Below are 57,671 nucleotides of genomic sequence, written 5' to 3'. Positions count from 1 at the left end.
CTTGCGGCGTGAAAACTCCCTAAAGCAGTCATAAATCGATTCAATGCAGCAATTGCTTCTGTGCGATTAGGTAGCGTTAATGAGTCAACTAAACTAATATGCTCCAAGCCTAAGTCTTCAAGTAAAATAAATCGATGCTCTTTATTACCACCATAAAAGGTTGGCGCATTATGATGCGATTGTTTTATTCGACTTAAAAATTCAAGGCCAGCCCAATCGCGTGCAAATCGTGCATAAGCATCTTTATCGTCATCATCTGTTGCCTCAGGTAAGGATTGTTTTAAAATAAGACTATCAGGAATATCGACAAAGTTTTTTTCTAAATACAGTCGCAGCACAATGTTTCTTCGTTCTGGCTCACTTAAAAAAGTAATTGATCTTATCTCACAGGCGTTTACGAAACGTTGCTGCAATAAATCTTGGGCTGCCTGTATAACCTTTGTGTCTATTATTTGCTCATCTGATTCTTTCCGATTCATGCATTAGGCTCTTTATGATCTAAATATTCGGGGAGGAAACCACCAGCTTGCATATGCCACATTTTGGCATAATGGCCACTTAACTGAATTAATTCCTCGTGCGTCCCATTTTCAATAATTTCTCCATTATCAAATACCAAGATTCTATCCATTTTAGCGAGTGTTGATAACCGGTGTGCAACTACAATAGTAGTTTTTCTGCTCATTAAATGATGCAAAGCGTCTTGAATATATTTTTCAGTTACAGAATCTAATGCTGAAGTTGCCTCATCTAGAATGAGAATAGGGGCATTTTTTAATATAGCTCGGGCAATAGCAATGCGCTGTCGTTGGCCACCCGATAGCTTTATGCCCCGCTCCCCCACCATCGCTTGGTATCCTTCTTTAAGTTGACTGATAAATTCATGACAATAAGCTTTTTTAGAAGCTTCAATAACGTCCTCATCACTTGCATTAGAACAACCATAACGAATGTTCTCCATTAATGTCCGATGAAATAAAGAAATATCCTGCGGAATCAAAGCAATATTTTCTCGAAGTGATTCTTGAGTGACATCATTAATATTCTGCTGATCAATTATTATGCTACCTGATTCGACTTCAAATAACCTTAAGATAAGGTTTACAAAAGTACTCTTGCCGCTACCAGAAAACCCGACTAGCCCTACTTTTTCACCAGGATGAATAACAATATTTTTATTTTGGAATAATCGTGCGCCATCCGCGTAGTGGAAACTCACATCTTTAAACTGAATCTCACCTCGTTCTACCACTAACGGCTTAGCATCTTTAATATCAACAATACCATGAACCGCATTAATAATAGAAAGCGCTTGCCGGCACTTGCCAACTTGCTCTGAAAAAGTAACAAATTGACTGGAAACAAACCATAGGTTCCATAAAATACTGATTGAGAGAGTAATAATAAAACTAAAATCCCCAACGGTAACCAAATTCTGCCCAAACATTCTTCCAAGCATCCAAAGATTGATGCCTAACAAAGCAATGATACTGATGTCCCACCATATCCGCATATGAATAATTTTGGCTAACATGTTCCTATCTTGTTGTACTGTATGGGCAATTGAATTACCAATGTAGTTATTTTCATAACCATGTTTAGCAAATAAACGGATATTCACAATATTGCTAATGCTATCAACCATTTTCCCTACTAAAGAACTTCTTGCTTCGGCGAATATATGAGAAAGGTTTTGAATTGATTGCAAAAATAAAAAAGTAATGGCAAGAAATACAGCAACCCAGGCAACTAAAATAAATGCAAATAGAGGATGGATTAATAGTAAAGTAACAACCGCAATAATCAATCCCAATAATTGAGCATAAACATCATCAAGTATAGTCAGAATATTAACTATTCCTTCTTGCATATCTACTATCTTATTAATCAAGCTGCCTGCAAAATTATTTTGAAAGTAATGATGGGAGTGTTGATTTAAATAGGCAAACATCTTTGACATGGCGTCTTGTCTAAGCGTTGGAAATAATCTAAGCTTTGCCCAATCTAGTAGACGCATATTCACACATAATATTATCCATAAAAAGATGTATAGTAAAATGTAAGGTTCAATAGCAGTAAAAACAGTCACTTTATCCCCTTGAAACCCTACCGCCTTATCAATAATGATTTTAAGGACATAAGGTTGCAATGTATTCGTAATTGCCCAAAATAAAGCCACAAAAGCAAAAATAAAAAGATAGCTTTTGTGAGGTTTAAGAATATTTAAGATAAATTGGGTTACGGATTGATACTTACTATTGTTCATTCTAGTCCAAGCTAAACGCTTTGCTGGTTGTTTGGATTATACCGTATAAAGAAGTTTTTTGAGGTGTTTAATAGACCTCTTGCATAACCTATTTATTTTACGCGATTGCTGTGTTGCAAGGTTTTCTCCGGTGCTTATTTACGCCATGTAAACTCCGCTCCTCAAAACCCTGGTACCTTGCACTCACGCAAAATAAATAGGTTATGCAAGAGGTCTAATGTTTCAACTTTCTATATTGTGCCTATTGATGATAAAGATGAGAAAAACACTTGACCTTACCGTTACGTCAACCTTTATCGTGTACTTGGTTAATTAGAGAAATATAAAAATGGCCTATACGATAAATCAATTAGCGACCCTTTCGGGTGTCAGTACACGCACACTGCGTTTTTATGATGAAATTGGTTTGCTAGCGCCTGCTTTTTATGGCGAGAATCAGTATCGTTATTATAAAAAAGAGCAGTTGCTCATCCTGCAACAAATTTTATTTTTTCGTGAACTTGGCTTCCCTCTAAATGACATTCAAAGGATTTTAAGCAGTGATGATTTCGATAAAATTGAATCATTAAAAGCCCATAAATCCATGTTACAAGCAGGTCTTGAGCGGACAAAAACGCTTATAGACACTATTGATAAAACCATTTCACATTTAACAGGAAAAATAATCATGCGTGATGCGGAAATGTATAATGGGTTTGATCCACTCAAACAACAAGAGCACGAAAAATATATGCTAGATACAGGGATCCTTTCACAAAAGCAAATAGATGACAGCTGGCAGCGTGTCTCACATTGGAAGAAACATAACTGGGAGCAATTTAAAGAAGCCGGTGAAAAACTTCATGCCTTAATAGTGGACGCGCTCAAGCAAGGCCAGCCGGTAGAATCAGATACTGTTCAAAAACTTATTCAGCAGCATTATGATTGGGTTAAGAATTTTTGGACACCTACCAAAGAAACTTATTTAGGGCTTGGGCAAATGTATCTTGATCATCCCGATTTTCGTTCATTCTACAACCAACTACATCCGGATTTAGTAGAGTATTTGGTGGCAGCCATGAAAGTGTTTGCTGAACGAAAATTATCTTAAACTTATCTCTCTATAAGTATTACTTATAGAGAGCTTTCGGCAAAACTTCTAATTAATTTTTTAAAGCATTCTCTATAGAATTTAGATTTACAACGATTTAGCTTTAGTAATATTTTTCCTAATGCACAAATCGCTTTGCGCAAATTTATTGATTAATAAATGCGTCGCTGATGCAACAATATCTTCTCGCTTTACTGCCTTTTTATCATTATTTGTGTAGTAAACAGCGATAACGATTGGTGCGCATTTTGGCGGCCAAACAACTCCAATATCATTAGTTGTACCATAAGTTGCCCCTGTACCTGTTTTATCTGCCACGACCCAACCTTTAGGAACACCTGCTCTAATACGAGAATCACCTGTTGTATTGGCCTTTAACCAAGATATTAACATCTCTCGTTGAGGTTTAGCCAAAGTATCCGTGAATACTAATTTTTGTAAGCTTTTAGCCATATCTTTAGGAGTAGCGCTGTCTTTAAAATTATTTTTTCCACCAGAAAAGGCTTCTGCTGGCCAATCATTATTTTGTTGAAAAGAATTATTACCTAGAGAATGAGCAAAGATATTCATTTGTTCTAAACCCCCCATGCTTTTTACTAAAAGATTCATGGCAGTATTATCGCTATAACTAATGGAGGCTGCGCATAATTGTTTAACTGTCATACCAGAAGAAAGATATTTTTCAGTAATAGGACTCCAATTGGTTAAATCTTTTTTTGAGTAATGTATTTTCTGTGACAGCAACGTATTATCACTTTTGCTTTTGTTAAGAATAGTTGCAACACCCATTACTTTAGAGGTACAACCCATAGGAAAGCGTTCATTTGCATGATACTGCAGCTGCCTATTATTTGCCGTATTAATAGCATAAATACCTATTCGCCCTCCTGAAGCAGCCTCAAGCTCTGCCAATTCTTTCTGAATTGAGGTTTCTGCAATAGGTTTAGGTGTTACTGCATATGAAAATGGTTTAACAATAGAAAAAGAGCTCAAAATAATTAAAGATAAAAACCATTTAGCTGAAAAAAAACTCATGTCGATCCTCTGTCGTTGTCATAGTTACTATAAAATAAGCTACTAGAGCTCTATTTTTGTTTTATATTGTTTTTCATGATTAATTAACCACTCTTTGACTGCTAAACCACCTCCGTAGCCGCCTAAAGTTCCATCGCTTGCAATAACGCGATGACAGGGGATGATGATTGCTAATTGATTTGCTCCATTAGCATTGGCAACCGCACGATAAGCCTTAGGTTTTCCTAATGAGATTGATTGTTCTCTATAACTTCGTGTTTCTCCATAGGGAATTTGGCAAAGTCCTTCCCAGACTTGTTGTTGAAAAGAGCTGCCAAATACTCGATAGGGCGTTTTAAATACTTTTAATTTGCCTGCAAAATAATCATTGAGTTCTGTTTCTATCGATTCAAGAGGCGGAGAGCGACCAGGAATAAGGGCAAAACCGCGCTGTCGTAACCGTTCTACTTCTCGCTCTAATCCTCGTCGGGTAACAAATTCAAGTAAGTAAAGAAATTCTTCATCGGCTATAGCGATCATGGGGCCTAATGTTGTATCTATCCAAGCAGCTTTTAAGATAACGAGTTGTTTATTAATGAGCTTAGGAACGTTACCTAATATTTTTGCAAATGCATCACGAAAACCACTTCCAGACTCATAGCCTACTTGCAATTGAGCTTCAATTACTGAAGCACCGTGTCGAATTTCTTTCATTGCCTCTCCTATTCTTCTTGCTCGAGCATAGGCTACAAAGGTCATACCAAAGCGCTTCTTAAATTGTCTTCTTGCGGTAGATTCATCAATAGCTAATGCTTTAAAATCACCAGACTTCCAACGTTTTGTTGGTTCTTTTTCTACAGCTTCAACTAAAAGACGAATGGTATCTGAAACTTGATTGGGATGGGATAAAGGGCGACACCGTTTACAAGGACGAAAAGAAGCAAGCAAGGCATCCTGAGCTGTCTTAAAAAACTCACAATGCTCTTTTTTAGGTTTTCTAGCAGGACAAGTAGGACGACAAAATACACCAGTTGTAGTTATACCTACATAAAAAATACTTTCATAGGCAGGATTTTTATCTAATAAAGCTTGATAAAAATTATTAATCTGGTCAGCACTAAACATCAAAAATCTCAATAGTACACTTATTGCTATAGAATAACAGATTGGAAAAAATACGCCGCCGAAAAACAGGCATAGATTTTTAGGATTGCAGTAGTATGGATTATACTGCGCTAAAGTAGCAGCATCGATTACATTTAGTTTCTATTTGATTGGAAACGTAGATAATAGAAGCTCTAGCTAAGAAAATTGAGAAATAAAAAAAGAACTCTTCCACAGTTATATTATTTATACACGAGTCAACGTTCAAAAAGCTGTGGTTTTATTAGGATAATTAATAATGAATTTATTTGTAGTATATATTGGTGGCAGCCATCCTAATTCTTTAATCGAACTTCATGATATCCGCTTTATAGTGGCTAACTCCATAGAAGATACTTACGATACGCTTAAAAAAAGCTGGTGGGGCACACCAAAAAGCTTACATATAGACGCCTGGGGAGTGTTAAGTTATGCAGATGGTTATAGAATCCAAATTTCACAGGAACAAGCAGAAGATAATAGTAATAAATTATTTTTCGTAAACTTAGGGGGTTATGATAAAAAACAATTTACTGAATTACATAAAAATATTTTTATAGTGGCGGCTAATGAATTTGAAGCAAAGCAAAAAGCATTAAGGCAAATTTCTGATTGGGAATTAGCACACCGTGATTATTTATATGAGATAGATAATTTACTTAACCTTAATTTGTTTCTTAAAAATGAAGGTTACTATTTACATTTACATGGACAAGCTGAGCCTAAATCTTTTGAATTTACTTGTTGCTACAACCCAATTGGCAAAATTTAAGTCATTTAACAAAATAGTATATTATTTTCTTACTCTTTATTTTTATCCTAAAAATTATAGATATTTTCCGTACAAAACTTTTCTTAAATCGCATCTTGTGGCCTAATAGCATGCAATATGTACAATACATCCTTTAAATTTAGCATGATTACCTTAAAAGCCTACAATCCTAATTGGAAGATTCAGTTTCAAGAGGAGAAAACTAGTTTATTTAATTTAGGCATAGCTAACATAATAAAAATTGAACACATTGGTAGTACTGCTATTAAAGGAATTCTGGCAAAACCGGTGATTGATATTTTAATAGGGGTAAACAATTTAAATACTTTCACAACTACAGATATACAACAAATTGAATCTTTAGGTTATCGCTATAATGACGCTTTTGAAACTATTTTTCCATTTCGTCGTTATTTCCAAAAAGAAAATTCCGAAGGTATAAGGTCGCATCAAATCCACTTAGTTAATTACCCATCTCAATGGTATGAAAGGCACATCTTATTTCGCAATTATTTACGTCATTACAGCAATATTGCAAAAGAGTATGAAGCGTTAAAAGTAAGGCTAGCAAAACAATTTGATAACACTATAGATTACGCCAATGCAAAAAGTAATTTTTGCCAGGAAATAGATAAAAGAGCATTTATGGATTTTAAGATAAACTCTCCTTTTCTAGAAAGTGAGCGTTTATTAGCCTTTATACCACAATTGGCTTGTTATAATGATTATGCGTTTATGTTAAACGATGCAGAATTTTGTCAAGTTTATGGTGTCTCATATACGTATGAAGATGCTCTATTGCGTTTACAATCAGATATAACGTATTGGAATCAATATGCTTTTGCTCCTTTCATGTGGTATGACAAGAAAACGCATGACTACGTAGGACGCGGTGGGCTTAAACTGTTTAAGCAAAACCCGAGTGATGATTTTGAAGTGGAACTGACCTATCAAATTAAACGCGACTATTGGAATCAAGGTTTTGCAGAAGAGATAGGACGTATTGCCATAAATTATGCTTTTAATGTGCTCAGCTTAAGCAACATTATCTGTTTCACAGCTTATAACAATTATCCTTCTTTAAAGGTCATGAAAAAATTAGGTTTTATTTTTGAAAAGGATTTTGTTCATGCAGGTGTTACGCATAAATTACATCGATTATTAAAACCTTCTTAATGTTTTCGGAGAGACAGATACTAGTTTACTCACCTCATTAGACCTCTTTCCAAATTGGCAGCAGGTTTACATTCACTATTCATTTACTCTCCAAACTCATATTGGACACCAGCATATTCTCAATTATCTTGCAATATTCCATTATGAACACAATGAAATCCTGGGATACGGCCCCTTGGGCCTCCTCCCAGGCTACGCCAGCTTTTTTCGACTGACCTTGTCTCATTACTGCCAATTTGGAAAGAGGTCATTATATGCCAAATAAAATATCGGCCAAATCTTCCAAAGTAGCAATATCTTCTAGTGGAAGAAGATTGGGTAATTTATAAAATACGTCAAATGAACTGTGCTGGGTAAGTCCAACGGCTTGCCGATATAGCGCAAGGCCAAGTGCTTGTTTAGCAAAGTTCTTTTTGACTGGCCAATTAGCACTATTTAAAACGATTTTAAGCAGTTCTTTATCCCAATTAAATGTATCAAGTAATTTACCAAGCTCATAATGCCTGTCAGTCACAGTGGCATCACCCCAATCAATAATTCCGGATAAGTGACCATTTTCAATGAAAATATGAGTAGCAACCATGTCGCTGTTTACAAAACAGCTATCGAAATCATTTAGCTTAGCAATAAAATTATCGACCTGTGCTACTAGATGCAGAGGAAGCACGCTTTTTTCCGCTGCCATTTTAAAATTTAATGTTGACCATTTATTATCATGTTGAAGGCGTTTATCCGTTGGTAATTCATGAATTTTACGCAATTGCTGGCCTATTTCTGCTGCAATATTATTTTTTTCTGCAGCTGTAAAAGTGGTATCTAACCAGGAGCGGCCTGGCACTTTAGAGGAAATAATATAGGGCCAACACAAATCTGTATTTGGAAATAATTCTCCCGTAGCTAAAATGCTGGGAGCTAATATTGACTTGTCTTTTGTAAGATAATCATGTGCCACACATTCACTAGTAAAAGCTCCACGCCAGTAAGGGCGATGACCAAAAAACTTAATTACAATATCGGCAATAAGAAATACAGGATAAGTTGGATTAAAGCCGCATTCTGCTAGCAGGCATTGATTTACATCAAGATTATGTCGCTCTAAAACAGTAATAATATGAGGCCACCAGAAATCTAGATTTGCTCGGTATGAGCAATATTCCTTTTCTGATTTAAAAGTTAGAGTATTAGACATAACTTACTTCGCAACGATTCAACACAAAATTATGGCGAATCTAACATGCTTCACTATAAAGGCAAAGGCGAATTGAGTCAAAATACAGTTACGATGTATCTAAATGACTATCCAGCTCAACTCTGGCAGTTATTTACGAAACATTAAAGGGAGAGAAAGAAGCTATGTTTAAGATAATTTGTATTGATCATATCGTATTACGAACAACAAAATTAAAAGAAATGATTTCATTTTATTGCGATACATTAAATTGTATTATTGATTTGCTCGACGTAAAGAAAAAAGTCAACCAAGAAAATTCTAGTCTTGCCCATTTTTGTTTAAGGATTTCACCGTTTAATTATAAAGATTTACAAAAATACTTTTCAACTAACAATATTGCAATATATCGGCATGGAACTAGATTTGGTGCAACCGGCTATGGCGAATCCTTTTATCTTCAAGATCCAGAAGGAAACACAATAGAGCTAAAAGAAGATAATTGAATTTAAATTCTATTAAATGATTATGATTGTAACTTCCGCTTTCTTAAGGCAAGAGTAAAAAAATAAGTGCCGCCAGCAGGCGTAGCCTGGGAGAAGACCCAAAGGGTCGTATCCCAGGTTTACATTCACTATTTATTTACTCTCCAAACTCACCTTGGACACCATCATATCCCCAATTATCTTGCAACATTCCATTCTGAACATAACGATAAAAATTGGAATAGGGCCACTCTTTTGCTGAGGATACATAGCACAATCGAATTTTTCATCATGAACCTATTTGGTATTGGAAAGATTTATCTGCTCAACACACCAGAATTATAAATATGACTAAATATTGATCACGTATTTCAGTTGAATGTACAATGCTGCTTTTTTATAGAGAGTAAACTCATGGCCAAAGAAAAGTCAGAAGAGGAATTAAGAGATTTAGTACACCGATATGGTAAACAAGTATTCAGTGAAAAAGAACAAATAAGAATATTATATTTCATGCTTGAGGATGCAAAGAATAAGCTTATAAAAGATAGTGAAATCTATAAGTTAATTGCAGAAAATCAATTAAAATTGGAGGGAAAGGAAAACCTAAAAGAAGCCATTAGAATTGTTAATCAATTTATTGTTGCTTTAGAAGCTAGAGACCAGGATGGAGCCACTGTTAATTATCTAAAGAAGCATGGTTTTTATAGAATTTTATATCATAATCCCCAGATAATGGGTGAAGAATTACCACCAAATGATATTTTACACAAACTATTGCGGAATGGTTTTATAGGTATTGCCGCAGCGGCTCCAATTATTCTTCTTTTTGTTGCAACAGTATTTTTTGCTGCCCCTTTTTGGCTTACGGCTATTGCGACCGGATTGTTTGTGGGAGCATCTACTTATTTAAGTGGAATTCTATATGGGGTGGTAAACGACCTTTTTGCAACACACTCTAACTTGCCCTACTTTTTATTAGGTCATCAACCACAGCAAAAGAGTTTATTAAGGACGAATGACAAAGTAGCACAAGGAATTGCCTGGGGTGTAGCTGCCACATTCGGCCCTGTAGTAATTGCCACAATTTTGTTTACACTAGCAGCAACAATTACTGCTTTTTTTGTACCCATGGCAACTTTTTTATTGCCGGCCATGATGATTGCAATGCCTTTGATTGCTGTAGGAGCAGAATTCTACGCACGTAAAAAAGCACGCGAATATATAGAGCAAGGCGAAGAGTTTCGTTGGATGGGCTCTAATGAATATCAGCGAGATGGTCTTGATTACATGTGCCCCAATAAACCAGCACGTGCTGCCTGGTATGCTAACTCCGATAGGAATATGTTTGGATTTACAAAAGTACCTTTAATAGGCCTTTCTGCATTGGTAGGCCTAATTGTATTAAGTGCTGTTAGCATGTTTTTACCCCCATTACTCTTTGCTTCTCCCATTATAGCAATAGCAATCCCTGCGGCTTTTGCCGCCGTTGCTTGTGTTACTCTGATTGCTGCAGGCATGTATATGTATGTAAATCGTAATAAACAAGTTGATGATCGTTATCGTTTAGAGTTTAATCGTGCTGAGGTTGAGCCTAATTTATACTTTGATGAAGACATGACTTATGTTCAAGAACTAGTAAAAGCGCATACCAAGCAGCAACCAGGTTTTGATTTTGAGTGCTCGGTCAACAACTTAGGCACTAATGAAGCTTATTTTGATAGAAAACCAACTCGTAAAACCTCAATGACTCCATCAGAAGAGCCACGCCAGGGAAATGAGTTAGTTTCGCCCTCTAATATTTAATTAATTAATAAGAGCAGGCGTAGCCTGGGAGAAGGCCCAAAGGGTCGTATCCCAGGTTTACATTCTATTTACTCTCCAAGCTCACTTGGGACACCATCATATCCCCAATTATCTTGCACCATTCCATTCTGAACATAACGATGAAAACTGGAATAGGGCCGTTTTCTCAAGGCAAGAGTAAAAAATAAGTGCCGCCAGGCGTAAAATCTCTGCGAAAATAAACCATAATTGTTTATGAAGTTGGATTTCCTATGAATAGAATTTTATAGGCGTTTATTGAGCTATGGAAGTAAAATGAAAACCTGGGATACGGCCCGGGCCTACTCCCAGGCTACTTGCTGATTTTAAATCTGAGGAAACAAGGCTCTAAAAAAATCACATGACGCTCTGTATATGCCTGGACAATTAGATTCCCTAGGTCCGCCAATATTAAGTATTTTAATATTATTCTGCTTTATCCATGCTTTCACATCATCTACTGAAAATCGTTGATCAGCTAATTTAATAATTAAATAAGGCTTACTTTGTTCTTCAAACTCTTTAATGGTTAAACGAGTACCATCTTTTATTTTTTCAGGCAAGGGCCAACTAGGCACAATAATAAGCGTACCATCAGAATCTTGAACATTTAATCTGGTTCTTTCATCGGGGTTATTTGTTTTAGTTTCTTTTAAGTTAGGATATTTCTCTAGTAGGTAAATTCCATTTTCATCTAAGCCACCTTTTGGACACCATCCACCAATAGCAATACCTAGCTCTAAAGATACGTTGAGAGCCGCTTGATCTACACCAGTCTGGCCACCCGAAACAATTTTTTCTATCATTTAGAAGTCCTAATTATTTTAAGCAGGCGTAGCCTGGGAGGAGGCCCAAAGGGTCGTATCCCAGGTTTACCTTCACTATTTATTTACTCTCCAAACTCACCTTGGGACACCATCATATCCCCAATTATCTTGCAACATTCCATTCTGAACATAACGATGAAAACTGGAATAGGGCCACTCTTTTGCTGAGGATACATATCCAACAGGCGTAGCCTGGGAGTAGGCCCAAAGGGTCGTATCCCAGGTTTACCTTCACTATTTATTTACTCTCCAAACTCACTTTGGGCACCATCATATCCCCAATTATCTTGCAACATTCCATTCTGAACATAACGATGAAAACTGGAATAGGGCCACTCTTTTGCTGAAGATACATAGCCATGTTTAACAGGGTTAAAGTGAATATAATCGATATGTGCTTGAAAGTCTGATTCATCACGTATTCGATGCTCCCAGAACCGACGTTGCCATAGATGGTACTCGCCTCGTTGATCTTTTGTTATTTTTACACCTTTCTTGATTAAACTTTTTGTAAAATAAAATTTGATCTGATGCCAGCGTAATGAGTAATTAAAATCATCGTCTGGCAGCTTCCATACTGCATGCAAATGATCAGGCAATACGACTATAGCCTCCGTACTAAAAGGATATTTTTGTTTTATTTTTCGAAATGCCTCACCCAATAGGTCAATATGTCTAGTTAATAATTGTAATTTCCGTTTTCTCAAGGCAAGAGTAAAAAAATAAGTGCCGCCAGGCGTAAAGTCTCTGCGAAAATAAACCATAATTGTTTGTGAAGTTGGATTTCCTGTGATTAGAATTTTATAGGCGTTTATTAAGCTATGGAAGTAAAATGAAAACCTGGGATACGGCCCTTTGGGCCTACTCCCAGGCTACGCCGGCTAATACTGCTTCTAACCTAGAATCCAGAGCTAACTTAGGTTATATTTGCGTTGCGTAATACTTGAATAATTTCTGATTTATTTAGAATTTTATTTAAAATTTGCTGAAGTTTGTTTTTTATTTCAGCCATGTATCCTTCAGCTGTTCTTGGCGATATATTCATTTTTTGAGCTATTTGCTTTGATGTATAGCCTCTGACTAAAAAGCGCGCGAATTCTGCTTGCTTATTTGTTAAATATAAATGATCTGAAATATTTAATAGAAAATATTGATTTACCATCGTTTGCTTTAAAAATTGTTCTCTTACATCTTCAGACAATGACCCACTATTAATACGTTTAGGATTAATGGATTGCTGCTTAGGAAGGTATATACGATGTTTTCCAGCTTCTCTTATAAGTTGTTGGCCTTTATCATTAAAGTAATAAATAAATCTTTGCAGTAAATCTAAATTTCCTCGGTAAAAATTATTAATTTCATAATGCTCTTGATTAGCAGCAAAAATATGCAAATAAGTAACATCCTCCCTTTTTGTGATAAAGCTTATACCATGATCTATATTAAAAAAATCTCTCCCCTGAAGATAAATAGGATCATTATCATCTAATTCTGACCACAAAAAGTATCCCCTAGGAAGCAAATGCTCAATATCTACAGCAGCAATAGAATTAAATAACGCGCACTTATAAAAATGCTTTATCCAGTCTGGATTATTGGTTAGTAGCTCTCTTGAACAATCGTTGTTATAAATTTTTATATAATTAAAATAAGATAATCCAATAGATTCAAGTAAAGGGTTAACTAATTCTTTTACATGAGCACTACTGGTTAAAGCATAATGCTTTTCTAGATTGATTCCTTCCATTTAACTAAAACTCAACTTAACATGGGAATATGGCTTATTATTTTTTGAACATCATTGGTTTGAATTAAAGCTTTTAACAAGGCTTGTACGTTCTTGTTTACTTCTGGGGCAAAATGTCCGTGAGCAAGAAAGCCGCTGTCCCTGCAATTATCTATAAATTGAAACAAGGTATCAAAAAAACCATTAACATTAATAAAGCCTATTTTTTTATTTAGTTCGCCTATTTTTATAGCATTACATGTTTCAATTGCTTCTTCCAGAGTACCAAGGCCACCAGGAACTACGACAAAGCAGTCTGCAAGTTGTTGCATTAATTGTTTTCTTTCTTGCATAGAGTCAACTATATAAAGTTTATCAAGAATAGCAAGTGGCTTTTCTTTATCAATAAGATAGTTTGTAATAACGCCAATGGCTTTGCCACCTAGCTCTTTCACAGTGGTTGCTAAGAGGCCCATTAACCCAAGACTTGAGCCACCATAAACTAAAGTGAGATCTAACTCCACTATTTCGTGAGCGAGATCAATGACAGCCTGTTTAAAAGAGTTATTATTGCCATAGTTTGCACCAAGGTACACACAAATCGTTTTCATAAGTAATGTGATTGCTAGTTAATTAAGGTGAGCTATTTTACTTCTTTATCTATTTTAGGGAACACGTATAAATTACGTGTATCAATTAATTTTAATTTATACATAATTACCCACTTTGTGCTTATCTAATAGGAATAGAAAAGGAGTAAATATGGGTTGTACTGTAACATTTAAGAATTCCTTAGAAGAACAGGAGTTTAATTGTGATGTTTATAAGCAGAAAATTTTAATTGAAATATTACTTAAATATGGTAACTATAGTATTAAAGAGATAGCTACAGCATTAGATATCGCTGCTCACAAATTGCAAGATATTCTAGATGGGAATTCTTTTCTGGTTGGAAATGACGCTGACGACTTAGCGCAATTATTTCTACTCTTTTTTGGTCGTTCATTATATAACCAATTTTTTTTGACTCGAACTTTCCATTAATTAATGAAAACAACAGGCGTAGCCTGGGAGAAGGCCCAAAGGGTCGTATCCCAGGTTTACATTCACTATTTATTTATTCTCCAAACTCACTTTGGGCACCATCATATCCCCAATTATCTTGCAACATTCCATTCTGAACATAACGATGAAAACTGGAATAGGGCCACTCTTTTGCTGAAGATACATAGCCATGTTTAACAGGGTTAAAGTGAATATAATCGATATGTGCTTGAAAGTCTGATTTATCACGTATTCGATGCTCCCAGAGCCGACGTTGCCATAGATGGTACTCGCCTCGTTGATCTTTTGTTATTTTTACACCTTTCTTGATTAAACTTTTTGTAAAATAAGATTTGATCTGATGCCAGCGTAATGAGTAATTAAAATCATCGTCTGGCAGTTTCCATACTACATGTAAATGATCAGGCAATATGACTATAGCTTCGGTACTAAAAGGATATTTTTGTTTTATTTTTCGAAATGCCTCACCCAATAAGTCAATATGTCTAGTTAATAATTGTAATTTCCGTTTTCTTAAGGCAAGAGTAAAAAAATAAGTGCCGCCAGGCGTAAAATCTCTGCGAAAATAAACCATAATTGTTTATGAAGTTAGATTTCCTGTGATTAGAATTTTATAGGCGTTTATTGAGCTATGGAAGTAAAATGAAAACCTGGGATACGGCCCTTTGGGCCTCCTCCCAGGCTACGCCGGCTTCCCAGAAGAATAATTAAAATAAAACTTTTTTTGAGCGTCAAACTTCGACACGTAAAATTTAAATTTTGAAGGGATTTTAATAAAAGCCATATGGGATATGGCTCCCCGGGACGGGCTCGAACCGCCGACCTAATGATTAACAGTCATCCGCTCTACCGACTGAGCTACCGGGGAATGAGGCGGAATCTTAAATCGATTCCGCTTGCGGGTCAATAGTATTATTAAGTATTTTGAATTTTTTTTATTTTTGGCAGAAATGTTGCAAACGATCCATGGCTTTTTGTAGGCATTCAAAACTAGTTGCAAACGATAAACGAATACAACCTTCATTGCCAAATGCAGAGCCTGGCACTAAGGCCACGCCTTCCTCTTGCAATAATTTTTCCGCAAATTCAATATCATTAGCGAAACCACGTTTAGTGATAATGGCTTGTACGCTTGGAAAAATATAAAAGGTGCCATCAGCAGGAATAACTTCAATCCCGTTCATATTACCGAGACGATCAACTAAATAATCATGGCGTTGCTTAAATACTTTAACCATTTCTTCTACGCACTCTTGGCCACCATTTAACGCGGCAACAGCTGCGCGTTGCGCAATAGAGCAAGGATTAGAAGTGGCTTGCGATTGAATTGTTTTCATCGCATTAATCAATGGTGCGGGGCCTGCAGCATAACCAATACGCCAACCGGTCATAGCATAGGCCTTAGAAACACCATTAAGAACAATAGTACGCTCATAAAGCTCGGGACACGCATTTAAAATATTGGCAAACGGGTGTGCCCACATAATATGTTCATACATATCGTCTGTCGCAATAAGGACATGCGGATGCTTTTTTAACACTTCAGCAAGTGCGGTTAATTCAGCTATACTATAAGCTACGCCAGAGGGATTAGAGGGGCTATTTATAAAAAACAACTTTGTTTTAGGGGTAATAGCTTGCTCGAGCTGCTCAGGTGTAATTTTGTAGCGGTTTGCTGGAGTCGACGGTATAATAACAGGCGTGCCACCAGCTAATAAAACGATATCTGGATAAGAAACCCAATAAGGGGCCGGAATAATAACTTCATCGCCGTCATTAATAAAAGCTTGACACAAATTATAGATGCTTTGCTTACCGCCTACCGAAACAAGGATCTGATTTAGTTGATAATCAAAGTCATTATCTCGTTTAAATTTATCACGGATAGCTTGTTTTAATTCAGGAATACCGTCAACTGCCGTGTATTTCGTGTAACCAGCTGCAATTGCAGCAACAGCAGCGTCTTTGATATGTTTTGGTGTATCAAAGTCAGGCTCGCCTGTTCCTAAATTAACAATATCAAGCCCTTGGGCTTGCATTTGGGTGGCTTTTGCTGCTACTGCTAAAGTAGGGGATGGTTTTACAAGCTGTACGCGGTTAGCTAGGGCAATGTACATATTAAAGCTCCTGTTTTAACAAATTAGGTTAGCGTTACAATGAAAAATGTATTTAAAATTTATTCAAATTATAAACCAGCAGGTGATCAGCCTACAGCTATTGCTTCATTACTTGATGGTCTCCAATCAGGCCTGGCCCGCCAAATTCTCTTAGGTGTCACAGGTTCTGGTAAAACGTTTACTATTGCTCATGTCATTCAAGCAATGAAACGACCTACTTTAATTATGGCTCCTAATAAAACCTTAGCGGCCCAACTTTATGGGGAGTTTAAAGCCTTTTTTCCTGACAATGCCGTGGAATATTTTGTTTCTTATTATGATTATTACCAGCCTGAGGCTTATGTACCTTCCTCGGATATGTTTATTGAAAAAGATGCCTCCATTAATGAACATATTGAACAAATGCGCTTATCAGCTACTAAAGCGTTAATTGAACGTAAAGATGCAATCATCGTTGCAACTGTTTCCGCAATTTATGGCTTAGGTGATCCTGATTCTTATCTGCGTATGTTATTACATCTATCACGTGGAGAACAATGCGATCAGCGTAAAATTTTACAACGACTTGCCGAAATGCAGTACACTCGTAATTTAAATTTCTTAGAGCGAGGGCAATTTCGTGTTCATGGTGATGTTATTGATGTTTTTCCCGCAGATGCTGAAAAAGAAGCTATCCGTATCGAGTTATTTGATGATTATGTAGAAAATTTAGCAACTTTTGATCCCCTAACAGGGGAAGTCATTCAACGCTTACCAAGAGTAACTATATTTCCTAAAACCCATTATGTCACGCCTCGAGATAAATTATTACAAACTGTTGACTTGGTGAAAGAAGAATTACGCGACCGGATTAATTACTTTACAACTGAAAATAAATTATTAGAAGCACAGCGTCTGCAACAACGTACATGCTTTGATGTTGAAATGATGTTAGAACTTGGCTACTGCTCAGGCATTGAAAATTATTCACGTTATTTATCAGGACGACAACAAGGTGAGCCACCACCTACCCTTTTTGATTATTTGCCCGCTGATGCACTATTAATTATTGATGAATCTCATGTAACCGTACCGCAAATTGGCGGCATGTACCGCGGTGATCGCTCTCGGAAAGAAACGCTAGTTGACTATGGTTTTCGCCTTCCTTCGGCCCTAGATAACCGACCCTTGCAGTTTGAAGAATTTGAGGCACGCTCACCCCAAACCATTTATGTTTCGGCAACTCCCGGCCCTTATGAAATGCAACACGCTGATAATGTAGCAGAACAAGTAGTAAGGCCAACTGGCTTAATTGATCCAGACGTCATCATACGGCCTGTGAAAAATCAGGTTGATGATTTATTGTCTGAAATACGACTTGTAGTTAAACAGGGCTATCGGGTTTTAGTGACTACCTTAACTAAACGTATGGCAGAAGATTTAACCGATTATTTAAGTGAGCATGGTATTAGAGTTCGATATCTGCATGCTGATATCGATACTGTAGAGCGAGTAGAAATCATTCGCGATTTACGCTTAGGTGAATTTGACGTTTTAGTTGGCATTAACTTACTTCGTGAAGGTTTAGATATGCCAGAAGTTGCATTAGTTGCCATTTTAGATGCTGATAAAGAAGGCTTTTTGCGTTCTGATCGCTCGTTAATTCAGACTATTGGCCGCGCAGCACGTAATATTAAGGGGCGGGCTATCTTATATGCTGATAAAATTACAGGTTCAATTCAACGTGCTTTAGATGAAACAAAGCGCCGCCGTGATAAGCAAGTTGCTTTTAATAAAGAGCATGGAATCACACCACAAGGAATTAAGAAGGCCGTACAAGACATTATGGAAGGAGCCTATAGCGGCGGTAAACGTAAAAATCAAGTGGCTGAGCGACAAGCAAATTATAAAGCCTTAACACCTGAGCAATTAGCTAAACAAATTAAGCAACTTGAGAAACAAATGCATACCCATGCAAAAAATATGGAATTTGAGCTAGCGGCGAAAGTGCGTGATGAGCTTTTAGCATATAAGGATCAACTAAAGGACTTTGGTATTTAGGTAGCCGACAGCATGAGATTTGAACCCTTTGGTTCAGGTGGGTAGCGGATGAGTTAGTTCAGGCTTCCCACTTCAGGGTGGGCTTGCACAACGCTAACTACAGGATGCTTCCCTATCTATGTGCATTGGTTCAGAAATCTAGTTACTGTCGGTTAAGTGGAGTATAGCACGACTTAACTCTATGGCGATTAACTTTACAGTTAAGAAAGTGAAAAGAATATCTAGATAGAAGTCTAAGGTGCCAACTTACTTAGTATGTGCACTGTGCCTAGGTAGTAATAGATCCTCGCCTGCGCTGGAATGACAGAATAAAAAATCTATCTTAATGGTTGTAAATTGTAAGAGTCGGTCATTTCCAAAAGCCTGGTCATTTTTAAAAACCTTGTCATTTTCAAAAACCCTGTCATTTCCGCGTAGGCGGAAATCTATCTTTATACTTTCTACTGTGCCTAGATAACAATAGATTCTCGCCTGAGTAAGGAGACAGGGCTATTCTGAATTTCATATCATTAAGTGAGTGCGCTTACTAACTTTTACTGCAAAAACTAATTGATAACACTCCCTAATCCGTTTTTAGTGACTCTGCCAAGGGGCTACCATTAACTACTTGATTAATTTTATTTTCTAATGAGTTAATAAATTGTGTGACCTGATGTCTTTGCTGTTCTTGCTGCTTCTGGCAAGAAATCAACTCATGACTTACATGCAATGATGCCAAAACTAAATTCTGGAAATCATCTAATTGCTTGAATTTTTTTTTATTTTGTAACAAATGTTCATTTAATTTAGCAGCGGCCTGTTCTAAATTAGCAACTTCATGTTCAGGGCATTTAATATCATAACTTTTATTTAATAATTTTATTTTACAAGTTTTCGACGTTGTCATAAGTTTTTGCCTTAAGCTGTTTGCCACAAATACTTTGGCAAAGTAGTGTAAATTAGATAATTAATTCTACTTATAATGTAAGTGCTATTCTTTAAATAGTAACAATTTTGGTTTGTTCCGACAATTAAGCTATTATTAGTTATTTATTCTATGAGTATCAACATGTCCGCTGAGAATAACCTTGTACGTTTACCTAATTATCAGGAATTTGTTAATAAAGTAGCTGCTCTTTCATTGCCAATATCTAGTAGTGAATTACATGGTATTATTTGCGGCTATCTATGTGCAGGTGCTGCAGAGAAAGCTGAAAGTTACTTACAAACCTTAATATTGCAAAGTAATAAAGATGAATCTACACGCACAGCTGCTATGATAATCTTTGATGCCTACACCACTACCCAGCTACAAATTAACGAGCGCGATTTTGGTTTTCAATTACTTCTACCTGATGAAGAAACCTCTTTAGTAGATAGAGCCCAAGCTTTCAGTCAATGGTGTGAAGGTTTTACACAAGGAATTACCTTAGCTGGTATTAATTATGAATTCCTTGCCGAAGAAGAGTCACGTGAAGCGTTACAACATATCGTTGAATTTGCTGAACTTGATTATGATAACCTTGATGTTAGTGAAGAAGATGAAAAAGCGTTAATGGAAATAAGTGAATATACACGTATGGCTGTCTTGCGCTTAAGTGAAGATTTTCATACTCTGCATACTACCGATGAGCGTGCTAAACACTAATAAGGAATTTATATGATAACTTATGAGGAATATCAACTACGTCGTTGTAAATTAGCACAACAATTACCTGAGAATGCAGTAGCTATTATTACTGCAGCAGAAGAGATGCCACGTAATGGTGATAGCCATTATCGTTTTCGGCAGGCTAGTAATTTTTATTATTTAACAGGATTTAATGAACCTAATGCTATTTTAGTTCTCTTTGCTGGTAAAAATGATAATAGTATTTTATTTAATCAACCTCGTCATCCTGCTGAAGAGCAATGGACTGGGAAACGTTTAGGGCAAGAGGGGGCCTGTAAAAATTTAAATATAAGCCAAGCTTTTCCTATTGATACTTTCAAAGCAAGATTAGCAGAACTGTTAGCTAATAAAAGCGCCTTATATTATGAAATTTGTCGTAACAAGAAGTTAGACGGGATAATTTTATACACCATTAAAGAATTAAAAACGCAAGTTAGGCGTGGAATAAAACCGCCAGATAGCCTACACGATCTTGAGCCACTAATTAGCGAGATGCGTTTATTTAAAAGTGATGCTGAAATTGCTGTAATGCAGCGAGCTGCGGAAATTTCTGTAGCAGCACATCAGCGAGCTATGCAAACTTGTCATTTATTAAAAAATGAATATCAGTTAGAGGCAGAACTACGTTATGAATTTATTCGGCAAGGTGCCCATAGTGTCGCTTATACGCCCATTGTAGGCAGTGGTGAAAATACGTGTATTTTGCATTATACAAATAATGATAAACCTCTTAAATCAGGTGATTTAGTTTTAATTGATGCGGGGTGTGAGTATGAAAATTACGCCTCAGATATTACACGCACATTTCCTATTAATGGAAAGTTTAGTGAGCCGCAACGAGCCATTTATGAATTAGTTTTAAAGGCACAAAAAGCAGGCATTGCGTGTATTAAACCAGGTATTGCTTGGCCTACTATTCAAGAAACTATTGTGACCATTTTAACGCAAGGATTATGTGATCTAGGGCTTTTACAGGGTGATCCAGAGACATTAATAGCAGAAGGAGCTTATAAACCTTTTTACATGCATAACTCTGGGCATTGGTTAGGGTTAGATGTGCATGATAGCGGTTCATATAAAGTTAATAATGAATGGCGGTTATTAGAACCGGGGATGGTATTAACTGTGGAGCCTGGTCTATATATTAGTGCTAATTTGCCTAACGTTGATAGCCAGTGGTCGAATATTGGTGTAAGGATAGAAGATGATATTTTAGTAACAGCAGATGGCCATTATAATTTAACTGGTGCACTTCCAGTTGATGTGACAGACATTGAGGCTTTAATGCGTGAATGAAAAAAAAGTTGATATTTTAATTATTGGTGGTGGATTAACTGGAGCTGCATTACATTTAGCATTGGTTAACAAAGGATTTAACTGCTTATTAGTCGAAGAGTTTTCTCTTTCAGATAAGATTAAGCCTAATTTTGATGCTCGTACACTTGCCCTATCACCTGCAAGTAGGCAAATACTGCAAATGCTTAAGGTATGGACATTACTTGAGCAACAGGTAAGCGCTATTTACAAAATATTTATTTCCGAACAGGGTCGTTTTGGTAAAGCACAGCTACAACGGCAAGACAATCAGCCCTTAGGCTATGTTACTGAGATGCAATATATTAATTGTGCTTTTTATCAAGTTATGTACCATGACTCCGTATTGGCTTCCGCTAAATTAATTAGCCTAGATAAAGCCACCTCGTCAGCCATCATCAACTATAATAGTGAGCAATTAACTATTAAAGCAAAACTGATTGTTGCAGCGGATGGCTCGCACTCAAAAGTGCGGCAACTTGCAGGCCTTGCAAAAGAAATTAAAATTAAAGACTATTTACAACAAGCTGTGGTTGCAAACATTGGGCTCGCTCGCCCTCATGCCAATTATGCTTATGAACGGTTTACTCACTCAGGCCCCCTTGCTTTATTGCCTATTACAGAACAACGTATGTCAATGGTTTGGGCGCTAAACCCTAATGAGGCTAATCATCTTACAAACTTAGCAGATTGCGCTTTTTTAAACGAACTCCAGCGAGTATTCGGTTATAAATTAGGACGATTTACTAGGGTTGGCCAACGTGTAATTTACCCTTTAAAACAAATTATTATGCCTAATACTATCGCGTGGCCTTTAGTTTTTATTGGTAATGCAGCGCATACGTTACATCCAGTAGCAGGGCAAGGTTTTAATTTAGGCCTGAGAGATGTAGCTACTTTAGCTCAGTGTATTGTCCAATATGGTTTAAATACCCAGATGCTAGCTAAATATCAAATGATGCGGCAATATGATCAACAAGCGATTGTCCGACTGACAAACGGCTTAGTTGATTTATTTACAGCTAAAGGACCAGGGTTAGGATTTTTACGCAGCCTAGGCTTATCTGTTTTCGACAATAGCAATTTTTTAAAGAAGATGCTTACCCACCATGCTCGTGGTTTTGCTGGAATTGTTCCAGACTTAGTATGCGGCATCGATTTATAACTTTGGAGTAAAAATGAAGTCGCGTCAATTTGATGTATTAGTTGCTGGTGGTGGAATTATTGGTTTAACCGCAGCCTTAGCTATGGCACAACGAAACTATAACGTTGCACTGATTGATGCCGGTGACTTACAAATCAAACAATTAATAGAGCCAGACTTACGTGTTTACGCTATTAATTACGCTTCAAAGCAGTTATTTGAACAATTAGATGTCTGGAATTTAATCGATAAAGAATGTATTTCTCCTTATCAACATATGTATGTTTGGGATGCATCCACTTCAGCTTATATAGAATTTGACGCCCGTTTAATTGCTAGCTCAAATTTAGGCGCAATTATTGAAGAAACCGTTATTAAAAATGCTTTATTAAAGCGCTTAGCCTTAGAACCGACAGTAACGCTATTTCCAAATTCCAAAATTACCCAAATAACCCAGCAGCCACAAATTAAACTCTATAGTAATGAAGAAAGCTGGGAAGGTAGATTATTATTAATCACTGATGGAGGCAACTCACCCATTCGCAATATGTTATCTGTTCCAGTTACCACTTGGCCTTACCATCAGCATGCTTTAGTGGCAACAGTGCAAACAGAAATACCGCATCGCCAGACTGCTTACCAAGTATTTAATCCTAATGGCCCTCTTGCTTTTTTACCTCTAGTTGATGAGCATACCTGCTCGATTGTTTGGTCAACAACGTCACAACAGGCTAATCAATTAATGACTCTACCATCTGAGGTATTTAACCAAGCCCTAAGTAAAGCCTTTGCTTATAGATTGGGGCACGTAAACTTAATTAGTAACCGGCATCAATTTCCTTTAATTATGCGGCATACTAAACAATATGTAGGCAGAAATTGGTTATTAATGGGAGATGCTGCGCATACCATTCATCCTCTAGCCGGTTTAGGCTTAAATGTTGGCTTAGCAGACATTGCTACTTGGCTACAATGTCTAGAAGGCTCAAATAGAGAGTTTTCCAAAATTAGATTATCTTCTTATCAAAGGCAAAGGAAATACGCTGTATGGCAGATCATTGCTGTAATGGGGGGATTAAAAACACTCTTTGCCAACCCCTTACCACCTATCATGACGCTACGTAAATTAGGCTTAAATTTATGTAATCAATTCACGCCATTAAAAAGATTATTTATTGAACAAGCTATCGGTCAGTCATTAAATTAATAATCAACTAAATTAATTATGAACTTTTGAGTACTGTATCCTTTGCCCAAAAAAATGAAAACTATCTTTTAATTTTAAGCAATGGGACACTAGATCAGATAAAAAAGCTTTTTAATAGAGCTACAGTTAACCTATGTAGAGCACTATGAAGTTTAATTTTTGAAAGAAATGGTTAACTTCTGTTTTAGCAAAAGCCAAAGAACGATCTTTGGCTTAAACAATTTAAATAGTTATGACTTACTTATTCCTGCCGTTTCATAGCTTCAAAAAATTCTGTATTAGTTTTATGATTCTTCATTCTTTCAATTAAGAATTCAATAGCATCACACTCATCCATAGATTGCAGAATTTTGCGTAAAATCCAAGTACGTTGTAATTCTTCTGGGCTTAAAAGGAGATCTTCACGACGTGTACCTGAACGATTAATGTTTATTGCAGGGAAGACACGGCGCTCAGAAATACTACGGCTTAAATGGATTTCCATATTACCCGTACCTTTAAACTCTTCATAGATAACTTCATCCATTTTAGAGCCAGTATCAACAAGTGCTGTTGCAATAATCGTTAAACTACCACCTTCTTCAATATTACGGGCGGCACCATAAAGTCGTTTCGGTCTTTGCAGCGCATTAGCATCTACACCACCTGTAAGAACTTTACCCGATGAAGGAATAACCGTATTGTAAGCACGTGCTAAACGTGTGATAGAGTCAAGTAAAATAACTACATCACGTTTATGTTCAACTAAACGTTTTGCTTTTTCGATAACCATTTCGGCCACTTGAACATGGCGATTAGCAGGCTCATCAAATGTACTAGCAACTACCTCACCTTTTACCGAGCGTTGCATTTCCGTTACTTCTTCAGGACGCTCATCAATTAATAATACAATTAAATGGCAATCTGGATAACTCTTTTCAATCGAATGAGCTAAATTCTGTAACATTAATGTCTTACCGGCTTTTGGCGGTGAAACGATTAAACCACGCTGGCCGCGTCCAAATGGTGCACATAAATCAACGACGCGAGCTGTTAAGTCCTCAGAGCTACCATTGCCTTGTTCCATAACTAAGCGCTGATTTGCAAAGAGTGGGGTTAAGTTTTCAAATAGGATTTTTCGTTTTGTACTGTCTGGCGCATCAAAATTAATTTGATCAACTTTTAAGAGCGCAAAATAACGTTCATTATCTTTTGGAGGGCGAATTTTGCCATATACCGTATCACCTGTTCTAAGCCCAAAACGGCGAATTTGACTTGGTGATACGTAAGTATCATCAGGACCAGCTAAGTACGAGTCGTCTTCAGAACGTAAAAAACCAAAACCGTCAGGTAATACTTCTAAAACGCCTCCACCTAGAATATCCTCACCCTTACTAGCATGGGCTTTTAGAATTGCGAATAAAATGTCTTGTTTACGTTTGCTGGAAGTATTTTCAACTCCCATTTCTTGAGCTATGTTAACAAGATCGGCAATAGGTAATTGCTTAAGTTCTCTAAGATTCATACTACTCACTTGATGTATTGTCTATTTAAACGAAATGGGATTCCGAGATAATTTAATTATGAAGATCAACGTGGAAAGTTGTCGTCAACAGGCTTCGTTGCCAATGCTAGTTACCAAATATATTGGCCTATTTAGCAGGAATATCAATAAAGAGGTAACTTGAGATTGCCGACCTGTTGGAAACGGCCACATATTTAGCGTAACACAGCTTTTAGAGGAGATCCAGTCATTTAACATACTTTTCACCTGATATATTGCTTTAACACATATTTTTAAATTAAAAATTTAAGTTCTCTAATAATAGAATTTGTAATTATTACATTAAATCAATAGCTTAAATTGACCCTGTTCTAATGCTATTGGTGTTTGATAAAAATTACACAAGCATGCACGAAATAAATTAGCTCGTTTAGGCAAACCTTGCTGACAGTAGATGAGTACCTGCTGATAAATAGCTTGTTTAAATGCTTGTATATTAACTGAAGGACCATCTAAGTTATCAATACTAAACTGAAACCGATAACCTGCCGCTACTGATAAAATCCATTCTAGTGCCTGAGGTTTAACCTCAACCTGTTGAAACAGTTGTTGCTCTTTTGTTGTGCGTCCATCAGGAATATACCAATAACCGTAATCTTCGAGCTTTCTACGCGCACGCCCTGCAATTAACCAGTGTGCGCATTCATGTAGAGCACTACTAAAAAAACCATGGGCAAAATAAATTCCATGAAATGAGCGCGTTTCATCAGCAGGAAGGTAAATAGGCTCCTCGTCACCTTTAATTAAGCAGGTATTGTATTTAGCTGCAAAACAGCTATTAAAAAGAACAATTAAATCTTGATAATGGTGCTCTTTAATTTTCAAAGCTAGATATTACTTTAATAAATAATTTCCATTTTATCTTTTTTGTTAAAAAATTAAAATTTTTTATAGTTAATTCGCGGTTGTAGGCTGGCTCTTGACCCAATAAATTATTACATTATTTGTTGAGTCAGAACCAAATTTATATCTTAGCCAATAAGTTGTAGAGAAAAATAAATTTAAATAACTTTAATTCTTGTAAGCCAATGTTTTTCGGCCACCAAACACAGGTAATTTAATATTACCAAGTTTGGTATAGAGCCTGGTAAATAAAATGGGAAATGCACCATTGCCCGTTACATTAGCAGCCGTACCAAATGGGTCACAAATTAAATAAATTGCCGTAATTAAACCTATCATATCACTAGAAAAACCTAGATGTGCTTCTAAAATGGGAGCTACTACTATAATAACGCCTCCAGGAACTGCGGCAACAGCATATTTTGCTAATGCTGTATAAAAAGCAAATATAATAAATGTTTGTATAGAGGGAAGTGGTAGATTAAATGTAGATAGCGTAGCTAAAGCCAAAATAGGAATACCAATAGCACTACCAATAGTATGGATATTAATAATAGCTGGTACAAGCATTCTAGCTTTCTCAGTATTATTAAGATTTTTTTCAGTTGATACTAACAAAACAGGCATTGCTGCCGCGCTAGAAATTGTACTTAGCCCTGTTAAAGTAGCAGGTAGAACATTTTTTAAATAAGATACTAGCTTTTTAAAATTAGCTCCACTGGCTATAAAATACCAAAAACTTAAGTAAAGCCATTGGGTGGCTACAATTAAAATTAAAATAGGACCATATAAATTTAACGAGGTATGCAAAACTTTTTCATATTCAAGTTTAAATAAAAACCCAAGTATAAAAACAGGTAATAAAGGAATGAATATTTTTTTTAAAAAATTATTGGCCATTTTATTTAACAGCACGCCCATATGCTTAGACCAAGCTGTTGGCCGCAACGAAAAGAAAATCCCTGTAAAAAAGCCAATTAAAAGCGCAATATCATTAGGGATTAATTTCTTTAAATGAAGTTGCCAAGCAGGTGACAGCTGGGTAGCTGTTTTAATAGCTTCTGCTTTAAAATGAAAAAAATTAAGTCCAAAACAACCTGATGAATAACCAACCATTAATGCAGTAAAATTAGAAATAAAGACACAAGTAATTAATAAAACAACAAAAAAGACTGCGCCTTTTTGTAGATTAGCCAAACAAGAAAACACAAAGCTAAAAATAATAAACGGCATAAAAAATTCAAGTACCGCTTTCATACTTAAACTTAAGGCATAAGAGATTGATTTAACTTCAGTAGGAATATATTGGCCAGCTAACAAAGGAAATAAGATTACAACTAGCAACACGCAAAGTAGTTTAAATTTTTTTAAGTCAAAAAGCATACTACTCCTTTAATTCTTAAGTAACAAAACCCGTAAAAACTACACGGATGTTGTCTTGTCGTCAATTAAAAATTAGCTTTTACTTACACATCGGCAATAATTTTAAAGCACTGTTAATTAAAAAAGAGCATGAAAAAATCGAATTAAGGTTATGAAAATTAAGAGATTAACGGAGAGGTATACGAAAATTTATATAATATAATTTGCAAATTATTCCCGTACTCATTGACGGGAATAATTTAAAAATAAATGGCTTAACTATTACTTTCAATAAAGGCACTTAATTGCGATTTAGATAAAAGGCCCATTTTAACCGCTTCAACCTGCCCATTCTTAAAAAGAATAAGAGTAGGTATACTCATTACGCCATATTGAGAAGGCATTTTAGGATTTTCATCAATATTTATCTTAGCAAATGTAATGCTATCACTATGATTAGCAGCCACTTCTTCTAAAATGGGTGTTAATGCCCTGCAAGGACCACACCACTCTGCCCAGAAATCCACTAAAACTGGCTTACTTGACTTCAGAACATCTTGCTCAAAACTTGCATCAGTAACCGTTTTAATATTATCACTCATAAGGAAACCTCGCTAAATTAAAGTTGCTGTTAACCATTATAGATCACCACAAATTGCTTGCAACACACTTAACGCAACTATTGCCGCAGTTTCGGTACGAAGAATACGAGGACCTAAACTTAAAGGAGAGAACTCTTTTTCAATGAGACTCGTAAGCTCTCCTTGGCTAAAGCCGCCTTCAGGCCCAATAATAAGCCCTATTTCAGTCACGCTAGGCTTAATACTCTTCCAATTGTGGCATGCTTTAGGATCAAGAACAAAGTTTAAAGCAGGTAGCGGTTGATCTAAATACTGTTCTAGAGTAAGAACTGGTTTAATTTGCGGTACTTTGTTGCGACCAGACTGCTCACAAGCAGCAATAGCAATAGCTTGCCATTGTTGGCGTTTTTTTTCAAAGCGATCTTTATCTAGTTTTATAACGCAACGTTCAGTAATAAGTGGCGTAATACTTGCTACCCCTAGTTCAACTGCTTTTTGTACCACTATCTCCATTCGCTCACCTTTAGAAATTGCCTGCGCTAAATGAAGTTGGCATGGCGATTCTCGGTCAACTACTCTTTTTGTTAAAATGGTTACTGAGACTTTCTTTTTAGCAACCTTTATAATTTCGGCATCAAACTCATAATTATTACCAGGAAATAAAGTTAAAATATCCCCTATCTGCTTACGTAGAACAAGACTTACATGTTGTCCTGCATCAGCATTTAATTCAATAATCTGGCCTATATTATAGTTTCCAGCTTGATAAATACGTATTTTTTTCACGCCCAACCTATTAAAAAATATTACTACATCAAAATTGGCTATAACTTAATTATTATCAAATAATTCTATTATTGGAGTAGAATCGGCTAAGTTTAGCAAGGTTATTTGTTCTTTAATTTTTAATATTAGAAAGTCAGTACAGGGCCTAATAAGCTTAATTATATCAGCCCAGTATTCTTCTTGCTCACCTAAACAAATTGCTTTGGCTCGCTCAATAACAACCTGATATTGTTTAGGTACATATTGCATAACCCATTTAGCTGCATCGGGCTTTGCAATAATTTTATTAGTTTTGACTGTATACCACATACGAGCCAAGGTTAAGATAACATTTCTCGTATCGTGATTAAGATCAACAATCAAATTATCTAGCGCGTCTATTATGGCTTTAATAACATCTTCATAAGGGATACTAGGTAATAATTGACTTGGCTTAAGTCCTAATAAGGTTTCACTAGCTATTGAGACTTGCGTAATAAGTAAAGCTAAATCTGGCATCTTTCTTGTAGACCAAGGCTCATTATGACCGGATTCAAACTCTGTGCGAAGCCATTCACCATATTGAAAGTCAAAATTCGGCGGGTAACGCCAAGGATTGATTTCAGATTTTACTACAACTGTCATTTCAATAGGTCTTTTGGAATCTTTTAAATAGCGGCCTGAAATATTGAGCAAATCAGCGACTAACTTACTTTTCTCATCTGCTGTAGTAGGGCGCTTTATAACAATAAATAAATCAAGATCACTGTATCTTTGTAAGCCACCTACTATGGCTGAACCATATAGATAAATACCAAGTAAGTCTGTACTAAGGAGTTTTGTCAGTGTATCAATACAACACATAACCTGTTTTGTTGCCTGATTATCAAGCGCTCTAATCATGATTTTTTGACTAACCTATAATATAAGTTAACACTAATTAGTTTAGGGGAATAAGCAATTATACTTACTCATTGATTTAAATGTAATTAAAGTCAACAAATTTATGCTATAACGCTATCGCTACTTTGCTTGGATTAATTAAATAATCTAACATTAAAAAACTCATTTTCTTTATGCGCGGCTTACCATTAAAATACCCATTTGACAAATTAAAGTTGAAGATTTACCGTGAGTCCATTTATTTAACCATCGCGTTAAGGCCAAGCCTTAGCAAAGCATCTTTACTGGAGTATGAATTACATGAACAATACCCGTTTAGAAACAGATAGTATGGGCGAGATTGCTGTAGCAGCTGATCGCTACTGGGGAGCACAAACTGAACGCTCTCTTCATCATTTTAATATTGGCCGCGATATCATGCCTATTGAAGTGATTCATGCTTTTGGAATTTTAAAAAAAGCAGCAGCCCTTACCAATGTCGAGTTAGGAAAATTGCCTGAGGATAAAGCTAAATTAATTATTCAAGCAGCAGAAGAAGTCAGTAAAGGTTTATTAGATAAACATTTTCCACTTCATGTTTGGCAAACAGGCAGTGGCACACAATCTAATATGAATGTGAATGAAGTTATTGCCAATAGAGCTATTGAACTTGCCGGAGGCGTGTTAGGCAGTAAAACGCCCATTCATCCTAATGACATGGTCAATATGTCGCAATCTTCTAATGATACCTTTCCTACAGCAATGCATATAGCCGCTGCTTTAGCTGTTCATAACAATTTATTACCCGAGGTTCGTCGTTTACGTAATGCTTTAGCTGATAAACAAGAAGAGTTTAAAAATATTGTAAAAATCGGCCGTACTCACTTACAAGATGCTGTACCGCTTACACTTGGACAAGAGTTTTCTGGCTATGTCGCTCAACTTAACGCTTGTCTACATTGGATTGAAAGTGTTTTGCCACAACTATATGAATTAGCAATTGGTGGTACTGCTGTAGGTACAGGCCTTAATACTCATCCTCAATTCGCCACTAAAGTTGCAGAACATATTGCAGCCATCACTAACTTGCCTTTTATTTCTGCACCTAATAAATTTGCAGCTTTAGCTGCTCATGATCCTTTGGTTATGGCACATGGTACATTAAAAACACTTGCTTGTGCGTTAATGAAAATAGCTAATGACGTTCGTTGGCTTGGTTCAGGTCCACGTTGCGGTATTGGTGAATTAATTCTACCAGAAAATGAGCCTGGCTCTTCAATTATGCCTGGTAAAGTTAACCCCACACAGTGCGAAGCAATGACTATGGTCTGTACCCAAGTAATTGGAAATGATACCGCCGTAGGTGTTGCTGGTAGTCAAGGAAATTTTGAATTAAATGTTTTTAAACCCATTATTATTTTTAATTTCCTCCATTCCGTAAACCTTTTAATTGGTACCTGTCGTTCATTTAGAGAGTTTTGCGTCGAGGGCTTAGAGGCCAATCAAGAAAGGATTAATTATTATCTACAAAACTCCTTAATGCTGGTTACCGCTTTAAACCAACATATCGGTTATGACAAAGCTGCAAAAATTGCTAAAACTGCCCACCATGAAAATACTTCCTTGCTTGAGGCAGCAGTTAAATTAGGTTTTTTAACAGCTGAGCAATTTAAAGAATATGTAAAACCTGAAGAAATGATATCACCGCGCTAAGTAATTTCATAAATGGAGCCCTAACTTCATAGCACTAAGTTAAGACCCGACTCCTGTGGCTTGTCCGAGGCATCCAGCGCTCAAGACTCCTGGATCCCTCGAACAAGCCAAGGGACGTCGATAGAGTCAAAATAGGTAAAAAATCCTTAATTTAGTGCCCAACCCTAGCTTCATTTATTTACTATTTTTTTAACCGTTTACGGGTATATTTGAATCTTGGTGAAAGATTAAATTTGAGTGCAGTTTGGACTTACAACATGCTGAAAAAGCGTAGTACAGCCTTCTATGTGAGCATTTTAAATGCATATTATAAGTTAAAATGCACAAAATACAGCCTTTCGGTGCATAGGACATAAGCGCTTACATTAATTTTTTTGTAGCTGACGTAAATGCGGCATAACTCGCTCTACATTATTACTAAAAATCCATTCTATACCTCGATTTAATTCGCGATATAAGCAATTTTTTGAATCAATAAATCCTACGCCTACTTGCTGATTTGCTGTACGTAAAGCATTAATCTGTGTTTGTCTCAATAATAGATAATGGGCCAATACACCGCCATAACCTTTTTCCAAACTTAATTGACAAAAACGAGCAATATTATTATGCAAGGGAACTAGTAACAAAGATTTTTTAGGAAAAGCATGCTCTATTAAACTAAAGATAGATTCATTTAAAGCGAGTAGATGATAATCTTGAATTGGAACCAGCGGTTTTAAAGTTTGGATTAATGAATCTAAGGCAACAAAAGGTTCTTTAATTTCAATAAATAAATGTATTTTCTGGCCATAGCGCTCTACAATTTCAGCTAAACTAGGCAAAAGAGTAAGCTCTTGTCTAAGTTGTGCAAATGTTAAATTACCAATTGTTAAATCTTTATTCCATAGTCGCCTTAAGGTAGGGTCATGATTAACCATAATAATTTGATCTGCTGTTGCGCGCACATCAAGTTCAATACCCCAACAACCTAGCTCTAGTGCTTTGGCAAAAGCCACATCTGTATTTTCTAAACAAGATTGCTGATTATTATGAGCACCACGATGGGCAATTAACTTAGCTTTATTAATTATATCAGGCTTAGGTTTAGGCTGCGGTTTACAAGCAAAATAAGTGTCAACACCTTTGCTAAGCCAATCAAGAAGTATCATTATTTATTCCAAAAACCTAACTTATATAACCTATTGATTATAAAGATATGATTTACATTAAGATAGATTGTTTTCGATTTAAAAATTATAAATCAAATGCTTAGAGCTTTTATACATGAATTAACACTTAGTTTAGCTATACTTTTTAAAGAGCATAGAATAAAGGTTGACAGGATTATAGTTCTTCAGTAACGTACGCTGGTTAAGATGCCGAGGTGGTGGAATTGGTAGACACGCTAGCTTCAGGTGCTAGTGGGGGTAACTCCGTGGAGGTTCGAGTCCTCTTCTCGGTACCATTAAATTTTTTTACAACATTTCTTCCTAACAGTTAATTTCTTTTTTTTATTGTAGTAATGCTGACTTCTTAAAGCTTCTCAACTACTCGCTATTTTCTCTATAACCGCAAAGAATATTAGCCTCGGCGTACAATTTAATTCTGCATCAACAAAAGTTTAGGAATTCTTTAAAACTACTTGAACTCTACTATTTTTATAGTAGAATCTACTATAAAAATAGTAGAATGTATTATATGGAGAAAAAATGTCACCAAAAAAAATTTCCTCTTCCACTTCCACTGAGCGAATTCTTACTGAAGTAGAGCTTGAATTAATGAACATAGTTTGGAGTCTAAATAAAGCAACCATTAAAGAAGTTACTTCGCATCTCCCTAAAGAAAGACCGCTTGCCTACACAACAGTAGCTACAGTCCTTAAAGTTCTTGAACAAAAGGGATTTCTTGAGTGTCAAAAAAATTCCTATGCGCATGTTTTTACACCTATCGTTACAAAGTCAGACTATGAAAGTACTTGTCTTGATCATATTGTTGCTAATGTATTTGATGGCGAGCCCGTTGCGCTTGTGCAAAGACTCTTGATGGCCAAAAAATTACCTCATGCTGATATTGAAGCGATAGAGAAAGCTCTAAAGCAATTAATTACTAGCGAAAGCTCAAAAGGAGTACAGTAATGTTACTTATGGAGATACTATTAAGTATTCACTGTTTACTTCTTATAAGCTCGTGGTTTATTGGTAGTCAAAAACTGACCTCTCAACCCTCTTTTAAACTTAAACTTGCGCGCTTTTTATTAGTTAGTTGTGTAGTTTCTCCATTGATTGTCCATTGTGTACACTTTGATTTAAAACCGGTAAAACATAAATATATATCAATTGATACTCTAAAGGCGTATGTCAATTTACCTATCGTACGGCCTAACTCGTCAGAGTCCATTTCTAAGCCGACACCTATTTCAGCAATTACTAACCCCACCTACTATTCATTATTATATCTGGTATTTTTTTTATTAATCTTATTTCGTACTTATCGCGTACTGTTAGACTTGATTAAATTGAAAACTATAGTGGATAAAGCAGTTGCTTATCGCACTTCTGGTAAACTTATAGTTAAAATTTCTGATCGTTGCCATATTCCTTTTTCAGTCTATTTATTTAATAAAGCTTATATTCTATTGCCCGTGTCCCTATTTTCTTCTTCGAAAAATGTAAAAATTGCTATCGCTCATGAAGGTCAACATCATCGTAACCGAGATTGTTTATGGGCTTATTTCATGGAAGCTTTACGCATCGTCTTTTGGGGCAACCCTGGCGTTAATAAATGGCATAACGTCTTAAGCGAATTACAAGAATTATCATGTGATGAAGTATTGGTTGGCCACCAAAAGATTTCAGCATATGACTATGGCCGCTGCTTGTTTCAGGTTGTACAGGCAGTATCTCAGTGTTCTTTACTATCAAACCGAGAATTTGCATGCACGGTAGGAATGGCTTTGAATACGGAGAATAAAGAGAGTGCTTTTATCATCAGGAGAATTTCAATGTTATCGACTTACCCATTAAATGTTTCTAGACCTTTATTGTTAGGGGCAGCACTTGCAGGGCTTTCTATGTTAGCCCCAATTTGTGCTTCTTATGCCGCCTTAGGCTCAATAACCACCTCGCAGAGTAAAGAAATCGATGTATCTCACCTAGATCCTAAAATACAGCAGGTTGCAGCGAAAGAGATTGCTATAGCTGTTCATCAATATCAGGCAAAATCAGGAGTTATTGCTGTGGTTGATCCAAGTAGTGGCAATATTATTGCATTTGCTGAAGCAGGTAAAAATAAGGAAGATTCTAGCTGGAAATCACGTGTTTTTTCGCCAGGATCGACTATAAAACCTTTTATTGCCGCAGCTGCGATTGATGTTGGTATTAGTTCTGAATCTAAGCTTTATGATTGCCCATCTCCTTATTATATTGAAGGCAAAATGTTTACGAATTATAACGCTGAGATTAATTCAATTTCATTAACAGATGCGCTATCTAAATCAGTCAACACCTGCCTTATTAAAGTTGCTCAAGATGCAGGGCCTTCAGTAATTCGTAAAAAACTTGAAGCATTCGGTTTTGATATGAAGAGCTGGTGGAGAACTAATCAAAGTGACAACTTACAACTTGCAAAAACATCATTAGGCGAAAACATTCCAGTCACTGTAGAAACCTTAGCTAAATCTTTTGCAATTCTGGCAAATAAAGGTTACGTTCATGGGCAAAATGCTAGTTCAGTAATTTCAGCAACTACAGCAGAATCAGTGACACGCATGCTTGAAAAATCTGTACAGAATGGCACTGGCATACGAGCCGCAATTCCTGGTATTTCTGTCGCTGGTAAAACAGGCACGGTCGCAGAAGATGTTAATTTTGCTAAAGCAAAGCATCTCTCTTTATTTGCAGGATATGTACCAGCTAATAAACCACAGTATGTCATGCTAGTTGTCATCGAAGACGGTTATTTAAATAAAAATGGTGAAACTTTAGCTTCTGGAGGCGAGTTAGCCGCGCCTGTATTTCGTAATGTAGCGATTAAAAGTTTAAAGTTTGCAAAACAGTAACAAGATAATAGGCAAGCGTTCATGTAATAGTGTCAACCGAAGCCTTAGGTAGGTTGGCCAGAGCCCATAAACGTCAGATCAAACAATTTTGTAGCTGCGTTTAGTTTTTAAACCCTTTTATGTCCTAAGCAGAGGTGCATTTGAGCCCGTTTTGGAACGTTGTTGGACATGGATGTCCAACATCGAGCCGCATGGATGGTTTCGGCGATTCCAAAACGGGCTTAAATGCACCTCTGCCTGCCTCGATCTAATCGCTTGAACCCTTAGCCTGACAGCTATGGACCTTGGCCCAACAATAGTCATGTAAATGTTGGGCCACAGCCCAACCTACAAAAATTCTCCTGAGTTACCGTCATTACGTGGTAAACACTTACCCTATTTTACCTAGCGCCTGTCCATATTTAATAGTCTGACCAGCTTTAAGCGTATCAAGCCAATATACTTGCTGCCCATTTGCAAAAAGTAATACGACTGTTGAGCCCAATTTAAAATACCCCATTTCATCGCCCTTATTTAAGCGTTTAGGCTGGTCACTATAAGCAAAAAGTTGCTGCTTTTTAGTACGCTTAAGTTCACCATGCCAACTAGTTCCAATAGCCCCAACAATTGTTGCGCCAACTAATACCATAGCCATTAAGCCGACTTCCGTATCATAAAAGGTTACCAATCGTTCATTACGAGCAAATAACTTAGGTACTACACGTGCCGTGGTAGGTTGTACAGAAAAAAGTTTTCCTGGAATATAGATCATATGCCGCAAGGTTGCTGCTATTGGCATATGCACGCGATGATAATCTTTAGGTGAAAGATACAGCGTCGCAAAACGCCCTGAAATAAATTTTCCACTTAAACTACTATCACAAGCTAAAAATTCCTCTACTGTGTAATAGCGTCCTTTAGCTTGAAGAATTTCACCTTTATTAATTTGACCTAATTCACTTATGACTCCATCAACGGGTGAAACAATATCAGCCGGCGCTAAGGGTCGCTTTTCTGCTTTTAAACGGCGAATAAAAAAATCATTAAAACAAGCATAGTTGAGCGGATTTTCTTCATAAGCATCACTCATCACTACATCGTATTTTTGAACAAACTGACGAATTAAGTAATTTTTAACAGCAGGAATTTTTACCCCAGCTAGCAAACCAGCAAAATTAGTTAAAGCGTGCTTTGGAGCTAAATACTGAGGAAAAGTTTTTAAATAATCAATAATCATAACTAATATCATTAAAAATTTAGAGCATCATAACGTAAAAAAAATCATCTTGTCATGTTATAAAGATAAAGTTTAAAATTCTTTTACTATTAGAGTAAGTATAAAAAGAGCTAATTTATTAGCTTAGTCATTTACAACAATCAAAAACTATGGCTAATTAATTATAGCCTTAGGATAAAATTTTTAATTATTTGTTTAGAGGAAAAAGTATATGTTTAGCTAATATTAGCAGGAGAAACTCATGCATGAAGGACATTATAAGTTACCCTACCGCCCTATGCCCACCCAATCGCGATTTGGCCTTTTCAGTTGGCCACTACATCATGAAAATTGCTATCTACCTCAAGAATTACAATTTAGACAACGTATCTTAACAGCGCGAGCAACAAGCGGACTAGACCAAGAACTATTACAAACAAGTAGTAGCTGGTTTGCTGAAGACAATCAAGTTGCCTTCATTAATGAAAATGAAAATTCCTGGTTTCTAAATAATGAATATCGCCCAAGGCATGAGCTTAATAGTGACGACTTTCATATTGGTTTAGTAGACAATGAACGTTTAAATTGGCCAGGCTTAAGCACACTTATGCGCAACATTGGCGATTATTTATTAATTCGTAATAGTAAGCTTTCGCCAGAACATTTTAATCAACCTATGAACTATGTATTACTCGATGTTATTCAGATATTAAAGCGGCTTGCTACTACTGATAATTCAACTTATGTCGCCAAACAGTTACAATTATTACGTCAATATTTACGTACTATAGAAATCCATGTGCCTCCTACCGCTGGCAGCGATCGATTATTTTTAGCTGATTGTCGCTATAATCTTGAGGCAAAAGTTGAAGCTAACATCATCCATAATCTTGTAACTCAACAATTGAAAAAACGCCTCTATGCTGTCAAGTTGCAACTTAATAAAGTAGCTGAGTTACGCCATACCATCTTACATTTTGCTTTAGCCAAGGAACGTGTTAACCCCCACCCTTATTGGGAGCTTTTTACAAGTAGTGAACAAGCATTGGATTCTAAAGCACAATTTCCTACCTTAGCTGCAAAAGCCTGTGCTACGGTTTCACGTGAAGCAATAGTAGAGTTCGCAATAGATCCCACCCTTTTACCCGTACTAATTACGGAGCAAACCTTAGATAATTGTCCTGAGTTTAAATTTATTGCGGAGCTAGCTGGTGAGGTAAAAGCGGCCTATGGTGAAAGTATCACTGATTTACAGGAAATAGTTCGTTTTCAAACAATTCTAGATAAGCTTCTACAAGTATTTGATCAAGCAGGCGAGGTATTTACATTAATTCAATTTCGTGAAGAAATGTCTAATTTATTGCAAAGTATTGAACAGTTTATTCTACGTTCAGAGGAAAATATTTTGCTTGTTTTAGACGCTAATACACAAGCTTATCATAAATACATTCAACATAAGCAAGATTTGAATTGGTGGAATAGAATAATTAGGAATAAGCAAGCTCAAATTGACAATTTTATTACCAATCAAGATAATTTAGCTCGCTTCTCAACTAACCCTAGTGATTTACAAGCTGCCAGTAATGAGCTAGTTGCTCAAGTTAACCAAGTTATTAACCATTTAAACCAACAAAAAAATCCTAATGAACAACTTAAGTTAGTTAGTGATGTCAGAAATTTAATAGAACAACTTATAGACTCCATGCATTCATGGGTAAATCATCAACGTATTACACAAGGCCTACCCGTAATTCCAAAAAAATTAGCTTTTAGCACTGAACGTAGTGCTGACCAAGATAAAGAAACTTTGACTAAACCAGATCTAAATAGTAAACGCTTAGCTCCCAAGGCTTCTTATAACTCCCTTTTCAGCAAATCAAAACGGCTAGAAATTAAACCGGTGTCAGAAAATTGCTTACCCTTACAATTAAATACTACGCCTACATCTAACTATATTAACCGCCAATCTTTTTTAGCAGATAATTCAGCTTATAATGCTAATAGACAGATTAACAACTCTACAACCATTTTTCTGGTCAGTTTTGTTCTTTTATTACCAGTCTGTCTTTTGGTTATAAAAATAATTTATGATAAATGGCAATTATCAAAAGATGAAACTATTCCAGAGGAAATTAATAAGGCAGATTTTACCTTATTGTTAAATAAAGCAGCAGATCAATTAGCACTTGCCATACATATCAAACCCGAAAATAATTGGGATGATGAAATTGAAATTTATACTGAAGAGCTACTTAAGCTACAGTCTAAAATAAATCCTATCAAGCCTGATCTTAAAGCTTTAAAAGTATTAGTTAAAGACCTTAACTATTTAATTAAATCCTCAACTCAAGAATTAACAAACAATCCCTCTAACACGTTCGCTTTATAAAACAGCTACCGTTGTATGCTCTGTTAATAGAGGGTGTGATTCATAAGTTTGATGTTTGGCATAATCTGCTAAACACTGTAGATAATATTGCAAATGGCTATCATTGTTAGCAACTTGCATAATAAGTTGCGCATTTGGATCTTGAATTTTGCCAATTGAAATAGCTGTTTGCATTTTATTTAATAAAATATTAAATAAAATCGTATTAAACGAGCCACTCTTAATCTGTCCTTGAGTAAATAGATTAGCTAAAATTCCTGAATTAGAGTGATGCTTATCATTTAAAGCTTTATATATTTCCTCACTTCGACTTTTTGTACTAAACCAATTCCAACTATAAGGTTGATATTGATTTAATGCTTCTTTTAATATGCAATCAAATTGTTTTCGCTCTAAACTATCAACCCATTTATACATCCACTTGTTAAAGCGAGTTAAAGAATCTTTTGAATATAAATGGCTAAACCGTGCATCTTCTTTTGCATATTTAATAGCTCGTAGTGTGTACGTATAATCATCAAATGTACCTCGATCACAAGCATATTCAACACTAATTAAATTAACATCTATGGCGTTACGAGTTTCATCTTCCGTATTGTCAGCATTAGAACCATTAATCGTTCTACTGATAAAAATTTCCATTAAATTTTTTATCAATTGCGTATTTAAAGATGTACTTGCATGCCCACCAGAGCTTAAGATAAATGCTAATTTATTAGCATTATCTTCTGTGCTAGGTTTCTTTAAGAATAGCTTTACCGGTTTTTCACGATTACGATTAGATAAGAAATTGTATGTACTTGCTGTGTAGCAGCCTGAAATAATGTTTGATACGGTATCTTTGAAGGTATCTTCATCAAGCCTATTTACCCAATCAAATAGTGCTTTAATTGCTGCTGACATCACATGCTCTTCAGTATGAGGAACATTTAAGAGAGCTGCATAATTATACCTAACTTTATTGTCCATAGACACATCTGCAGAATTTAAGTGCCTTTGAAAATTAAAGTTTCCATATAGATCATAGATTTTAGTCATCAATGCGCCAAATATCTTAATCCAGCCTGTGCCAGCAAAACATTTATAAATATTAGCCTCATAATTTTCTATTGCCATAGAAACTTTTCGGCAAAATATTTGATTTTTTTCTAGCGTCAACTCATCTTTTTCTAATTTATAATAATCTAAAGCAGCCTGTTTTAAACTTTCTCTAAATTTAAGCAGCTCTTTTAATCCTAACAAGATACTATTTTCTTTATCACACTCAATAGGAACTGAATCAATATCAAAATCCTTCTCTTCTAAAAGTTGAGTACTTTTAATTAAATTGACATCATCTAAGGCTATTTTATTTTTTTCTAAGGATGGTAGAGTAATTGGCTTACGTTGTAATTCTTTGATTAAATTTTCAGTTAATTGCTGAGCATCCGCTAAGCTATCTTTAATTAAGAAAATAAGTGAATCACGCCAAACTTGATGATACCTTTGTTCCATTTTTACTAAATTAAATCGAGCAGTAGGTTTAAATACACAGGCATCAACATCTATAGATTTTTTAATATGAGTAAAATCTGCATCAATATTTTCATTAGAACTATTTTCAGAACTAGGGTAAACACAGCTCCAAGCTTGTTCCATTTTTTTATTTTTCTCTTCTGCTTGCGTTATAATCTGGCTAAAAGCAGACGGTTTATTACGTAAATAATCACTAAAAGCAATCACTGCTGTATTACTTTCGTTTTGAGGACAACCAGTATAAAAAACGACTGCTCGATATAATTGTTGATAACGTTCATTAAAAACTTTCATAATGTGATCAACAAAAGTTTCTTGCTCTTCAAACACCGGTTGGAAAAAGTTTGGATGTATTTTTGCTAAGGCAGTTCTTTGTTTTTCATCTAAGCAACTATAGTTAAATTTTATATCACCAAAATAATGTTCAAGCCGAGAGCGTAACATTTCTGGATCAAAACCAATTAATTGTTTTAGTAGTGCACTGAATAATTGATCCTGAAATGAAATTTTACCATCTTCAATACGCAATGATGGATTACTCGCTAGTTTTTGAAATTCAGCATAATTTTTATAAACCTTAATGACATTACCATTAGCAGGAATTGTCCTTGCAGGGGAATGTGTTCCAGGAAGCGATATAGGGAAATTGTCTAAATGCCATCTTTTCAACCGCATTAATTGCTCTGGTGGCGCTTTTAAAAAACTATCACTTAATCGGCCGCCTTTCATAATATAGGTAATATCATATAAACGCATATCACCATCAATTAAACCTAAAGTGGATACGTTACCAGGGTGGCCATCATCTTCTCCAATAATCCACATCAAGACTAATAATTCAGCAAAATTATTTTGTAAGAGCGATTCTACACTTGGGCAAATTAGTTCTTTTTCTTGCGGATTCGACGACGTAGAATCACTCCATTGCTGTAGAGGCCTAAAATTCGGGATAGCGATTGATATAGTTCCAATAACCTCATCTTGATCATTTAATACAAGTCGCTCTTCGGCAACGCGATCAACGAGGGTACCCATAAAAACGCTACTGGCAACCGAATACTCAGCCAGAATACGGGGATATGAAGAGGCGAGAGGTTTATAAAATCCTTTTTTTGTCTCGCCAGCTGCGTCGACAAATTCGACTTTGAAAACTTCATGGCCTGAGGTAGGCACCGCTTCTCCGGCGCTTTTAAACTTTAACTGGCCATATCGTAAAGCCTTACTTGGCAAAGGCATGGCTCTATTTCCTTATTTTCTGGTATCAGCAGAATATATTCATATTAAGCAGAAAATGCAGATTTGTTCAATAGTATTTTTAATAACAAACATGCACCGACTTAAAAAGAATTGCTAACATACTAATCATTCACTGACTACCAATGTTTATTTTAGATTAAATGTGCTTAAAAAATAATACCTTAAATTTACTCATTGTAATAATGATATTAGCACTTTTTTATAAAAATGATGGTAAATTCTTAACAACAATTATTACATCATCAAATTAATAAAACATTAGATTCCTTATGAAAACTCCTGAGTTGAATCAAGGTATTGTAGTAATATGGTGAGATGGCTTATTAAGTAGTTATCGTAGTAGGTTTAAGTTGCTCCATAATTTTAATATCTAACTTTTTAATTGCTTCACCAGCTGCAGTTCGCTGAAAAAAGAATATATCCCCCGACTGCCGGTAGTGATAAATATTAGCTATTCCCGCTGTTAATAACAATGCTACGGAATTCGCAATTGCAGCGAGCATATATCTTAGCCATGGGCGCTGGTCAACGTCCACAATTTTTAAAAAATCTCGCTCAGCTGATTTAATTTCAGTGAGTAATTTGTTTTTTGGGGCAGGATTACTAATTTGGTTGAATATTATTAAATACATTTTCTGGCGATAATTTCTATCTGCCTGCTCAATTACCTCTAAGTTATTTGATAAATCTTGTTTAAATCTTTTTTTAATTTTATGACACTCATTTTCAAGAGTCGTTAATCCTTTTAAAAATAGTAACCTCTCTTCACTTGACTGCGTTAATAAATTTAACATGTCTTTACTAGCGGGAAATAAAGTTTTTAATGAATTTATTATTCGCAGCGTAGCAAGAAATTGATATATAAAAAGAGTATTTTTTTCATTTTTTAAAATATTATTAAAATCAAATTTTAAATCTTCTACATGATCAGTGGTAATAACCCCATACGCTATTTTTACTAGCTTTAGTTGCAATGCTTTATCTTGTCCGGCAATTAAATGCATTATCTGCAAGAGCTGTTTGCCTTTTGTATCGTCTTTTAAAATAGGCGCAATAGATAGTTCAGCTAAATTTAATAGTTCTAAATTACGTTGTATCTTACTTATTCCATTAAAAGGCTTACTCTTTAAAAGTTCCAGTGTTGTAAGAATAACTTGCTTATCTGCTTCATATTTAAATAAGTTGGCAAAGATAGAATGCATTCCAGGAGCAGCTAACCAAAACTCAATCGTTTCTAGACTTAATCCTAGTTTAATTAAATTATGACAAACCTCTGACTGCTCCTTAGTTTGACACATTCTTGCTAATTCAATTAATTTTTGCCAAGGTACATGACTTATATAAAAACCATCTATTAAAAATTGCGCAAATGTAGACGGGTTAAAAATATTTTCTAAATTTAAATCTATTTCATTCGCTGCAATTAACAATGTTTTTAAAGAAGAAATGTCATTTATAGAACATATTAATTGACACAATACTTCTTTTTTAAATACTTCCTTAGGTAATTCCCACTTTAGCTGACTTAAATAAGCTAGGTTACTCCAAATATCTTTTGCCTTTCCTCCAGCTTTATTAATTTTTTCATAAAAAAAGTTAAATACATCTTGGTTAATAATAAAGAGCAATGAATCAATGAATTCATCACTAAAAGCATCTTTTAATAAAGAGTCAGTTAAACTATTTGCAGCCTCTAATAAATACTTTGCTAATTGTTCATTGCTTAAAATAATATCCCACTTCTCTATCAATTTAGCTTCTTCAAAAGACAACAATAGACTTGCTAAATTTCTTGCCTCTGTCACATTTAACTGTCTTAATTGGCATAAGTAGCGCGGAAGTAAACTCTTTTCATCTAAACATTGCTTAATCTGAGAAAGTGATAATTGTAAATCTAGCTGTTGTGCTACCTGCAATGCTTGATTAGATAAAAGTACTGGTAATGATTCTTTTAATAAAAATGACTCTTTATTTTCTTTAAATTCATTATTTAAGCTTACATAATTTAAAAATTGGCCAATGACCTCTGCATTAGTTTCAATTTGGCCATCTGATTTAATAATAAAGTTAATAAACTTAGCTAAAAAAGGATCATTTAAAGTTTCGACAAAGTTATTTTTTTCAGTAGCTGAAATGAAATGTTGCGTGCCTAATTTTTCATCTTTAACGAAAGATTTTGGATTAACACTAGTTAAGATATAAACTTGGCGCTTACTTGGAATTAAATTTGTATTTTTAATTAATCCAATCATCCATTTCGTTGGATCATCTCTGCGGTAGTATAGGCTTAAACCATTTAACTCTTTATTTTGATCTACAAAAGCAAAAGCAAGGTTCACTTTATTCAGATAATAGTTTTCTAATTCGTCATTTTCTTTAATAAAGGGCTCTGAACCAAAAATAAAAAATAGATTTCCTGCAGACATATTTCCTTGACTATAACAACTATGATTGCTTTTAGTTCCATCTAGCCAAGTTTTGATATGGTATTGACAATTTTCTTTGTCACCAAAATATAAGGTACGAAATACATCTTTCGCAATATCAGCGCTTTTTGTGCCACTGCCTAGCAACACTGATAAACCGAACAATTTATAAATTTTGTCACTAGTTCCTTTAATTATATACAACATAATTATTACATTCTTAGGAAAGAGATCGCAGTATATCTGTAAATGTATTTTATACTAAGTTAATTTTTTGTAAAATTTAATTACAATTTATCATTACTCAAACCAAATAAATTTTGTTTATCTGGGCAAAAGGTAACCACATAATTTAAGAAATTTGGGCTGTTTTCATCTGGTTCTCTTACAGAAGCACACTTAAATCTCGCATGGACTTGATCATGAGGATAAAGGTAGCCAATAGGACAAAACTCAGTAAGCCATTCAAGTTTAGGGCGTATATAAATTTGCCAGAAGTTAGGCTGTCTTGCTACTACATCACCAACTTGGCAAAAACTGTTCATTTCTAATGGAACACGCGTACTCCAATTAATACAGCCACAACAATCCGGATTAGGTAAATTATTACCTTTTGCATAACAATTAGACGGGGCTGTTAGCGTTGGAGGCGCATTTGGTGGTAAAGCACAAAGCGCATAAGCCTGCATTCGGAAGGCATCAATATTTCCAGGTTCACTATAACAGCCTAATGCTTTTTTAGGTAAAATAGCGCCTTGGTCATAAGTGGCGGCACAAATATTAGCTAGAACTGTAAAAGCAATCGGCCTACCACAGTGCGGCACAGCATCACGATTTTTATGTAAATCATAATGACTAAAACCACAACGCTCCTCCTCTAAACAATCATTGGAGGAAAAACAAGATCTAATAGGCACATTATATTTAACTACTGTATAAAACACTTCACTACTATAACCTTGATAAACAGGTAAAGACGGCGGATTAAATTGCCAATTACAACCAAACCAATTTGGCGCGTTAAATTGAGAATTAAAAAAGATACTGCGAGCATCAGCAAATCCTAATCTGCCACACCAAAATAGAGGATTTTGATGAATGCTAGGTTCTGCTGGTGGTGGATTATCCGCCGGTTGAATACCAATGGGAACATTAATACCATGAATAAAGCTAAGATCATAGAAATCAACTTTGTTATGATTTAAGACAAGTTTAGCTTGAGTACTTGGATATGTAGTCTCACTTATACAACCATTATTCCTATCAACCAAACATTCTCCCGTTTCACAAACTAACACCCGCTTATCTTTATCTCTTTTAACAAAGCTACATCCAGTTCTAGCTCTTATATTAGCTATATACTGATATCTGCCTCTATAGGGAAGATTAAAATTAGGAATAGAATATTGTAGCGATACCTCAACTTGCGCCTGTGTTTGTGAATTATCAAAATTAAATGGGTCAAACGCTTGCAATTTCCATGGTGAGCCTACTTGGCCACCTCTAGGTAATGGAATTGGGTATACACATCGATTATTAAGGCAGGAAGCGTTACGCAAACAATCACTATTACTACGACAAAATTTATTATTTCCTGCAATATAAGTTGGCGTAAGTGCTATCCAAACGGGATAACTACAATAATTTTGAAAAGTAATAGTTCTTTTTAATGCAGAAGTGGTTTCTGCATAATTATGATTACTTAAAAAAAGTATAATTATAAGTATCTTTTTAATTACTGACTTCATCCTTAAAGTCATTTCATTTATTAACCTAGAATTTTTTTTAAAGATAGTCAAAAAAAAATCTGTATGCAAGTTAAACAAACGAGTAGAATAATTAATAATAACTAGCTCAAAGGTCTTTCAACACATGCAGCCCCTACATTTTAATCTAATTGGTGCAGGACGCTTAGGAAAAAACCTTGCTCTTAGCTTAAGCTCAGCAGGACATTTGCTAAAGGCAATTTTTAATAAGCAAGTTATAACTGCTAACCAAGCCTGCTCAACCCTTAATAGCGGGAAAGCTGTTGCTTATTTAAGCGATTTACCACAAGCAGATATTATTTTTATTACAACACCAGATGATGTAATTGAAGAAATTGTTTTAGAACTTGCTAGTAAAAAAATTATTAAACCTGGAAGTATTGCAGTTCACTGTAGTGGCGTTTTAAATTCTGATATTTTAAAACCATTGCAGGCGCAAGGTTGTTTTATTGCTTCTTTGCATCCTTTAAAAGCATTTAGAGCTGATACATTAGATAAAAATAGCTTTAATAATTGTGACTGCGCGCTTGAAGGAGATAACCAAGCGACGCAAGTACTATCTATGCTTTTTAAACCCTTAGGCGCTAACCTTGTTACTATAATGCCTGATAAAAAACCGCTTTATCATGCTGCAGCGGTCTTCGCTTCTAATTATTTAGTTACTTTAGCTCTGCAAGCTCTACACCTGTTTAAGGAAGTAGGAATTAAAGAGCAAGAAGCTAAACCTATTATTGCACGTTTAATGCACACCAGTCTTGCTAACATTCAAGATGCAGCCAATTTATCAACAGCACTTACTGGCCCTCTTGCTAGGGGAGATGTTAATACCATAGTAAAACACTTAAAAGCACAAAAGTATTTATCGACCTTACCCTTATACAAAGCACTTTCTGTAGAAACGCTGCCGCTAACTTCCTTATCCTTATTACAAAAGAAACTATTAGCGGAGCTATTAAGAGAATAATTTAGCTTATCATTTATATGTATCATTTAAATAATAATACGTTGCAGACAGTAACTAAATCTAGGACTCAGTTACCCGCAGCGCAGTTACATTTTGTAAGCCCCGGGGCAAACAATTACCGCGACGGCCACGCTCCCCGCGATAGTGATCTAAATCTTGTGGCTTAAGCGTATAGTGGCGCTTTCCTGCATGCACCGTTAAGAGATCTTTGTTGCCTAAGGTTTGCACATCTATTAAATACTCTTCACGTAGGCTTGCCTTTGCACTTGGAATATTAATTAACTTAACGCCTTTACCTTTATTTAAAAGAGGTAATTCTTCTGCTGAAAAGACTAATAAACGGCCTGTATTGGTTACACATGCAACGCTTAAAGCTTCACGCTGGCTGACAAAACGAGGAGTTAGAACTAAGCTATTAGCCGTTAATTTTAAGCATGCTTTACCATTACGATTTTTAACATATAAATCACTTAATTGAGCGATAAAACCATAGCCAGCATCACTAACAATTAAAACATGATCTTCTGGCTCACCAGCAATAACAGCCTCAAAAGTTACGCCATCAGCAGGGTTAAGTTTCCCTGTTAAAGGCTCACCTTGACCACGTGCTGAAGGTAAAACATGGGCTGGTAAAGTATAAACTTTTCCTTCACTATCAAAAAAAATAATTTGTTGATTTGTACGAGCATTCGCTTGAGTTTTAAAAGCATCATTTGCTTTATAATTTAAATCTCGGCCGCTAACATCATAACCTTTTGCGGCTCGAATCCAACCTTTTTCCGATAGAACAACGGTAATTGGTTCATTAGGTAAAATGTCAGTTTCTTTTAAAGCCTGCGCTTCACTTCGCTCAACTAGAGGTGATTTTCGTTTATCGCCATATTTATTACGATCAGCAATAATTTCATTTTTAACCAATTGTTTTAACGCATCTTCATTGTCTAAAATAGATTGAATAGAATCTCGTTCTTTTGATAATTCATCCAACTCTGCTTTCAATTTTATTTCTTCAAGTTTAGCTAGATGACGTAGTTTTATTTCAAGAATTGCTTCCGCCTGTCGTTCGCTTAAGTTAAAGCGCGCCATTAATCCTTTTTTAGGATTTTCATCTTCTCGGATTATTTCAATAACTTCATCAATATTAAGGAAAGCTATAAGTAAACCTTCAAGAACATGAATACGTTCTAATACTTTATTTAAACGATAACGCAGACGCTTCTCGACCGTAGTTAAACGAAAGCTTAACCATTCAGTTAGAATGGTTAATAAACTTTTTACTTTAGGCTTACCGTCTAAGCCAATCATATTAAAGTTAACACGATAGCTGCGCTCTAAATCCGTAGTCGCGAAAAGATGTAACATTAAACTTTCAATATCGACCCGATTAGATTTTGGAATAATTACTAAACGTGTAGGATGTTCATGGTCAGACTCGTCTCGTAAGTCTTCTACCAAAGGCAGTTTTTTTTGTTGCATTTGTGTGGCAATCTGCTCTATTACTTTTGCCCCGGAAACTTGATAGGGTAATGCTGTAATAATAATTTGATGACGTTCTACTTTATAAACAGCCCGCATTTTAATAGAGCCAGTACCTGTCTCATACATTAAACGAATTTGTTTTTTTGGAGTAATGATTTCTGCATTAGTCGGAAAATCAGGTGCTTTTATATGTTTACAGATGGCGTCTAAGCTTGCATTTGGATGATCCAGCAAATAAGTACAAGCATTAGCTACTTCAGTTAAATTATGTGGCAGTATATCTGCTGACATACCTACAGCAATACCAGTTGCACCATTTAATAATACATTCGGCAATCTTGCTGGTAATAAAGAAGGTTCTTTTAACGTACCATCAAAATTATCTACCCAGTCAACTGTTCCTTGCTGCAATTCAGATAGTAATAAATCTGCATAACTCGATAATCTAGCTTCCGTATAACGCATAGCAGCAAAGGATTTAGGATCATCAGGTGAGCCCCAGTTTCCTTGCCCATCAACAAAGGGGTAACGGTAAGAAAAAGGCTGAGCCATTAACACCATTGCTTCATAACAAGCAACATCACCATGGGGATGAAATTTACCTAACACGTCCCCAACAGTACGTGCTGATTTTTTATGCTTAGAGGTGGCTTTAAGACCTAACTCTGACATAGCATAGACAATTCGTCTTTGCACAGGTTTTAAACCGTCAGCAATATGAGGTAAAGCCCTATCTAAAATTACATACATAGAATAATCTAGATAAGCTTTTTCAGTAAACTCTGTAAGCGATTTTTGCTCAACATTGGATATCATCATAAAGGACCACTACCTAAAATTTAAAGGTTAGTTTTATAACCATAAAACTATATCTATATGCCATAGGTATAACGTTACCAAGTTAACTTTATATTGCTCTGTAAGTTCACTTGCCTTAATGGCTCCCTCTTTTCGCATTTGCGCTTGGTTAAGGTTAGGCGGACGCTATAAATGGCTATGACTGCAAGTATGGTAAACTTATAAATTGCGATTAAGCAGTAATTATAAAAGAATTAAAACTTGAATTTAATAGTTAAAATAAACAGCAAATAAAAGCATATTATCGCAAAATAATATTTAAATTACCATGTTTTAAATTAAAACAAGTATAACAACAATTATAAGATAGTTTATCTGCTATCCTTTTTTATATATTCAATAATTAAGTATACTTTATGAAAACCCAGCGAGATTTAACTGTTACAACTGATTCAAACCAAGTCATTGATGTGATTAATTATTTTAACGATCAAATATTAAATTCAGGCAATAACGCTGAGGTTATTCTTAAGGCTGCAAATGATTATCCCGAAAATTTACTTTTGCAAATCTATGCAGCTGCTTTTTATCTTTATGCACAAGAAGATACGGCAACTAATATAGCACTACAAATCTTACGCAATGCCGAGTATCAGCTTCATGATGCGAATTTACGTGAGCGATTAACTTATTATGCAGTTTGCGCTTGGGCAAATTTAGATTATGAGCAGGCAATTACTATCTTTACGAGTATTATTGCACTATTTCCTAAAGATGTTTTGGCTTTAAAATTTGTTGAGTGGCTTTTTTATTGTACTGGCCAATCCTATCAAAACCAATGTTTTTTAGACCTATGTAAGCAGTGCCTTAAACATAACCAAAATGATCCTGCTTTTTTAGCAAGCTACTCATTTGCCCAAGAGCTATGTGGGCATTATAAGGAAGCAAAAAAAATTGCTCAGAAAGCAATTGAATTAACCCCATTAGTTGTTCCATGGGCGCATCATACGCTAGCGCATGCTTACTTATTTGAAAATGATATAGAGGGAGGTATTAGCTGTTTAGAAAAATTGTCTTTATCCTGGAAAACTATTTTACCTCTTTTAAAAGGTCACAATACTTGGCATCTTGCTTTATTTCATTTAGCAAATCGTAATGAGAAAGAAATTTTAAAGCTTTTTCCAGATATTTTTGGAGCGACGCCTAATTTAGTTTTAGAACAATTAGATGCTATTTCTTTATTATGGCGTATGGATTTGGCAGGCCTTGGAAAGAATAATTATTTTATAGAAATTAGCCAATACTTAGGTGATCACCCAAACGAGCACTATATTGCTTTCAATAATGTTCATTTTATATATTGTCTTGCTCGGGCAGGTAAAAATGAGTTAGCTAATCAAGCTTTAAAATCTATAAAAGATTATGCTGCGACACTTACTTCTAAGCCCACTCAAACTTTATGGCAGGATATAGCATTACCTCTATGTCACGGCATTAAATACTTAGCAGAAAATAATTATCAACAAGCTTATGAAATAATGGAGCCTGCTATTCAAGATTGCTTTAGATTAGGTGGCAGTGATGCGCAAAATGAAATTTATACTCAATCTTTTTTATATTGTTTAATAAAGACAGAACAACATGAAAAAGCTCAAGCTTTTTTTCAAAAATATCTTAACCATTACCGACATACTGCTTTAGCAAATTATTGGTTTCAACAGTAGTTAATCCGTAAATTATAATTATGGTAGTCATTTAAATCTGAATTAATAAGTCATAATGTAACGAAAAATTATTAAGTACTTTTGGCTTTAAAAGCTTTCCCTCTTATTATTTATACAAGCAAGCACATGCCACCCTATTTTTGAGATATTTCTTACAATTTAAAGCGCAATTAACTTTAGGTTAAATTCTTAAGAATACATATACTTGTCAATAAAGGATGACATGGATAGTCTGACAGGAAGTCAAAAGACAAGGGACAAGTACAGGATGTGCTCCGCCGCAAGGATGCGGCTTTTTTACTTAGCGAATACACATTATTAAACATCAATATTTTCTGCTTCCAACGCATTACTTTCAATAAAATCACGTCGTGGTTCAACATTATCTCCCATAAGCGTTGTAAATATTTCATCCGCTGTAATAGCGTCTTCAATACTAACTTGTAACATACGCCGAACAGTTGGGTCCATGGTGGTTTCCCAAAGTTGTTCTGGGTTCATTTCACCAAGGCCTTTATAACGTTGGATCGATTGGCCACGCTTTGCTTCATCCATAAGCCATAATAACGCTTCAGCAAAGGTTTTAATTGGAAAAGTCTTTTCACCGCGTTTGATATAAGCACCTTCCTCAATTAAATTACTTAACTTAGAACCTAATTGAATTATTTCTTTATAATCTTTAGAGCCAAAAAACTCTGTACTAAATATGAAAGAGCTTTCCATTCCATGTTGAGTAATAGTGACTTGTGGTAAATAGATTTCTTGCTCAGCTTGATAAATAACTTCAGCGCGATATTGCATTGTTTTATTATCTATATTAGCTAAATATTGATTTAATTGAGCCACCCAATCCGCAATCATATCTTTTTGCTTAAAGTCTTGCCCATATAAGTTAGGTAAATAAGCTAAATGATTAAGTACTACGTCATTATAACGCTTAGACAGACGCCTAATGATTTTTTCGGTTTGTCTAAACTTTAAAACTAGCTCTTCTAAAGCTCTCGCTGATATTGAAGGTACATCTTTAGCTGGATATAGCTCAGCATTATCAAGCGCACTTTGCGTTAAATAGGCAAATAAAGCTTCATCATCTTTGACATACTGTTCTTGTTTACCACGCTTTACTTTATATAGCGGAGGTTGTGCAATGTAAATATAACCCCGCTCAATAAGCTCAGGAGTCTGACGATAGAAAAAGGTTAGTAATAAAGTACGAATATGGGAGCCATCAACATCCGCGTCGGTCATAATAATAATTCGATGATAGCGAATCTTATCAGGATCATATTCATCTGGACCAATGCCACAACCTAATGCAGTGATTAATGTAGCTACTTCTTGAGAAGAAAGCATTTTATCAAAGCGCGCTTTTTCAACATTAAGAATTTTACCTTTCAGTGGTAAAATAGCTTGAAATTTGCGATCACGACCCTGTTTAGCAGAGCCTCCTGCAGAGTCTCCTTCCACGATATATAATTCAGACAACGCTGGATCTTTTTCTTGGCAATCTGCTAATTTGCCTGGAAGTCCTGCTATATCTAATGCGCCTTTTCGCCTTGTCATATCGCGAGCTCGGCGAGCAGCCTCACGGGCCCGAGCAGCATCAATCATTTTACCAACAATTGCTTTAGCAAAAGCCGGGTTTTCTAGTAAGAAATCATGAAATTTCTCACCTACTAGTGACTCAACTACTGATTTTACTTCTGATGAAACAAGTTTATCTTTAGTTTGTGAAGAAAATTTCGGATCTGGAACTTTCACTGATAAGACGGCAGTAAGCCCTTCTCGAGCATCGTCTCCAGTTGTGGTTATTTTTGCTTTTTTTGCAAAGCCTTCCTTTTCAATATAATTATTGAGAGTCCGGGTTAAGCCAGCGCGAAAACCAGCTAAATGGGTACCACCATCCCGTTGGGGAATATTATTAGTAAAACAAAAAATATTTTCTTGAAAGGAATCATTCCATTGCATCGCTAACTCAACTACAACTTCCTCTTTGTCTGCAGTAAATGAAAAAACCACTGGAATAATAGGTGTCTTATTCCGATTAAGGTGCTCAACAAATGCTCTTATACCGCCTTCATAACGAAAGGTATCACGTCGTTGGGTACGTTCATCGAGCAAATGAATACAAACACCAGAATTTAAGAATGAAAGTTCTCTTAAACGTTTTGCTAAAATATCATAATGGAACTCAATGTTAGTAAATGTTTCTGCACTAGGTTTAAACCAAACTTGAGTACCCGTATTAGTAGCGTTGCCAGTTACACCTAAGGGCGCGTCTGGAACACCATGGCGATAGTGCTGCTCGTGAACTTGACCGTCACGACGAATAATTAGATGTAACTCTTCTGATAAAGCATTGACGACAGAAATACCTACACCATGTAATCCACCTGAAACCTTATAGGAATTATCGTCAAATTTTCCACCTGCATGCAATACCGTCATAATTACTTCAGCAGCTGAACGGCCTTCTTCTTGATGAATATCTACTGGAATACCACGGCCATCATCTTTAACAGTAATTGATTCATCAGCATGAATAGTAACAAAAATCTCTTTGCAATAGCCTGCTAATGCTTCATCAATTGAGTTATCGACTACCTCAAACACCATATGATGCAAGCCTGTACCATCATCCGTGTCGCCGATATACATTCCAGGCCTTTTTCTTACTGCATCTAATCCCTTTAATACTTTGATATTAGACGAATCATAACTAGCATCAACGGCCATAAGTATCCTCTTACCTAATATACATTTTACCAAAAAGTGATTATATCATTATTCAGATAGGGTTTATATCACTTGCTTACAATTCAATCTTCACAATTTTTTACGCGTTTCACGTGAAACATTAATTTATTTCTCAACTAAATCAATTTGTCCGTGATTAATATTTAAAACTTGATGAGGAAAATTAAATTGTTTAATTATTCGCGACTCTTTCCGTAAGGTAATAATAAATTGATCATTACTGGCAACAATATAATTTAATAATCGCTGTAAGTGTACATCATCTAATTCGGATGTAAAATCATCTATTAAATAAATGCAAGGTTCCTCAAGCAAAGCAGTTTGTGCAAATTTCAATGCAAATAAAACCATTTTTTGCTGCCCGCGAGAAAGAAAATGTCTTGCTTTAATATCATCACTAGTAATAAGCAAGTCAGCTTGGTGAGCACCATAATGTGTTTGAGCTCGGGCCAAATCAATTTCATAACTTGCATTAAGAATAGATGCTAAATCTTTACCTTCGCTACGTTTATCCCATCCCTTATAATAGTTTAGCAGACATTCAAAATCTGTTAATTTTGCCAAAATAACTTTAAATGTTTCTAATAATTTTAAAAAATAATTTTCGCGATAGTTATTTAACTGTTCAGCAAGAGATGAAAGTATATTATTCCAGGGGATTAGCTCAGTATTTATAGCCCTTTTTTTTAGTAAAGTATTACGCTGCTTTAAAGCTCGTCTATACTCTTTCCACATAGCATGATAGGAATGTTCCACGTGAAACAAACCCCAGTCTAAAAAACTACGGCGTACAGCAGGTCCAGCATCAATAATTTGAAATATATCTTGATAAATAACCTGACAAGGTAAAAAAAAAGCTAATTCACTGCTGCTTAAACAAGGTTGGCCGTTAATACGAGCTATTGTAGGTGAACGTATCGCTTTTTGAATACTTATATATTGATTATCAAATGTATTAGCAAAAACAACTAATTTATCTTGTAAATGCGAAACTAAAGCAGATATCTCACGACTTCTAAAAGAGTGTCCGCTAGCTAACAGGTATATAGCTTCCAAGAAAGACGTTTTTCCACTGCCATTATTACCTGTTATAAAATTAATATGTGGATGAAGGGTTGCTTTTGTTGATAAGATATTACGAAGATGAGTTATGTGGATATCATTAAGCTTCATAATTTCATAGGCATAATAATATACTGATACTGTTCATTTTCTAAAGATTCAACTAAAATACTTCGATCGGTAGTAGACATAGATAATCTAACAAAATTACCGGGCAAAATATTTAGAACATCCAAAAGATAACTAGCATTAATTCCTATCTTAAGTTCTTGCCCATCAACATTTGCTTCTAACCATTCAGTTGCTTCTTCCTTTTCTTGATTATTCGCAACCAATGTAACACCACTAGATTGTATGTGTAACAAAACTGCTCGTGACTTTTCATGAGCAAGAATCATAATTCGTTGTAAAGAACGTTTAAGTAAATCTTTTTCAATTAAAGTAAATTTATCATTATTAGTGGGAATAGCTTTAATATACGGAGGAAACCTAGCCTCTATTAATTTAGAATTAAATTTATAATCTTCCGTAATTAAACAAAAATAATTTTTTCCAGCAATAACACTAATTGTTTCATCGTTGATAGAGTTAAGTAAGCGCAACATTTCTTGAATACCCTTACGAGGTATTAATAGGCGCTGACTTGGAAAGGTTTGCTGAGATAAATGTTTACAGATTGCCATACGATGCCCATCAGTGGCTACTGTAGTTATAGCATTACCTTCCAATTCAAATAATAATCCATTTAGAAAAACTCGAACGTCTTGTTGTGACATTGCAAAATGGGTTGATTGCAGTAACCAAAGTAATTCTGCTCTTGGTAAAGTAAGTTCAATGTCTGGCTGTTCTTGATCACTATTAGGAAACTGCTCAGCAGGCAATGTAGCCAACTTAAATTTGCTACGTCCCGCTTTTAAAACTACAGCATTCTCATCCAATTTAATGGTAGGGATAGCTTCTTCATCAAGCGAACGAATTATATCAATAAATTTTTTGGCAGGAACTGTAATTTCACCTTCCATCAAGCACTCGTCACAATTTAGAAAAGCAGATATTTCCATCTCTAAATCGGTAGCAGTTAATACTAGGCGCTTTTGTTTAATCGTAATTAAAATATTAGCTAAAATTGCTAATGATTGCCGTTTATCTACAGCCCCAGCTACCATTAATAAGCGCGGAAGTAATTCATTCTTAGGAATAGCAATTTCAAACATAATAATTCTCAATTAAGACGATAAAATACGCATAAGATTTTTAAAATCTTCAGCAAAATCATTATCAACTTGGATTAATTCCTTTATTTTTCGGCACGCATGAATAACTGTTGTATGATCTCTACCACCGAAGTGATCACCTATTTCAGGTAAACTATGATTTGTTAAGTCTTTAGCTAATGCCATAGCCATTTGTCTAGGTCGGGCAATAGAGCGGCTGCGGCGTTTTGATAATAAATCTGCAACCTTAACTTTATAATATTCAGCAACTGTTTTTTGAATATTTTCAATTGTCACTAATTTATCTTGTAGAGCCAGTAAATCACGTAATGCTTCATGTACAAAATCAATAGTAATAGGTTTACCCGTAAAATGGGCATTAGCAATAACCCTTCTCAAGGCACCCTCTAATTCACGAACATTAGAACGAATACGCTTAGCTATAAAAAAAGCTACTTCATAAGGTAATTCAATATTGGATTGCTCAGCTTTACTAATAAGGATAGCTACGCGAGTTTCAAGCTCTGGCGGCTCTACAGCAACTGTTAATCCCCATCCAAAACGTGATTTCAAGCGTTCTTCTACTCCCTCAATTTCTTTAGGATAGCGATCACTGGTCAAAATAATTTGTTGTTGGCCCTCTAAAAGAGCATTAAATGTATGAAAAAATTCTTCTTGAGAACGATCTTTACCAGCAAAAAATTGAATATCATCAATTAATAGTGCATTTAAAGAGCGGTAAAAACGTTTAAACTCGTTAATGGAATTAGTTTGCAATGCTTTAACCATATCAGCCACAAATCGCTCAGAATGTAAGTAAAGAACTTTAGCTTCAGGATTATTTTTTAAGATAGCGTTGCCGATAGCATGCATTAAATGTGTTTTTCCTAAACCTACGCCACCATAAATAAATAAAGGATTATAAGCATCACCAGGCCGCTCAGCAACTTGTAAGGATGCAGCACGCGCTAATTGGTTAGAATTACCTTCAACAAAACTATCAAAAACAAATTTTTTATTTAAATAACTATTTTTATAATCAGCTGTTTTATTAGAGGGAACTTTAGAATTAATAGTAGACGGCTCAGAAACCGTTACTTTATCAACAATAACAGGCTGAGCTACTTTAGTTCCTACCTCGATACTAACCGAAGAAATTACATCTCCCCCAAATTGCTGCACTAATTCCTTAATACGTGTATAAAAGTTCTTTTTAACCCACTCAACAACAAATTTATTGGGCGCTAAAAGAATTAAGCAATTTTCTTGCAGTTCAGCTTGTAGAGGCCGTAACCAAGTATTAAATTGTGGGGGAGGATATTCTTCTTCCAAAAGCTTTGCACATTTCTGCCAAACAATTGCAGACAC

The 57,671-nt window shown here is 35.5% G+C and carries 45 protein-coding genes, 2 tRNA genes and 1 other RNA gene (1 of these 48 running past the window's edge); 18 read left to right on the top strand and 30 right to left on the bottom strand.

Features of this window, described 5'->3' with window-relative positions:
• A protein-coding gene (locus ACNVED_RS00240) for a phosphotransferase (RefSeq protein WP_419419770.1) crosses the window boundary here: on the bottom strand, window positions 1-479 show its 5' portion. Its footprint begins 769 nt before the window's first position; the window shows 479 of its 1,248 coding nt (coding positions 1-479); the start codon lies at window positions 477-479; its stop codon lies beyond the left edge, outside the window.
• The gene (locus tag ACNVED_RS00235; RefSeq protein WP_419419769.1) at window positions 476-2,266 is read right to left on the bottom strand and encodes an ABC transporter ATP-binding protein; all 1,791 of its coding nucleotides are present in this window, start codon (window positions 2,264-2,266) and stop codon (window positions 476-478) included. Before ACNVED_RS00235 ends, ACNVED_RS00240 begins: the two co-directional genes overlap by 4 nt.
• 328 nt (window positions 2,267-2,594) lie before the next feature.
• Here ACNVED_RS00235 and ACNVED_RS00230 point away from each other — a divergent pair, with 328 nt between their 5' ends.
• Window positions 2,595-3,356, top strand: coding sequence for a MerR family transcriptional regulator (locus tag ACNVED_RS00230; protein ID WP_419419768.1), 762 nt, complete (start codon window positions 2,595-2,597; stop codon window positions 3,354-3,356).
• 87 nt (window positions 3,357-3,443) lie between these two features.
• Here the strand turns inward: ACNVED_RS00230 and bla are convergent, their stop codons facing one another.
• Together bla and ACNVED_RS00220 are read right to left on the bottom strand one after the other, a co-directional pair.
• Complete coding sequence (gene bla, locus ACNVED_RS00225; protein ID WP_419419767.1) at window positions 3,444-4,391, bottom strand: class A beta-lactamase; 948 nt, start codon at window positions 4,389-4,391, stop codon at window positions 3,444-3,446.
• 42 nt (window positions 4,392-4,433) lie between these two features.
• On the bottom strand, window positions 4,434-5,495 hold the full coding sequence (locus ACNVED_RS00220) for a bifunctional transcriptional activator/DNA repair enzyme AdaA (RefSeq protein WP_419419766.1): 1,062 nt from the start codon (window positions 5,493-5,495) through the stop codon (window positions 4,434-4,436).
• 277 nt (window positions 5,496-5,772) lie between these two features.
• Here ACNVED_RS00220 and ACNVED_RS00215 point away from each other — a divergent pair, with 277 nt between their 5' ends.
• Both ACNVED_RS00215 and ACNVED_RS00210 read left to right on the top strand, forming a co-directional pair.
• Complete coding sequence (locus ACNVED_RS00215; RefSeq protein ID WP_419419765.1) at window positions 5,773-6,285, top strand: DUF1543 domain-containing protein; 513 nt, start codon at window positions 5,773-5,775, stop codon at window positions 6,283-6,285.
• 117 nt (window positions 6,286-6,402) lie between these two features.
• Complete coding sequence (locus tag ACNVED_RS00210) at window positions 6,403-7,461, top strand: GNAT family N-acetyltransferase (RefSeq protein ID WP_419419764.1); 1,059 nt, start codon at window positions 6,403-6,405, stop codon at window positions 7,459-7,461.
• A 250-nt stretch (window positions 7,462-7,711) separates the two neighbouring features.
• Here the strand turns inward: ACNVED_RS00210 and ACNVED_RS00205 are convergent, their stop codons facing one another.
• The gene (locus ACNVED_RS00205; RefSeq protein ID WP_419419763.1) at window positions 7,712-8,650 is read right to left on the bottom strand and encodes a phosphotransferase; all 939 of its coding nucleotides are present in this window, start codon (window positions 8,648-8,650) and stop codon (window positions 7,712-7,714) included.
• Between the two features lie 164 nt (window positions 8,651-8,814).
• Here ACNVED_RS00205 and ACNVED_RS00200 point away from each other — a divergent pair, with 164 nt between their 5' ends.
• Together ACNVED_RS00200 and ACNVED_RS00195 are read left to right on the top strand one after the other, a co-directional pair.
• A complete protein-coding gene (locus ACNVED_RS00200) occupies window positions 8,815-9,135 on the top strand; it encodes a hypothetical protein (protein WP_419419762.1) in 321 nt (106 codons plus the stop codon).
• A gap of 393 nt (window positions 9,136-9,528) precedes the next feature.
• Entirely contained in the window at window positions 9,529-10,920 is a 1,392-nt protein-coding gene (locus ACNVED_RS00195; protein WP_419419761.1) for a hypothetical protein, read from the top strand.
• Window positions 10,921-11,264: 344 nt separating this feature from the next.
• On the opposite strand, the gene ACNVED_RS00190 is transcribed toward ACNVED_RS00195, so the two are convergent.
• The 4 genes from ACNVED_RS00190 to ACNVED_RS00175 all read right to left on the bottom strand — a co-directional run bounded on the left by ACNVED_RS00190 (window position 11,265) and on the right by ACNVED_RS00175 (window position 14,102).
• The gene (locus ACNVED_RS00190) at window positions 11,265-11,744 is read right to left on the bottom strand and encodes a putative molybdenum carrier protein (RefSeq protein ID WP_419419760.1); all 480 of its coding nucleotides are present in this window, start codon (window positions 11,742-11,744) and stop codon (window positions 11,265-11,267) included.
• Window positions 11,745-12,007: 263 nt separating this feature from the next.
• Window positions 12,008-12,529, bottom strand: coding sequence for an REP-associated tyrosine transposase (locus ACNVED_RS00185; protein ID WP_419419759.1), 522 nt, complete (start codon window positions 12,527-12,529; stop codon window positions 12,008-12,010).
• A gap of 152 nt (window positions 12,530-12,681) precedes the next feature.
• Window positions 12,682-13,512, bottom strand: a complete 831-nt coding sequence (locus ACNVED_RS00180) for a helix-turn-helix transcriptional regulator (RefSeq protein WP_419419758.1) — start codon at window positions 13,510-13,512, stop codon at window positions 12,682-12,684.
• Window positions 13,513-13,523: 11 nt separating this feature from the next.
• On the bottom strand, window positions 13,524-14,102 hold the full coding sequence (locus tag ACNVED_RS00175) for a TIGR00730 family Rossman fold protein (RefSeq protein ID WP_419419757.1): 579 nt from the start codon (window positions 14,100-14,102) through the stop codon (window positions 13,524-13,526).
• A 151-nt stretch (window positions 14,103-14,253) separates the two neighbouring features.
• On the opposite strand from ACNVED_RS00175, the gene ACNVED_RS00170 reads away from it, so the two are divergent.
• The gene (locus ACNVED_RS00170; protein ID WP_419419756.1) at window positions 14,254-14,535 is read left to right on the top strand and encodes a hypothetical protein; all 282 of its coding nucleotides are present in this window, start codon (window positions 14,254-14,256) and stop codon (window positions 14,533-14,535) included.
• A 73-nt stretch (window positions 14,536-14,608) separates the two neighbouring features.
• On the opposite strand, the gene ACNVED_RS00165 is transcribed toward ACNVED_RS00170, so the two are convergent.
• From ACNVED_RS00165 to ACNVED_RS00155, 3 genes are all read right to left on the bottom strand, one after another.
• The gene (locus tag ACNVED_RS00165; RefSeq protein ID WP_419419755.1) at window positions 14,609-15,130 is read right to left on the bottom strand and encodes an REP-associated tyrosine transposase; all 522 of its coding nucleotides are present in this window, start codon (window positions 15,128-15,130) and stop codon (window positions 14,609-14,611) included.
• Window positions 15,131-15,348: 218 nt separating this feature from the next.
• Window positions 15,349-15,424: transfer RNA gene (locus tag ACNVED_RS00160), tRNA-Asn, on the bottom strand.
• 67 nt (window positions 15,425-15,491) lie between these two features.
• Window positions 15,492-16,673 (bottom strand): pyridoxal phosphate-dependent aminotransferase, encoded by a 1,182-nt coding sequence (locus ACNVED_RS00155; protein ID WP_419419754.1) that lies wholly within the window; start codon window positions 16,671-16,673, stop codon window positions 15,492-15,494.
• Between the two features lie 39 nt (window positions 16,674-16,712).
• Between ACNVED_RS00155 and uvrB the strand changes: the two genes are divergently transcribed.
• Entirely contained in the window at window positions 16,713-18,713 is a 2,001-nt protein-coding gene (uvrB, locus tag ACNVED_RS00150; RefSeq protein ID WP_419419753.1) for an excinuclease ABC subunit UvrB, read from the top strand.
• On the opposite strand, the gene ssrS is transcribed toward uvrB, so the two are convergent.
• Both ssrS and ACNVED_RS00140 read right to left on the bottom strand, forming a co-directional pair.
• Window positions 18,712-18,870, bottom strand: a non-coding RNA gene (ssrS, locus tag ACNVED_RS00145) — 6S RNA. The genes uvrB and ssrS overlap by 2 nt on opposite strands.
• A gap of 405 nt (window positions 18,871-19,275) precedes the next feature.
• Window positions 19,276-19,599 (bottom strand): cell division protein ZapA, encoded by a 324-nt coding sequence (locus tag ACNVED_RS00140; protein ID WP_419419752.1) that lies wholly within the window; start codon window positions 19,597-19,599, stop codon window positions 19,276-19,278.
• A 162-nt stretch (window positions 19,600-19,761) separates the two neighbouring features.
• Between ACNVED_RS00140 and ACNVED_RS00135 the strand changes: the two genes are divergently transcribed.
• From ACNVED_RS00135 to ACNVED_RS00120, 4 genes are read left to right on the top strand one after another with little or no spacing between them, the layout of a single operon-like run.
• The gene (locus tag ACNVED_RS00135) at window positions 19,762-20,340 is read left to right on the top strand and encodes a UPF0149 family protein (protein ID WP_419419751.1); all 579 of its coding nucleotides are present in this window, start codon (window positions 19,762-19,764) and stop codon (window positions 20,338-20,340) included.
• 12 nt (window positions 20,341-20,352) lie between these two features.
• Window positions 20,353-21,660: a Xaa-Pro aminopeptidase gene (pepP, locus tag ACNVED_RS00130; RefSeq protein ID WP_419419750.1), complete on the top strand. Its 1,308-nt coding sequence runs from the start codon at window positions 20,353-20,355 to the stop codon at window positions 21,658-21,660.
• On the top strand, window positions 21,653-22,843 hold the full coding sequence (locus tag ACNVED_RS00125; RefSeq protein WP_419419749.1) for an FAD-dependent monooxygenase: 1,191 nt from the start codon (window positions 21,653-21,655) through the stop codon (window positions 22,841-22,843). The genes pepP and ACNVED_RS00125 overlap by 8 nt, the downstream gene beginning before the upstream one ends.
• Before the next feature lie 13 nt (window positions 22,844-22,856).
• The gene (locus ACNVED_RS00120; protein WP_419419748.1) at window positions 22,857-24,029 is read left to right on the top strand and encodes an FAD-dependent oxidoreductase; all 1,173 of its coding nucleotides are present in this window, start codon (window positions 22,857-22,859) and stop codon (window positions 24,027-24,029) included.
• Window positions 24,030-24,270: 241 nt separating this feature from the next.
• On the opposite strand, the gene rho is transcribed toward ACNVED_RS00120, so the two are convergent.
• The 6 genes from rho to ACNVED_RS00090 all read right to left on the bottom strand — a co-directional run bounded on the left by rho (window position 24,271) and on the right by ACNVED_RS00090 (window position 30,026).
• Window positions 24,271-25,533, bottom strand: a complete 1,263-nt coding sequence (gene rho, locus ACNVED_RS00115) for a transcription termination factor Rho (protein WP_419419747.1) — start codon at window positions 25,531-25,533, stop codon at window positions 24,271-24,273.
• Window positions 25,534-25,854: 321 nt separating this feature from the next.
• Window positions 25,855-26,397 (bottom strand): elongation factor P hydroxylase, encoded by a 543-nt coding sequence (locus ACNVED_RS00110; RefSeq protein WP_419419746.1) that lies wholly within the window; start codon window positions 26,395-26,397, stop codon window positions 25,855-25,857.
• Between the two features lie 186 nt (window positions 26,398-26,583).
• Window positions 26,584-27,798 carry a cation:dicarboxylate symporter family transporter gene (locus tag ACNVED_RS00105; protein WP_419419745.1) on the bottom strand — a complete coding sequence of 405 codons (1,215 nt, stop codon included), beginning with the start codon at window positions 27,796-27,798 and terminating at the stop codon, window positions 26,584-26,586.
• Between the two features lie 254 nt (window positions 27,799-28,052).
• On the bottom strand, window positions 28,053-28,379 hold the full coding sequence (gene trxA, locus ACNVED_RS00100; protein WP_419419744.1) for a thioredoxin: 327 nt from the start codon (window positions 28,377-28,379) through the stop codon (window positions 28,053-28,055).
• A 36-nt stretch (window positions 28,380-28,415) separates the two neighbouring features.
• A complete protein-coding gene (locus ACNVED_RS00095) occupies window positions 28,416-29,144 on the bottom strand; it encodes a 16S rRNA (uracil(1498)-N(3))-methyltransferase (protein ID WP_419419743.1) in 729 nt (242 codons plus the stop codon).
• Between the two features lie 45 nt (window positions 29,145-29,189).
• Window positions 29,190-30,026 (bottom strand): aminoglycoside adenylyltransferase family protein, encoded by an 837-nt coding sequence (locus ACNVED_RS00090; protein ID WP_419419742.1) that lies wholly within the window; start codon window positions 30,024-30,026, stop codon window positions 29,190-29,192.
• 300 nt (window positions 30,027-30,326) lie between these two features.
• Here ACNVED_RS00090 and fumC point away from each other — a divergent pair, with 300 nt between their 5' ends.
• Window positions 30,327-31,718 carry a class II fumarate hydratase gene (gene fumC, locus ACNVED_RS00085; RefSeq protein ID WP_419419741.1) on the top strand — a complete coding sequence of 464 codons (1,392 nt, stop codon included), beginning with the start codon at window positions 30,327-30,329 and terminating at the stop codon, window positions 31,716-31,718.
• Between the two features lie 365 nt (window positions 31,719-32,083).
• Here fumC and ACNVED_RS00080 read toward each other — a convergent pair whose 3' ends face one another.
• The gene (locus tag ACNVED_RS00080) at window positions 32,084-32,869 is read right to left on the bottom strand and encodes a glycerophosphodiester phosphodiesterase (protein ID WP_419419740.1); all 786 of its coding nucleotides are present in this window, start codon (window positions 32,867-32,869) and stop codon (window positions 32,084-32,086) included.
• A gap of 209 nt (window positions 32,870-33,078) precedes the next feature.
• Between ACNVED_RS00080 and ACNVED_RS00075 the strand changes: the two genes are divergently transcribed.
• The 3 genes from ACNVED_RS00075 (at window position 33,079) to ACNVED_RS00065 (ending at window position 35,757) form a co-directional block, all read left to right on the top strand.
• Window positions 33,079-33,165: transfer RNA gene (locus ACNVED_RS00075), tRNA-Leu, on the top strand.
• Window positions 33,166-33,409: 244 nt separating this feature from the next.
• Window positions 33,410-33,835 (top strand): BlaI/MecI/CopY family transcriptional regulator, encoded by a 426-nt coding sequence (locus ACNVED_RS00070; RefSeq protein WP_419419739.1) that lies wholly within the window; start codon window positions 33,410-33,412, stop codon window positions 33,833-33,835.
• The gene (locus ACNVED_RS00065; protein ID WP_419419738.1) at window positions 33,835-35,757 is read left to right on the top strand and encodes a penicillin-binding transpeptidase domain-containing protein; all 1,923 of its coding nucleotides are present in this window, start codon (window positions 33,835-33,837) and stop codon (window positions 35,755-35,757) included. The genes ACNVED_RS00070 and ACNVED_RS00065 overlap by 1 nt, the downstream gene beginning before the upstream one ends.
• 370 nt (window positions 35,758-36,127) lie before the next feature.
• Here the strand turns inward: ACNVED_RS00065 and asd are convergent, their stop codons facing one another.
• The gene (gene asd, locus ACNVED_RS00060; RefSeq protein ID WP_419419737.1) at window positions 36,128-36,973 is read right to left on the bottom strand and encodes an archaetidylserine decarboxylase; all 846 of its coding nucleotides are present in this window, start codon (window positions 36,971-36,973) and stop codon (window positions 36,128-36,130) included.
• A 241-nt stretch (window positions 36,974-37,214) separates the two neighbouring features.
• Between asd and ACNVED_RS00055 the strand changes: the two genes are divergently transcribed.
• The gene (locus ACNVED_RS00055; RefSeq protein ID WP_419419736.1) at window positions 37,215-39,341 is read left to right on the top strand and encodes a hypothetical protein; all 2,127 of its coding nucleotides are present in this window, start codon (window positions 37,215-37,217) and stop codon (window positions 39,339-39,341) included.
• On the opposite strand, the gene ACNVED_RS00050 is transcribed toward ACNVED_RS00055, so the two are convergent.
• The 3 genes from ACNVED_RS00050 to ACNVED_RS00040 all read right to left on the bottom strand — a co-directional run bounded on the left by ACNVED_RS00050 (window position 39,336) and on the right by ACNVED_RS00040 (window position 46,287).
• A complete protein-coding gene (locus tag ACNVED_RS00050) occupies window positions 39,336-42,092 on the bottom strand; it encodes a hypothetical protein (protein ID WP_419419735.1) in 2,757 nt (918 codons plus the stop codon). The two genes, ACNVED_RS00055 and ACNVED_RS00050, sit on opposite strands and share 6 nt — an antisense overlap.
• A gap of 344 nt (window positions 42,093-42,436) precedes the next feature.
• Window positions 42,437-44,746 (bottom strand): hypothetical protein, encoded by a 2,310-nt coding sequence (locus tag ACNVED_RS00045; protein WP_419419734.1) that lies wholly within the window; start codon window positions 44,744-44,746, stop codon window positions 42,437-42,439.
• 80 nt (window positions 44,747-44,826) lie between these two features.
• On the bottom strand, window positions 44,827-46,287 hold the full coding sequence (locus ACNVED_RS00040; protein ID WP_419419733.1) for a thaumatin family protein: 1,461 nt from the start codon (window positions 46,285-46,287) through the stop codon (window positions 44,827-44,829).
• A 124-nt stretch (window positions 46,288-46,411) separates the two neighbouring features.
• Here ACNVED_RS00040 and ACNVED_RS00035 point away from each other — a divergent pair, with 124 nt between their 5' ends.
• The gene (locus tag ACNVED_RS00035) at window positions 46,412-47,269 is read left to right on the top strand and encodes a Rossmann-like and DUF2520 domain-containing protein (RefSeq protein WP_419419732.1); all 858 of its coding nucleotides are present in this window, start codon (window positions 46,412-46,414) and stop codon (window positions 47,267-47,269) included.
• Between the two features lie 60 nt (window positions 47,270-47,329).
• Here ACNVED_RS00035 and parC read toward each other — a convergent pair whose 3' ends face one another.
• A complete protein-coding gene (gene parC, locus ACNVED_RS00030; protein WP_419419731.1) occupies window positions 47,330-49,567 on the bottom strand; it encodes a DNA topoisomerase IV subunit A in 2,238 nt (745 codons plus the stop codon).
• A gap of 395 nt (window positions 49,568-49,962) precedes the next feature.
• On the opposite strand from parC, the gene ACNVED_RS00025 reads away from it, so the two are divergent.
• The gene (locus ACNVED_RS00025) at window positions 49,963-51,270 is read left to right on the top strand and encodes a tetratricopeptide repeat protein (RefSeq protein ID WP_419419730.1); all 1,308 of its coding nucleotides are present in this window, start codon (window positions 49,963-49,965) and stop codon (window positions 51,268-51,270) included.
• A 318-nt stretch (window positions 51,271-51,588) separates the two neighbouring features.
• On the opposite strand, the gene gyrB is transcribed toward ACNVED_RS00025, so the two are convergent.
• The 4 genes from gyrB to dnaA all read right to left on the bottom strand — a co-directional run bounded on the left by gyrB (window position 51,589) and on the right by dnaA (window position 57,671).
• The gene (gene gyrB / locus ACNVED_RS00020; protein WP_419419729.1) at window positions 51,589-54,006 is read right to left on the bottom strand and encodes a DNA topoisomerase (ATP-hydrolyzing) subunit B; all 2,418 of its coding nucleotides are present in this window, start codon (window positions 54,004-54,006) and stop codon (window positions 51,589-51,591) included.
• Between the two features lie 126 nt (window positions 54,007-54,132).
• The gene (gene recF / locus ACNVED_RS00015; RefSeq protein WP_419419728.1) at window positions 54,133-55,200 is read right to left on the bottom strand and encodes a DNA replication/repair protein RecF; all 1,068 of its coding nucleotides are present in this window, start codon (window positions 55,198-55,200) and stop codon (window positions 54,133-54,135) included.
• On the bottom strand, window positions 55,197-56,303 hold the full coding sequence (gene dnaN / locus ACNVED_RS00010; protein ID WP_419419727.1) for a DNA polymerase III subunit beta: 1,107 nt from the start codon (window positions 56,301-56,303) through the stop codon (window positions 55,197-55,199). The genes recF and dnaN overlap by 4 nt, the downstream gene beginning before the upstream one ends.
• A 12-nt stretch (window positions 56,304-56,315) precedes the next feature.
• Complete coding sequence (gene dnaA, locus ACNVED_RS00005; RefSeq protein ID WP_419419726.1) at window positions 56,316-57,671, bottom strand: chromosomal replication initiator protein DnaA; 1,356 nt, start codon at window positions 57,669-57,671, stop codon at window positions 56,316-56,318.

Source organism: Legionella sp. D16C41 (genome assembly GCF_048541585.1).
Classification (GTDB): domain Bacteria; phylum Pseudomonadota; class Gammaproteobacteria; order Legionellales; family Legionellaceae; genus Legionella_C.
The sequence above is the reverse complement of the archived record's forward strand: the minus strand, read 5'-3'. Positions and strand labels throughout refer to the sequence as shown.

Bases quoted from the DNA above. Each gene is read 5' to 3' on its own strand.
- ACNVED_RS00140 (WP_419419752.1), bottom strand. From the start codon at position 19,599: ATGACAACGTCGAAAACTTGTAAAATAAAATTATTAAATAAAAGTTAT.
- ACNVED_RS00215 (WP_419419765.1), top strand. From the start codon at position 5,773: ATGAATTTATTTGTAGTATATATTGGTGGCAGCCATCCTAATTCTTTA.
- ACNVED_RS00070 (WP_419419739.1), top strand. From the start codon at position 33,410: ATGTCACCAAAAAAAATTTCCTCTTCCACTTCCACTGAGCGAATTCTT.
- rho (WP_419419747.1), bottom strand. From the start codon at position 25,533: ATGAATCTTAGAGAACTTAAGCAATTACCTATTGCCGATCTTGTTAAC.
- fumC (WP_419419741.1), top strand. From the start codon at position 30,327: ATGAACAATACCCGTTTAGAAACAGATAGTATGGGCGAGATTGCTGTA.
- ACNVED_RS00235 (WP_419419769.1), bottom strand. From the start codon at position 2,266: ATGAACAATAGTAAGTATCAATCCGTAACCCAATTTATCTTAAATATT.
- ACNVED_RS00165 (WP_419419755.1), bottom strand. From the start codon at position 15,130: ATGGTTTATTTTCGCAGAGATTTTACGCCTGGCGGCACTTATTTTTTT.
- ACNVED_RS00080 (WP_419419740.1), bottom strand. From the start codon at position 32,869: ATGATACTTCTTGATTGGCTTAGCAAAGGTGTTGACACTTATTTTGCT.
- ACNVED_RS00205 (WP_419419763.1), bottom strand. From the start codon at position 8,650: ATGTCTAATACTCTAACTTTTAAATCAGAAAAGGAATATTGCTCATAC.
- ACNVED_RS00175 (WP_419419757.1), bottom strand. From the start codon at position 14,102: ATGAAAACGATTTGTGTGTACCTTGGTGCAAACTATGGCAATAATAAC.
- bla (WP_419419767.1), bottom strand. From the start codon at position 4,391: ATGAGTTTTTTTTCAGCTAAATGGTTTTTATCTTTAATTATTTTGAGC.
- ACNVED_RS00220 (WP_419419766.1), bottom strand. From the start codon at position 5,495: ATGTTTAGTGCTGACCAGATTAATAATTTTTATCAAGCTTTATTAGAT.
- ACNVED_RS00035 (WP_419419732.1), top strand. From the start codon at position 46,412: ATGCAGCCCCTACATTTTAATCTAATTGGTGCAGGACGCTTAGGAAAA.
- ACNVED_RS00190 (WP_419419760.1), bottom strand. From the start codon at position 11,744: ATGATAGAAAAAATTGTTTCGGGTGGCCAGACTGGTGTAGATCAAGCG.
- ACNVED_RS00050 (WP_419419735.1), bottom strand. From the start codon at position 42,092: ATGCCTTTGCCAAGTAAGGCTTTACGATATGGCCAGTTAAAGTTTAAA.
- ACNVED_RS00055 (WP_419419736.1), top strand. From the start codon at position 37,215: ATGCATGAAGGACATTATAAGTTACCCTACCGCCCTATGCCCACCCAA.
- uvrB (WP_419419753.1), top strand. From the start codon at position 16,713: ATGAAAAATGTATTTAAAATTTATTCAAATTATAAACCAGCAGGTGAT.
- ACNVED_RS00045 (WP_419419734.1), bottom strand. From the start codon at position 44,746: ATGTTGTATATAATTAAAGGAACTAGTGACAAAATTTATAAATTGTTC.
- ACNVED_RS00155 (WP_419419754.1), bottom strand. From the start codon at position 16,673: ATGTACATTGCCCTAGCTAACCGCGTACAGCTTGTAAAACCATCCCCT.
- ACNVED_RS00210 (WP_419419764.1), top strand. From the start codon at position 6,403: ATGTACAATACATCCTTTAAATTTAGCATGATTACCTTAAAAGCCTAC.
- pepP (WP_419419750.1), top strand. From the start codon at position 20,353: ATGATAACTTATGAGGAATATCAACTACGTCGTTGTAAATTAGCACAA.
- dnaN (WP_419419727.1), bottom strand. From the start codon at position 56,303: ATGTTTGAAATTGCTATTCCTAAGAATGAATTACTTCCGCGCTTATTA.
- parC (WP_419419731.1), bottom strand. From the start codon at position 49,567: ATGATGATATCCAATGTTGAGCAAAAATCGCTTACAGAGTTTACTGAA.
- ACNVED_RS00090 (WP_419419742.1), bottom strand. From the start codon at position 30,026: ATGATTAGAGCGCTTGATAATCAGGCAACAAAACAGGTTATGTGTTGT.
- ACNVED_RS00025 (WP_419419730.1), top strand. From the start codon at position 49,963: ATGAAAACCCAGCGAGATTTAACTGTTACAACTGATTCAAACCAAGTC.
- ACNVED_RS00200 (WP_419419762.1), top strand. From the start codon at position 8,815: ATGTTTAAGATAATTTGTATTGATCATATCGTATTACGAACAACAAAA.
- trxA (WP_419419744.1), bottom strand. From the start codon at position 28,379: ATGAGTGATAATATTAAAACGGTTACTGATGCAAGTTTTGAGCAAGAT.
- ACNVED_RS00040 (WP_419419733.1), bottom strand. From the start codon at position 46,287: ATGAAGTCAGTAATTAAAAAGATACTTATAATTATACTTTTTTTAAGT.
- ACNVED_RS00170 (WP_419419756.1), top strand. From the start codon at position 14,254: ATGGGTTGTACTGTAACATTTAAGAATTCCTTAGAAGAACAGGAGTTT.
- ACNVED_RS00185 (WP_419419759.1), bottom strand. From the start codon at position 12,529: ATGGTTTATTTTCGCAGAGACTTTACGCCTGGCGGCACTTATTTTTTT.
- ACNVED_RS00180 (WP_419419758.1), bottom strand. From the start codon at position 13,512: ATGGAAGGAATCAATCTAGAAAAGCATTATGCTTTAACCAGTAGTGCT.
- recF (WP_419419728.1), bottom strand. From the start codon at position 55,200: ATGAAGCTTAATGATATCCACATAACTCATCTTCGTAATATCTTATCA.
- gyrB (WP_419419729.1), bottom strand. From the start codon at position 54,006: ATGGCCGTTGATGCTAGTTATGATTCGTCTAATATCAAAGTATTAAAG.
- ACNVED_RS00195 (WP_419419761.1), top strand. From the start codon at position 9,529: ATGGCCAAAGAAAAGTCAGAAGAGGAATTAAGAGATTTAGTACACCGA.
- ACNVED_RS00120 (WP_419419748.1), top strand. From the start codon at position 22,857: ATGAAGTCGCGTCAATTTGATGTATTAGTTGCTGGTGGTGGAATTATT.
- ACNVED_RS00135 (WP_419419751.1), top strand. From the start codon at position 19,762: ATGTCCGCTGAGAATAACCTTGTACGTTTACCTAATTATCAGGAATTT.
- asd (WP_419419737.1), bottom strand. From the start codon at position 36,973: ATGATTATTGATTATTTAAAAACTTTTCCTCAGTATTTAGCTCCAAAG.
- ACNVED_RS00105 (WP_419419745.1), bottom strand. From the start codon at position 27,798: ATGCTTTTTGACTTAAAAAAATTTAAACTACTTTGCGTGTTGCTAGTT.
- ACNVED_RS00065 (WP_419419738.1), top strand. From the start codon at position 33,835: ATGTTACTTATGGAGATACTATTAAGTATTCACTGTTTACTTCTTATA.
- ACNVED_RS00230 (WP_419419768.1), top strand. From the start codon at position 2,595: ATGGCCTATACGATAAATCAATTAGCGACCCTTTCGGGTGTCAGTACA.